Origin of the sequence: Pseudomonas sp. NPDC089534 (assembly GCF_044749305.1) — a bacterium.
Lineage (GTDB): Bacteria > Pseudomonadota > Gammaproteobacteria > Pseudomonadales > Pseudomonadaceae > Aquipseudomonas > Aquipseudomonas ekonensis.
The window spans coordinates 1-44154 of the sequence record NZ_JBIVHR010000051.1; the positions used below are offsets into that span (position 1 = coordinate 1).

The window sequence follows — 44154 nt, forward strand, 5'->3', positions numbered from 1 at the left end:
CCCACAGGAGCCTTAGCACGGCAGACTCGCACTGCAATTCGTCCGCGGTCGACGAACAAATCCCCCACCCATGCATTTGTTGCAAACAGGTCTACGCTCCTCCCATTCCAACCTGGAGCACCCGCGATGATCCGAGCCCTGCTGATCGCTTCCCTGCTGTCTGTCGTCAGTCTCCCGGCGCTTGCCGACGTAACGCCGTTCCCGGCGTCGTTCAAGACGCAGGACATCGCGGTCGAAGGCGCGAAAATCCATGTGCGTGTGGGTGGCAAGGGGCCCGCCGTTGTGCTGCTGCATGGGTTCGGCGACACCGGCGACATGTGGGCGCCGCTGGCCGCCGACCTGGCCAAGGATCACACCGTCGTCGTGCCTGACCTGCGCGGGCTGGGCTTGTCGTCGATGCCGGAGAGCGGCTACGACAAGAAAACCCAGGCGGGCGACGTGCATGCCGTGCTGACCGCGCTCGGCATCAAGAATGCCGTGATCATCGGCCACGACATCGGCACCATGGTCGCCTTCGCCTATGCCGCGCGTTATCCGCAACAGACCGACAAACTGGTGGTCATGGACGCCCCCGTCCCCGGCATCGCGCCGTGGAACGACATCGTGCGCTCACCCATGCTGTGGCACTTCGACTTCGGCGGCCCGGACATCGAGCGCCTGGTGGCCGGCCGCGAACGCATCTACCTCGACCGCTTCTGGAACGAATTCGCCGGCGACCCTGCCAAGGTCGATGAAGGCATTCGCCAGCACTACGCCAAACTGTACGCCCGCCCCGGCACCATGCACGCCGCCTTCGCCCAATTCCGCGCCATCCGCCAGGATGCGGTCGATAACGAACCGGTGATGAACGCGAAACTGACGATGCCGGTGTTGGCCATCGGCGGGGAGAAATCGTTTGGGGCCAATGAAGCGATTGTGATGCGCAATGCGGCTGTCGATGTGAAGGAACTGGTGGTTCCGGGTGCGGGGCATTGGTTGATGGAGGAAGCGCCCGGGGTGGTGCTTGGGGCGGTTCGCGGGTTTGTTGATAAGGGGTGAATGGCATCGGCTATGTGTTGGAGTCGAAGCCGGCGACCGTGCGGTCGCCGGAACGGCTCTGGGTATCAATTTCCGCCGTGAGGCAGGAACACGCCACGGAATCGCATCTTCCCGGAGGAAAGGCGTTCATAAGCCTCCGTGGCTTGGTCAAGCGAGAAGGTTTCGACAATAGGCTTGACCTTGCCCTTCGCGGCCAGGTCGAGAATTTCGGCGAGATAATGCTGTCCGCCATGCGTGGAGCCAACCACCCGTTGGCGCATCATATGGAATGGCTTGCCGTCGGACGGAATTGAAAACGGCTTGCTGAAGTCGAGCCCGCAAAGGACGATGCGACCGTCCGGATTGACTCCCGCGAGCGCCTTTTCGGCGGTTTTGAAGTCGTTGGTGGTGATCAGCAGCACATCGGCACCACCGACCGCCAAGAGCTCCTCGGCATTGGTAACGACGTGGTCGGCACCCAAGTCGGTCGCAAGCGTGTGCTTGTCTGGGGAATGCGTGATCGCGATGGTCTCGAATCCGCACGCCTTTGAGAACTGCAAGGCGACGTGGCCCAACCCTCCGATACCCAGTACCGCGACCCTGTCGCCAGGTTTTGGCTCCGCGTCCCGCAGGCCGCTCCAGGTGGTATAGCCCGCGCACATCATGGGCGCGGCGTCCGTGTAGGACAGACCATCGGGCAACAGTACGGTGCCTTCCGCAGAAATAGCGATGTACTCTGCGTGCCCGCCCTGCGACGCGAAACCGGTCGTTCTGGGCGAAACGCAGTTCATCGCCGTCTGGCCGGTCAACGGGCGGTTCTGGCGGCAGTACGGGCATCGACCGCACGAGGATTGTACCCAGGTGGTGCCGACTCGGTCTCCGACCTTGCGTGTGTGGACACCCGCACCGACTTCGACGATTTCGCCGACTACTTCGTGACCCGGGGTCTGGGGATAAATGTCGCCGCCAGCCCCCTGTGTTGCCCACACGTCCGTGTAGCACATGCCGGAGGCGTGAACCTTCACCAGGACCAGCCCGGGCTCTGCCTTGGGCATGGGAACCTCGTGAACCTCCCAGGGTTTGTTCGCGCCGGTCATCACAACGGCCTTCATTTTCATGGCATTTTCCTTTCGATCAGGTGGTCATTGCTGCTAGCGCTGCGGACGAGATGCTCTGAGAGCTACACCGGCCATTTTGGATCCGCGATGCTGCAGCTTCATTCGAGTCTATGGGTCATTGACTGTCGCGACAATCTGGTCAATATTTGCTTCCATGATGAAAGTAATTCACCAATCCAAGGGCAATGACCTGTCGGCCTTTGCCGCATTCTTAGCGGTCGCAGCCCACCGAAGTTTCCGCAGCGCCGCAATCGATCTCGACATGACGCCCTCGGCGATCAGTCACTCGATCAAGGCTTTCGAACAACGATTGAACGTCCGTCTTTTCAACCGGACGACTCGAAGCGTCTCCTTGACCGAGGCGGGAGAGCGCCTGGCCGTAAAACTAGGACCGGCAATGGCCTCAGTTGAAGAAGCCGTGCGGGAGCTGGAGGGCAATGACCACGCCCCCAGCGGCACGGTGCGAATCAATGCCAGTGAAGGCGCCATCCGGTTGGTACTGTGGCCAGTGCTTGCGCGCTTTTTGCGCGAGTATCCTCGCGTCCATCTCGATGTATTCAGTGACGGCAAGCTGAGCGATATCGTTGCCGATGGTTTCGATGCGGGTATCCGATTAGCGGAAGCTGTACCAAAAGACATGGTGGCCATCCCAGTCATGGGAGAGGTTCGCTTTGCGGCGGTGGCGTCGCCCGAGTACTTCGAACAACGCGGATATCCAATGGTGCCGCAAGATCTGTATGACCATCATTGCATCCGCTTCCGGTTTGAAAGTGGTGCAATCTACCGATGGGAGTTTGAGCGCCATGGCGCTGTCGAAAGGATCAACGCTCCCGGCCCTCTTACATTGACTGATCAACCGTTGATGGTGGAGGCAGCAATTGATGGAATAGGCATCGCCTTTGTGCCCGACCATCTTGCAGCAAATGCGCTCAAGGACGGCCGACTCAAACGAGTTCTGGAAGAGTGGTGTCCCGCGTATCCGGGGCTGTGTCTCTATTACTCGGCGAATCGCCATGTACCCTCCGGCCTGAGAGCGTTGATCAATATGCTGACTGAAACGCGGGCCGGCAAATAGACTACTTTGCGCCTAAAAGGCAGCGGGCCGGTTGAAACCAATCCGTGGCTCTTGGAGCGTTAATGTGCTGCCTGTACGAAGATTGATAGCGGCTAACATCTGAGGGGCAAAATGCAAATAAACCGCCTGCTGAAGAAGCGGCAACTGAATGTGCAGGAGCAGAATGCTGTAACTGCCCATCGCCTGATGAAAACCGCAAGTTTCTGGCGTGATGCCGGTGTTCCCGATGCCTTGGCACGTTTTGGCGAGAGCCAAGGCATTGATTGGTCAGAAACCGTCGTACTTGACCTTGAGATCGACTTTCCTGGAATGCCACGCCTTTATGGTTTGATACTCAATCAAGCGGAACGATTCATCGCGTTTGAAATTGAGACGGACAGTGGTCATCAACATGTTGAAGGTGTGAGCCAATGGGAGGACGTGTCCGCTCAACAGAACTATACGGTCTCACAGCGAGGTACTGGCAAAGGCTTTGCGGTGATTGCTTTACAGGTCAGGTGTGAAGTTCTTGCGTAGCGACAGGCTCAGATTGTCATGCAAAGGATTTGAAAGTGATGCGTCCCTGATTGTTAACAGCAGGGCTGGCTACAGACAGTTATTGGCCGACTTCTGCCCTTCGTGGTGGGCAGCAATCGGCAGTTTGCTACCAATCAAGATCGCCCCAGGACTGTAAAAAACCCACAAATCCACCTCCCCTCGCCCCGCCATCCTCAATACAAAGCCCTGATCACTCAGGGCTTTGTCATGTCTGGCACTCTGAAAACCTCTCACCTCGCCAAATCTGCAAACCTACAGCTCGTCACCCTCCTCAGCCCCCTCACAAACACCCTCGAATCGCCTCAGCCCTCCGGTCGCGCCGCGTTTCGAAGACGTTCGCCATGAAGTAAACCTTGACCTCGGAGCCCGTAGCCGTCGGGATGAAATCAGCGAACTCTGGTTGTCCGACACCGACAATCGTTTTACCGCCACCCTGAAGCGGCTGGAGAGTGACCTCATGAATCACCCCCGCCCACTTCTGGCTCTGCCAGGCGAAAAGCAAACATTCGGCGACGGTCGCTGCGTCCTTGTTGCTCGTGAAACTGCGCGCCCACTGCTCCTAACAAAGTTCGCAGGTTTCACTCCCCATGAAAGAGTGAACTCTAGCGCCCTCCTCACACCTACACCGAAGCCTCCGGCAATTTCGCAATCACCTTGATCTCAAAATCAAACCCATAAAGCCACGTCACCCCCACCGCCGTCAGCGTCGGATGAGGTGCCTGGCCCCAGTACTCGGGCACGACTTTCCAGATGGCTTCGAACTTCTGTTCGGGGTCGACGATGAAGACGGTCACGTCGATCACATCGTCGAAGGTGCAGCCTGCCGCTGCTAGAATCGCATTCAGGTTGGCGAAGGCCCGGTGTACCTGGGCTTGCAGGTCTGGCTCGGGCGTGCCGTCCTCGCGGCTGCCCACCTGCCCTGAGACGAACAGCAAGCCATTGCTGCGGATCGCCGGCGAGTAGCGGTTGCGCTCGTACAGCGCCTGGCGGCCGGCGGGGAAAACTACATTGCGTGTTGCCATCGACTTTCTCCATCAAGGGGCCGGTGCGACCCCGGTTTCAACGATGGAGCAACGTTACGGTGGCGCCTTCGGCGGATAAACGGGCAATCTTGGCCATCATTGTTTTCAGATTCCAAACAATCCACCGGAGCCCGTATGGACCGTTTTGATGCGATGCAAGCGTTCGTGCGCGTGGTGGACACCGGCAGCTTCACCAAGGCTGCGGAAACGCTGCACATGAGCAGGACCAGCGTGACGCAGCTGGTTCAACAGTTGGAGGCGCGGCTGCGCGTCCGGCTGATCAACCGCACCACGCGCAAGCTCAACGTGACCGCCGACGGCGCCGCCTATTACGAGCGTGCGGTGCGGTTGCTGGCCGACCTGGACGACGCCGAAACCAGCCTGTCCACCGCCTCCGCATCGCCCAGGGGCCGGCTGCGGATCGACGTCCCGAGCCCCCTGGCCCGCATGATCCTGGTGCCGGCGCTCCCGCAGTTCCACGCGCAATACCCCGATATCCAGATCGACTTGGGCGTCAGCGACCGGATCGTCGACCTGATCGATGAAAACGTGGACTGCGTGATACGCGGCGGCGAACTCACCGATCAGTCGCTGATTGCCCGGCGGGTCGGCGACCTGCAGTTGGGGGTGTTCGCGGCACCTAGCTATCTGGAGCGTGCCGGGATTCCGGAGCATCCGCGTGAGCTGGAGGACGCCCGGCACCGCGTCGTGGGGTTCATCTGGGCCCGCAAAGGCAAGGTCGTGCCCTACGCGCTGCGCCGTGGCGAGGAGTCCGTCGAGGTGCACGGCCATTACGCGCTGGCGGTCGACGACGGCAATGCCTATCTGGCGGCGGGCCTGGCCGGCATGGGCGTGCTGTGGTTGCCGCACTACATGTCCCAGGCGCATCACGCGCGTGGCGAGTTGATCCAGCTGTTCGCCGACTGGACACTCGACCCCATGCCGCTGTACCTGGCGTTCCCGCCGAACCGGCACGTGAGCACCAAGCTGCGCGTGTTCATCGACTGGGCCGTCGAACTGATGGCCAGGCACGCGCCTGTCGCCGCTCCGTCCGTATGACGCCATAACGAAGAGGTTGACGCCCCGCATGAAGCCCTTGGACCTGACGCGTTTCGATCTCAACCTGCTGGTCGTGCTGGAGGCGCTGTGGGCCGAAAGGCATGTGGGCCGTGCGGCTGAACGGTTGAACCTGTCCCAGTCCGCCACCAGCCACGCCTTGTCGAGGTTGCGCGGCGCGTTTGACGATCAGTTGTTCATCCGCAACCCCCGCGGCATGGCGCCGACGCCGCTGACCATCGAATTGATGCCGAGGGTGCTGGCGGTGCTTGAATCGATCAGGCTGGTGGCCAGCCCACGGGGGCCGTTCGATCCCGGCCGTTTGCAGGCGACCCTGTCCGTGGCGGCGACCGATCACGCGGTCGTGACCGTCATCGCCCCGGTGCTGGAGCGGATTCAGGCCGCTGCGCCGCACCTCGTGCTGAAGCTCAGGCCGGCGGATGCCGAATCCGCCCTGCGCCTGCTGGACGCCGGCGAGGTCGACATCGTGCTGGGCTCGGGCTCCTTTGCCCAGCGTCCGCAGCGCTTCGATTGCCGTCTGGTCCGTCAGGAGCGTTTCGTCGGCATCGCGCGCAAGGGCCACCCGGCACTGATCAAGCGCGGTAAGACGCTGCGGATGGCACTGGAGGACTTTGTCCGCCTGCCGCACATCCTGGTCTCACCACGGGGCGATACGCGGGGTGCGGTCGACGAGGCGCTGGAGCTTCTGGGCCACTCCCGCCACGTGAGCGTCACCTGCCCGAACTTTTTGGCGGTACCGTTTTTGGTCGGCGCTTCGCAGTCGATTGCCGTGGTGGCCGAGCAGGTCGCGTTGCAGATGCAGGAGGCCGCGCAACTGAGCCTGTTCGAGTTGCCTGTGACCCTGCCCGCCTGGGAGGTGTTCGTGATTCGGGCCCAAGGGCGCGCCAACGAGCCGGCCATCGAATGGCTGACCGAGCTGTTGACCGCCGGTTGAGCCTCGCAGCCGCCATGCATCCCGTGCATCGAGTTGCTGCGCCGATGCCATTGGATCGCAGGCCTCGGTTCTCCTAGAGTCCGGTTGCCGTTCATTCAACCGCCTGGAGTGCCCCATGAACACCGCGCCCACCCTGGTCATGATCCCTTGTTTCGCCGGAGCTCCGTGGCAACTGGACCAGTTGAGCGGCTTGCAGGATCGCCCCATGCGCACCCTTCGCTTGCCGGACGATGTGCGCGAGCTGGAGACACTGGCCGACTTCATCGTCGACCAGGTGAAGGATCTCAAGAGCTACGTGTTGGTGGGCGATTCCTACGGCGCGGTCTCCTCCATCGCGGTGGCGACGCGCCGGCCGAAGGGCCTCAAGGGCCTGGTGCTGTCAGGCGGGTTCGCCAAGAGCCCGATCACCTCGCCCCTGCTCAAGGCGCTGGCGGCGTTGGCGCCGTTCTTCCCCGGGCCCTTTTACCGGCAGACGACCCTGCGGATTCACGCCGCCCAACTGGCGTCGTCGTTCGACAAAGAGGGAGAGATCCCCTGGTCATCCCGAAAGAGCCGCGCCTTCTTCCTCAAGGAGACGCCGCACAAGGCCTACGTCAACCGCATACGCTCAATCGAGAAAGTGAACTATACGGACCGGTTGAAGAACATCGACGTGCCCACGCTGATCCTGACGCCCGAGGAAGACAAGCTGATCGGCGAGGAAGCCGCCGGGATCCTGCTCAAGGGCATAAAGGGTTCGCGGGAAGTCATCATGCAGCGCACCGGCCACATGTTCAGGTTCTCGCACCCCGGCGCCTACTCGCGCGAGATCAGGAAATTTCTGGAACGGGCCTCGCTTTAAGCCGGCCCGAACCCGCCCTGCCCCCTATTTGACCTCGCCTTCATGCTCAAAGAACGCACGAACCAAAGCCTGTCTCCTTTCGTCATCGGAATCGTGGCTGCGCGGCCCTGCCAGGGAACGCTCCATGCGAGCGACGATTTCGGCGTTCAGGCTCCGCTGGTTCTGCTTCGCGATGCGTTTCAGCGTCTGACGCAAACCCTCCGGCAATCGAAGCACAAACCTGTCGACTGTATCAGCCACCCTTCACCTCCGAAAAACCTGAATACCGATGATCGATGCGTGTCATGGGCCACCTCACTGGATCGACGTGGTCAACGGCGCCGCAGGCGAGGCCAGCAGCCCTTTGACGGCGGCCGAGAAGCACTCGACCTGCAGCGGGTATTCCTGCCCCATCAACCGGCCCTTGCCGTACCAGACGATGCCGCCCTGACTCAGGATCAGTCCGTTGCGGCCGAACTCGAAGACACTGCCCACCGAGCTGCTGAACACAAAGCGACTGTCGTCCATCTGCAGCAGTTTGTACTGGGTGTTCGCGGGCGGCAGCTGTTCCTTGATGCGTTGCAGGTACGTCGGGGCCAGGCGGGCAAACAGTTGCCCGGCCTGTTCGCGGTACTGCGGGATCGTCAGGCCAGGGCTGCGCTGCAGCTCCACGGCGATCAAGGCGAAGACATCGGCGTTGGCCCGCGCCACCGCCAGTTTCACCGACAGTGTCGACGTCAGCAGCGCGTTGTCGATCTGCAGCGAAGTCTTCTCCGGCTGACCGTTGGCGGCCGGCACCGTGACGGGGCGCATGAACTCGGCCACGTTGACGGTCGACAGCACCGTCGTCGCCAGGTACGCCGCGCAGGCCGAGGCTTGCCCGGCCCGGTCGCCGTTGATCAGCAACGACAGCGGGCTGCCCTGCCGGGGCAACGTCTGCGCGTCGATCCCCTGCTGCGTGAGGAACGCGCTGACCTGTTCCTGTTTCGCCTCACCGCGCGCCAACCCGCAAAGCTGCTCCATCATCAGGGTTTGGCGCGGCTCGTCGAACCTGGGCGACAGCTGGAAGACCGCCTCCTGGATGACCGGCAGCGCCGGCGTGCGCAACCAGATGCGCGGCGCATCGGTCGGTTTGCCGCTGAGGAATTTGTCGTAGCCGGCCAGGGCCACGAGCACGATCAGGATGGCGACGAAAACGGATTTCATGTTCATGGTTGTTGCCTCAAGAGTTTGATCAAGACCTGCACAAGACCCGTCTGCGGGTCACCACTGATAACCGATGCCCACCGCGACCCCGACCTTGCGCTGGGTGTCGGTGCTGCCCTGCAGCTTGGTCACCCAGCGGCCGTTGGCGGACATGTGCGATACGCCGAAGGCCAGCGACGACTGGCCGCGATAGGTGCCGGCGGCAGCCACCGTCATGCTGGAACCCGGCGAGTACGACTGCGGCAGGCTGGCCATCGCCATCGCACCGGCGATGCCCGCGCTGAGGATTTCGTCCTGCTGCTTGAGGTCGTTCTTCAGTTCCATGTAGCGCGAGTCGGTGTAGGCATTGGCGTTGGCGGTGATGTCCGCCACGCTGCTGTTCAGCTGGTCGAGGTTCACCGCATCCGTGCCGCGGGTGCCCGCCGCGAGGTTGGTGAGTTGCCGCTCGTTGCCGCTGCTGCCGACCGAAACGCTGTTGTCGCGGTCCGCCACCGAGTTGGCGCCCAGCGCCGTGGCATTCCTGGCCGACGCCTTGGCGCCGTTGCCCAGCGCCACCGAGTTCTCCCCGCTGGCCTGGGACCGCGTGCCGACCGCCGCGCTGTTCTTGCCGGACGCCACCGCCCCCGCGCCCCCGGCGAGCGAGTCGACGCCCGTGGCCTTGGGCTTGGCCGCCGCGCTGCCGTTGCTCACCTGGAACATGCCATCGGTGCCGTTCTTGATGTTGGCGACATCCCCCTCCACCGAAGTGATGCGGCCGTCCTGCTGACCGGCGTTGGCCCCCAGGTTGGCGATCGAGTCGTCCGTGTATTGCTTGGCTTCGGCCACCGCGCCGTCGAGCTGGCGCACATTGACCGCATCGTTGGCGTTCTTGCCGTCGGCGACGTTGCTGACCGTGCGGGTTTCTCCCGTCGTCGCATTGCCCACCGATACGGTGCCCGACGTCACGTTGTTCGCCCCCGAATACTTGCCGCTGTAGGTTTCGGCGCCGCGTCCGTCATCGCTGGCGCCGCTGCCGAGCGCAACGCTGCCACCGGCCGACGCCGTGGCGCCGCTGCCCACCGCCACCGAGCCGGTGCCCGACGCCTGGGCCTGGGCGCCCAACGCCATGGCGTCGGTGCCGGTGGCGCTGGAGTCTGCCCGGGTCGAGTTGACGTGCAGGTACTTGATGCCGCCTCCCGCGCCGATCAGGGTTTCAAGCCCGCCGACCCGGCCGCCCAGGTTCGTGATGTCCGTGGTGTTCTGGTCGACCTGATCGCCGACCGCTTTCAGTTGGGCCACGTTGACCGCGTCGTTGTCCTGCGTGCCGGCCGCCAGCCCGGTGATCTTGCGGCTGCCCAGCGCCGTGCCGATGCCGACCTCGCCGACCGACGTTTGCGGGCCGGCCAGCCGATAGGCGCTGTAGCCCGTCTCGGCACCGACCGTGGTGAGCGAGCTCGATCCCAGCGCCACGCTCATGGCGTGGCTGGCATTGGCGCCGGCGCCCAGTGCCACCGCTTGCTCCGCCGCCGCCTGGGCCGCGCTGCCCATCGCGATGCCGGACGCCAGCAGCACCTGCGTGTTGCGGCCGATGGCGATGCCGCCGGCGGCGGCCTGACTGACATTGGCCTGGTTGCCGAGCCCGATGCCGTTATCGCCGTTGACCACGGTGCCGGGGCCGACGGCGACCGATTCCGCGCCGCTGGCGAGCGAGTCCGTAGGGTTGGTCGAATTGGCGTGGAAGTACATCGTGCCGGTCGAACTCAGCGAGCCCATGGCGCCGGTCAGCTGACGCAGGGTCACGGCGTCGTGGTCTTCGGTGGCGTCCGCCACGTTGGTGATCTGCCGGTAGCTGCCGGCCTTGCCCACCGACACCGAGCCCAGCAAGGTGGCATCCGAGGTGTCGTAGATGATCGTCCCGGCGCCGGCGGCAATCGAGCCGGTGGTCGGAGCCAGGACCCGGTCGGCGACCGAACCTTCGCCCAGCGCGATACCGCCCGCCACCTGCGCCTGGCTCAGACGGCCCAGCGCGAGAGCACCGTCCGCGCTCGCTCTGGCGCCGGAACCGGCCGCGAATGAATTGACGCCGGCGGCGATGGATTGCGGCCCGATCGCGATGCTGTCCTGACCGTTGGCTTGCGCGTCGGCCAGGGTCGAGTTGCTGTGGAAGTATTTGATGCCCGCGCCGTTGTTGACCAGGTTGTCGACGGTTTGGTTGGTCGCGAACAGTTGCGAGCCGTTCACGGCATCGGTGCTGGTGGCGTTCAGGGCGCCGGCTGCGACGTTGGTCAGCTTCACAGAGGTGCCGGCCGGGTTGAAGGTCACCTGGGTTTTGGTCGCGGCATCGTCGTACTTCACCGCTACGGCGGCGGTGTTGGTTACGCTGGTGTTGAGGTTGGTCAGCGCTGCGCCAACGTTGTTGCTGACCAATGGGCCAGTGTTGGCGCCCGTGGCGCTGATGCTGTTGGTGGAGTAGCTCGGCGCGGTCCAGGATCCGGTGTTCGCATCCAGCGTCGCACCGCCGCCCAACGCGGTCGCGGTGTCCTGCCCGGCCTTGTTCAATTGGCTGACGTTGACGGCGTCGGTTGCGCTGGAGCCGGCGGCGAGGCCGGTGAGGCGACGGCCGTCAGCGCCGTTGGCGATGTTCACTTCGCCACCCACCGTCGCCGTCCCGCCGACGCCATAGGCGGCGTTGCCCAGCGTCGAACCTGTCGCCGACGAGGCTGCGCCCAAGGCGATGCTGTTGGCGAAGCTGGCGGTGGCGCCATTGCCGAGTGCGATGCTGTTGGTGCCGCCGGAGATGGCACCCGGGCCCATCGCCACGCTGTCCTGGCCGTTGGCTTGCGCGTCGGCCAGGGTCGAGTTGCTGTGGAAGTACTTGATGCCTGCGCCGTTGTTCACCAGGTTGTCGACGGTCTGATTGGTCGCGAACAGTTGCGAGCCGTTCACCGCATCGGTGCTGGTGGCGTTCAGGGCGCCGGCTGCGACGTTGGTCAGCTTCACAGAGGTGCCGGCCGGGTTGAAGGTCACTTGGGTTTTGGTTGCAGCATCGTCGTACTTCACGGCCACGGCGGCGGTGTTGGTCACGCTGGTGTTGAGGTTGGTCAGGGCCGCACCGACGTTGGTGCTGACCAATGGGCCGGTATTGGCGCCTGTGGCACTGATGCTGTTGGTGGAATAGCTCGGTGCCGTCCAGGATCCGGTGTTCGCATCCAGCGTCGCACCGCCGCCCAACGCGGTCGCGGTGTCCTGCCCGGCCTTGTTCAATTGGCTGACGTTGACGGCGTCGGTTGCGCTGGAGCCGGCGGCGAGGCCGGTGAGGCGACGGCCGTCAGCGCCGTTGGCGATGTTCACTTCGCCACCCACCGTCGCCGTCCCGCCGACACCGTAAGCCGCATTGCCCAGCGTCGCGCCCGTGGCAGACGAGTTGGAGCCCAGGGCCACACCGTTGGCAATCGTCGCGCTCGCAAGCGGGCCGATGGCGACGCTGTCCTGGCCGGTCGCGCTGCTGTCGGCGAGGGTCGAGTTGCCGTGGAAGTATTTGATGCCGGCGCCGTTGTTGACGAGGCTGTCGACGGTCTGGTTGGTCGCGAACAGTTGCGAGCCGTTAACGGCGTCTGTGCTGGTGGCGTTCAGGGCACCGGCTGCGACGTTGGTCAATTTCACCGCTGTGCCGGCCGGGTTGAAGGTCACTTGGGTCTTGGTTGCAGCATCGTCGTACTTCACAGCCACGGCGGCGGTGTTGGTCACGCTGGTGTTGAGGTTGGTCAGGGCCGCACCGACGTTGGTGCTGAGCAACGGGCCGGTGTTGGCGCCCGTGGCGCTGATGCTGTTGGTGGAGTAGCTCGGTGCCGTCCATGCACCGGTGTTCGCATCCAACGCTGCGCCGCCGCCCAGTGCGGTCGCGGTGTCCTGCCCTGCCTTGTTCAGTTGGCTGACGTTGACGGCATCGGTGGCGCTGGAGCCGGCGGCGAGGCCGGTGAGGCGACGGCCGTCGGCGCCGTTGGCGATGTTCACTTCCCCGCCGGTTGCCGTGCCACCGACGCCGTAAGCGGCGTTACCCAGCGTGGCGCCGGTGGCGGACGAGTTGGAACCCAACGCCACACCGTTGGCAATCGTCGCGCTCGCAAGCGGGCCGATGGCGATGCTGTCCTGGCCGGTCGCGCTGCTGTCGGCCAGGGTCGAGTTGCTGTGGAAATACTTGATGCCCGCGCCGTTGTTGACGAGGCTGTCGACGGTCTGGTTGGTCGCGAACAGTTGCGAGCCGTTCACGGCGTCGGTGCTGGTGGCGTTCAGGGCACCGGCTGCGACGTTGGTCAATTTCACCGCTGTGCCGGCCGGGTTGAAGGTCACTTGGGTCTTGGTCGCGGCATCGTCGTACTTAACCGCTACGGCGGCCGTGTTGGTCACGCTGGTGTTGAGGTTGGTCAACGCGGCACCGACGTTGGTGCTGAGCAACGGGCCGGTGTTGGCGCCCGTGGTGCTGATGCTGTTGGTGGAGTAGCTCGGTGCCGTCCATGCACCGGTGTTCGCATCCAACGCTGCGCCGCCGCCCAGTGCGGTCGCGGTGTCCTGCCCTGCCTTGTTCAGTTGGCTGACGTTGACGGCATCGGTTGCGCTGGAGCCGGCGGCGAGGCCGGTGAGGCGACGGCCGTCGGCGCCATTGGCGATGTTCACTTCGCCACCCACCGTCGCCGTCCCGCCGACACCGTAAGCCGCATTGCCCAGCGTCGCGCCCGTGGCAGACGAGTTGGAACCCAGGGCCACACCGTTGGCAATCGTCGCGCTCGCAAGCGGGCCGATGGCGACGCTGTCCTGGCCGGTCGCGCTGCTGTCGGCCAGGGTCGAGTTGCCGTGGAAGTATTTGATGCCGGCGCCGTTGTTGACGAGGCTGTCGACGGTCTGGTTGGTCGCGAACAGTTGCGAGCCGTTCACGGCGTCGGTGCTGGTGGCGTTCAGGGTGCCGGCTGCGACGTTGGTCAGTTTCACCGCTGTGCCGGCCGGGTTGAAGGTCACTTGGGTCTTGGTTGCAGCATCGTCGTACTTCACAGCCACGGCGGCGGTGTTGGTCACGCTGGTGTTGAGGTTGGTCAGGGCCGCACCGACGTTGGTGCTGACCAATGGGCCGGTGTTGGCGCCCGTGGTGCTGATGCTGTTGGTGGAGTAGCTCGGTGCCGTCCATGCACCGGTGTTCGCATCCAACGCTGCGCCGCCGCCCAACGCGGTCGCGGTGTCCTGCCCTGCCTTGTTCAGTTGGCTGACGTTGACGGCATCGGTGGCGCTGGAGCCGGCGGCCAGGCCGGTGAGGCGACGGCCGTCGGCGCCGTTGGCGATGTTCACTTCCCCGCCAGTTGCCGTGCCACCGACGCCGTAAGCGGCGTTACCCAGCGTGGCGCCGGTGGCGGACGAGTTGGAACCCAACGCCACACCGTTGGCAATCGTCGCGCTCGCAAGCGGGCCGATGGCGACGCTGTCCTGGCCGGTCGCGCTGCTGTCGGCCAGGGTCGAGTTGCCGTGGAAATACTTGATGCCGGCGCCGTTGTTGACGAGGCTGTCGACGGTCTGGTTGGTCGCGAACAGTTGCGAGCCGTTCACGGCGTCGGTGCTGGTGGCGTTCAGGGCGCCGGCCGCGACGTTGGTCAGTTTCACCGCCGTACCGGCCGGGTTGAAGGTCACCTGGGTCTTGGTCGCGGCATCGTCGTACTTCACGGCAACAGCGGCCGTGTTGGTCACGCTGGTGTTGAGGTTGCTAAGGGCCGCGCCGACGTCGCTGCTGACCAGCGGGCCAGTGTTGGCGCCCGTGGCGCTGATGCTGTTGGTGGAGTAGCTCGGTGCGGTCCACGCACCGGTGGTCGCATTGACCGCCGCACCGCCGCCCAAGGCCGACGCCGTGTTCTGGCTGTTGGCGAACAACTGCGAACCGTTCACCGCGTCGGTGCTGGTGGCGTTCAACACGCCGGCCGCGACGTTGGTCAACTTCACAGAGGTGCCCGCCGGGTTGAAGGTCACCTGCGTCTTGGTCGCGGCATCGTCGTACTTCACCGCCACGGCGGCGGTGTTGGTCACGCTGGTGTTGAGGTTGGTCAACGCGGCGCCGACGTTGGTGCTGAGCAACGGGCCGGTGTTGGCGCCCGTGGCGCTGATGCTGTTGGTGGAGTAGCTCGGTGCCGTCCATGCACCGGTGTTCGCATCCAACGCTGCGCCGCCGCCCAACGCGGTCGCGGTGTCCTGCCCTGCCTTGTTCAGTTGGCTGACGTTGACAGCATCGGTTGCGCTGGAGCCGGCGGCGAGTCCGGTGAGGCGACGGCCGTCGGCGCCATTGGCGATGTTCACTTCGCCGCCGGTTGCCGTGCCACCGACGCCGTAAGCCGCATTGCCCAACGTCGCGCCCGTGGCGGACGAGTTGGAACCCAGGGCCACACCGTTGGCAATCGTCGCGCTCGCAAGCGGGCCGATGGCGACGCTGTCCTGGCCGGTCGCGCTGCTGTCGGCCAGGGTCGAGTTGCCGTGGAAGTATTTGATGCCTGCGCCGTTGTTGACCATGTTGTCGACGGTCTGGTTGGTCGCGAACAACTGCGAGCCGTTCACTGCGTCGGTGCTGGTGGCGTTCAACACGCCGGCCGCAACGTTGGTCAGCTTCACCGCCGTACCGGCCGGGTTGAAGGTCACTTGGGTCTTGGTCGTGGCATCGTCGTACTTCACGGCCACGGCGGCGGTGTTGGTCACGCTGGTGTTGAGGTTGGTCAACGCGGCGCCGACGTCACTGCTGACCAGCGGGCCGGTGTTGGCGCCCGTCACGCCGATGCTGTTGGTCGAGTAACTCGGCGCCGTCCACGCGCCGGTGGTCGCGTTGACCGCCGCACCGCCACCCAAGGCCGACGCCGTGTTCTGGCTGTTGGCGAACAACTGCGAACCGTTCACCGCATCGGTGCTGGTGGCGTTCAACACGCCGGCCGCGACGTTGGTCAACTTCACAGAGGTGCCCGCCGGGTTGAAGGTCACCTGGGTCTTGGTCACGGGATCGTCGTACTTCACGGCCACGGCGGCGGTGTTGGTCACGCTGGTGTTGAGGTTGGTCAGCGCTGCGCCGACGTTGGTGCTGACCAGCGGGCCGGTGTTGGCCCCTGTGGTGCTGATGCTGTTGGTGGAATAGCTCGGCGCCGTCCACGCACCGGTTGCCGCATTGACCGCCGCGCCGCCGCCCAATGCCGACGCCATGTTCTGACTGTTGGCGAACAACTGCGAACCGTTCACGGCGTCGGTGCTGGTGGCGTTCAAGGCGCCGGCCGCGACGTTGGTCAACTTCACAGAGGTGCCCGCCGGGTTGAAGGTCACCTGGGTCTTGGTCGCGGCATCGTCGTACTTCACCGCCACGGCGGCGGTGTTGGTCACGCTGGTGTTGAGGTTGGTCAACGCGGCGCCGACGTTGGTGCTGACCAGTGGGCCGGTGTTGGCCCCTGTGACGCTGATGCTGTTGGTGGAATAGCTCGGCGCTGTCCACGCACCGGTTGCCGCATTGACCGCCGCGCCGCCGCCCAGGGCCGACGCCGTATTCTGACTGTTGGCAAACAGCTGCGAACCGTTCACCGCGTCGGTGCTGGTGGCGTTCAGTGCACCGATAGCGATGTTGGTCAACTTGACCGCCGCACCCGCCGGGTTGAAGGTCACCTGAGTCTTGGTCGCAACATTGTCGTACTTCACCGCTACGGCGGCGGTGTTGGTCACGCTGGTGTTGAGGTTGCTCAGGGCTGCGCCGACGTTGGTGCTGACCAGCGGGCCGGTATTGGCGCCCGTGGCGCTGATGCTGTTGGTCGAGTAGCTCGGCGCCGTCCATGCACCGGTGGTCGCATTGAGTGCCGCACCGCCGCCCAGGGCCGTTGCCGTATCCTGCCCGACCTTGTTCAGTTGGTTGACGTTGACGGCATCCGTTCCGCTGGAGCCGGCGGCCAGGCCGGTGATGCGGCGGCCATCGGCACCGTTGGCGATGTTCACTTCGCCGCCCGCCGTCGCCGTCCCGCCGACACCGTAAGCCGCATTGGTGAGTGTCGTGCCCTTGGCGGACGAGTTGGAGCCCAGCGCCACGCCGTTGGCGGAAGTCACCGAGGCAGCGGAACCCAGCGCCAGGCCGGCGGTGCCCGCCGATGTTATCGATGCGTTGGCGCCCAATGCCGTCGCGTCCGTGGCCGCCACGCCAACGCCCCAACCGATACCGGTGGCGTTGTTGCCCGTGACGTTGATCTGCCGCCCAAGCGCAATGGAGTTGCTGCCCGATGCCACGGCGGCATCGCCTATCGCGATACTGATGTTACTGGCGGTGGTGGTTGATCCCCCGCTGATCGCAATGGAGAAGTCGGCCGCACTGGAACCGCCACCCAGGTTGGTGGCGGCCATTGCGCCAGGGCTGAGGGTGCCCGACGACAATGCGACCACAACAGCGGCCATTGTCGCTCGCTGAGGCGCCGGACCGCTTCGGGTCTTCTTGTCGGCCAGTTCTGACGCCACTACCCAGCAGCGCAACGAGGTATTCCAAACCACCGAAAATATTCTGTTCATCACTGAACTGGCCTCAAGCCAGCCTCCGAAACCCGCGTCATCCATGGCGTGATGACTTCCGCCTTCAACTCGATTGCGGATACGGAGCTTTGCCGACAAACATCGAATCTCGTCATTGGCCGACGGGAATTCAAACTTCGTTTGACATAGCGAACAGGCATCACAATGGAATCAAGTGAATGTATTGTCTCGACTCGCTCCGCGGATTCAGTTAGGAAATTTCCTGCTGTTTGTAGGAAATTTCCCAAGTAACGAACATCAATAAACTCATTTAAGCGCCCATAAAAAAACGCCAAAGAAAATGAATAAATGTCTTTGGCGTTATGCACTTGCGAATGAACTTACACATACAGTTCAACCACTGGCCTCAATCCCCCGCTGAAGATCCAGCCAGTTCAACAGACTGGCGGCCGACATCGGCCGCGCGCACAAATAACCTTGCCCTTGGGTACACCCGAGTTCCAACAGCACGGTGCGCTGTTCTTCGGTTTCGATCCCTTCGACCACCACCGACATGCCCAACGCCTCGCCCAGGGCCAGGGTGCTGCTGATCACGGCCCGGCGCCGCGGTTCATGCCTGAGCCCGCGCACGAACTCGCCGTCCAGTTTGATTTCGTTGAACGGCAACTGACACAACCGCTGCAGCGAAGAGAACCCCGCGCCGAAGTCGTCGATGGACAGACTGCAACCCATCATCCGCAGACGCACCAGGCTTTCCAGGCTGATCGCCGGGGCCTCGAGCAGGCCTGTTTCGGTCAGTTCGAAGGTCAGCCCGGAACCGGGCAAGCCGTGCGCCGCCAACATCGCCTGAATCCGGCTGGTCAGCACCGGGTTGACCAATTGCCCGGCGTGCAGATTGAACGCGACATTCAGGGAGACGCCCTGATCGAGGGCCTGACGCTGGAGCCTCAGCCCCTGTTCCAGTTGCAGGAACAGCAATTCATCCAGCAACCCGCAACGCTCGATGACCGGCATGAACACCGAGGGCGGCAAGACCCCCTTGAAGGGATGGTGCCAGCGGGCCAGCGCTTCGATGCTGCACACGTCACCGGTCTGCAAATTGAACTTGGGCTGAAAGTAGGTGTGCAACTGATGGCCGGCGAGCGCCTGGCGAACCTCTTCTTCGGAGGCCGGCACGACCGGCAGCGCATCCGATTCGTTGTCGCGCTCGTTCAGGTGCCTGGCCAGCAACAGCTGCAAGGCCTGCGGTTGAGACGGTTGGTCGGCATCGTCCTGCAGTGCCTTGCCCAGCAACGAAATCAGTTGCCCCGCCACACGGCCTGCATCGGTCGCCAGCGCACCGCTGATGATGATCGCCCCTCCCTGCCCGGAACGTCCCAGGGTCTGCAGCAGGCCCGGAACATCCGGCCGCCCCTGGCTCAGCACACACAGCGTCACGTCCACCGGGCCGAACTGTTCGAGATCCGCGAACGCCTGACGGTCATCCGCGACCACCAGGACCTCCCGGCATCCGCCCTGCCGCAGCCTGTTGGCCACCCTCAACGTGCGGGAAGCGTTGTCGCCGATAACCAAGACGCGTAGTGGGAGCATGGGCATGGAAGCAGCTCACTCTGGAAGGAATGAGCCCATTGTCCGGCGTTGATCCACCGGTATCTCTAGGAAACGTCCTTTTGAATGTAGGAAATTTCCGAAAACTAATAGGACATCCAGACGGCTCAGATCCGGGACGACAGAAGACTCAAGACTCCACCGTGCCCGGATTGCCGATCCGGTGCTCCAGCGTATGCGCCAGGCGCTCCATCGCTTGCTGCAACGCATCCACCGCCTCGGTCAGGGCGGCGGCGTCAGCCCCCATGCAGACGGCCTCCAACTGCTCGCAGCACTGAATCAGAGCGCCCGCCTTGATGATCCGTGCCCCGCCCTTCACTCGGTGGGCTAGGTCGGAAAGCCCAGACAGGTCGTGTTCGCCGAACAGCTTGATGAGCCGCAACATGTCCTCTTCGTTGCTGCTGGCCAGATCCCCCAACAGTTTCCTGACGGCGCTCTGGTCGCCCCGGGTCAGTTGCTGCAGGCTGTTCAGGTTGATGTCGCCCTCGGCCGCGGGACCAGGGACACCCTGCGCGGGTGACTCCAAGGCGGACTGCACCGAGGCCAGCCGGGCGCTCAGGTCACCCAGGCTGATCGGCTTGAAGAGGCAGTCGTCCATCCCCTCTGCCAGGCAGCGGTCCTTTTCCTCCGGCTGGGCGTTGGCGGTCAATCCGAGGATCAAGCAGGGCCCGGCCCCCGTGGACTGTTCTTCGTCACGGATGGCCCGCGTCAACTCATAGCCGTTCATGACCGGCATGTTGCAGTCGGTGATCACCACATCGAAACGGCCGTTGCGCCAGGCGCGCAGGCCATGGGCGCCGTCCTCGGCGTCGCTGACGCTGTGGCCCAGGTAAGACAGTTGCTGGGAAAGCAGCAACCGGTTGGCCGGGTAGTCGTCGATCACCAGGATGTTCAGCATGCTCGCCTGATCCGTGAGTTCGGCCGCCGGCAGCTCGGCGGCCGGCACCGGTTGCAGGATCAGGAGATCGAGGCAGATGTCGATCTGCGTGCCCTTGCCTGGCGCACTGGTCAGGTTCAGCTCTCCGTCCATCATTTCGCACAGGGTGCGGCTGATGACCAGCCCCAGGCCCGAACCGCCCCGCGCCGACTGATGATTGTGGCGGGCCTGGCCGAACGGATTGAACAGCAGCGCCTGGTCTTCGGCCGAAATGCCGATGCCGGAATCCTTCACCTGGACGTGGATCCTCAGGCGTTCGCCGCACGCGCCCAACACCGCCTGAACGCTCAGGCGCACTTCGCCTTCGTCGGTGAACTTGATGGCGTTGCTCAGCAGGTTGGACAGGATCTGCTTGAAGCGCAGAGGGTCGATCAGCACGTCGCGACTGGCCTTGAGGTCGAAGTCCAGCAGCAGCCTCAGGCCCTTCTGCCGGGCCACGCCTTCGAACATGCGCACCACCGACTCGACCAGCTCACGCAGGCTGGCCCGTTGCGGGGTCAGGGACAGCCGCCCGGACTCGATCCGCGCGATGTCGAGGATGTCGCCGATCAGATCCAGCAAGCCCCTGGCCGCCCCCGAGGCGACCTCGATGGCAAAGCGGTCCATCACGCCTTGATCGGCCTTCTTCATCGCCAGCTCGAGCATGCCGATCACCGCATTCATCGGCGTGCGGATCTCATGGCTCATGGTCGCCAGGAAGGTGGTTTTCGCCCGGTTGGCGTCGTCGGCGCTTTTCTTGGCGCTCTGCAGCTGGTCCATCAGGCGCTGACGGTCGCTGATGTCGATCCAGCCGGCGATGATGCCCATCACCACGCCTTCGCTGGTGTGGTACGGCAGCATCCAGTGATACACCGTGTGCACCACGCCATCGCTGTGGATGTAGGTGCGGTCCTGGATCCACCGCGTGCCGCTCTCCATGACCTTGACGTATTCGGCCTGGAAGGTCTGGGCGTCGGAATGCCCCACCACCGAGCTGTCGGTCAGCCGCTTGCCCATCACGGCTTCGCGCGGCAGGCCCAGGGCGTCTAGGTAGGCCGAGTTGCAGCTGATCAGTCGGCCTTCGCGGTCGCGCACGTAGATCGCATGGGGCGTGCCGTCGATCAAGGCGCGCATGAATTCCATCTGGTCGTTGAGCGCCCGTTCGGCCTTTTCCCGGGTGGACACGAGCTTGCGCAGATGAATGATCCAGACCGCCGCCAGCATCAGCAGCAGCGCAAAGATGACAAAGCCCTGAATGACCGCCGAGCGATGGTGCAGCCAACTGTCGTTGTCGATCACCACGTCGTGGCGCCAGCGGCTGGTCAGTTCGTCGAGTTCTTCCGGGGGAATGCTTTGCAGGGCCTTGTCCAGGATCGAGTACAGCTCCAGCGCCCCGCGGTCGGTGGCGAACCCGGTCGGCGCCGACAGAGGCCCGACGACACCGGCCACCCGCAGGCGGTCGCGGTACTGGCGCAGAATCATGTAGCGCCCGTTGATCAGCGAATTGAGGGCGCCATCCGCTTCGCCTTTGTCCACCAGCGCCAAGGCCTCGGCCGACGTTGTTGTCTCGATGAGCTGGATGCCCGGGAAGGACTCGCGGATATAGTCTTGCAGCGCATTGCCGCGGCGCATCGCCAGGCGTTTGCCGACCATGGCCTGCAGCGATTGCGCCCTGTCCGGCAGGTCCCGCGTGATCAGCACGAACGGGCTGGTCAGGTACGGCCGGGTGAAGCGCAGCTCGCCTTCACGGGCAGTGCTGGGGGTGAAGGCCGCGATCAGGTCCGCCTTGCCGGCCCGGATCTGCTCGATCAGCTTTTCCATCGAACTGCTGCGCACCACATCGAACTTCAGCCCTGTGCGCTGGCTGACCTTGGCCAGCACTTCGGCGCCGATGCCCCGGAACTCGCCCTGCCCGTCAAAGAAAGAGACCGGCGGAAGGCCGTCGTTGACGGCCACGGTCAGGCGCGGATGGTTTTGCATCCAGCGCTGTTCGGCGGCGGTGAACGGGAGCGGATCCAGGCCGGCGACATTGAGGTCCCCAGCCCCCCACCGACGCAGGATCGCCATGCGGTCGCTGATCGGGATCACCTCCAGCGCAGCGTTGAGAATGTGCAGCAACTGACTGTTGCGCTGGTTCAGGGCAAAGGAGAAATGCGTGCTGAGCACACCCGACAACGTCGTCAGGTAGACATCGTTGAGGAAGTACTTGCCCACCAGATAATGGGTGCTGACGGCATCGCCCAGGTAAGCGTCCGCCTGATTGAACGCCACGGCGCCGATGGCGTTCTGGGCCGAGGTATGGAACTGGAGCTCGGATTTGGGGTAGTTCGCGACCACCGCATCCGTCGGCTGAAGGTGATCGACGATGGCGAGCCGTTCGCCGGCCAGGTCCGGCGCCAGCGCCTTGCTGGCGCCGCTGCGCGTCACCAGCACCGACGGGGCCTGCACATAGGCCGTGGTGAGCGCCAGTTCGGGGTCGGTGCCGTCGAAACTGTTGACGGCGCCCACCAGGTCCACCTCGCCGTCCCTGAGCGCCTGCATCGCTTCACCCCGGGAGTCGTAGCGACGCACTTCGATCTTGATGTGCAGCATGCCGGCCAGCAGCGCGGCGTAGTCGGCCGTGATGCCCTCGTAGTCCTGGCCTCCGGTGATCATGCCGAAGGGCGCATTGTCCGGCAGCGCCGCCCCCAGGCGCAGCGAGCCCTTGTTGCGCAGCCAGCGCCAGTCCGCCTCCTCCAGCACGACCGCCGGCAGTTCGCCGGTCGAGCGGCCGAAGAGGTTCAGGGCCTGCACCGCCGCCTGCGCCGGCGAAACGTTCCCCCACTGGCCGAGCAGGCAGACGGCCAGTGCGAAGCAACGCAGAAGAGTCTTCATTCAGATCAGGTTGTTGCGCTTGGCGAAGTCGGCCAGGTACACCACCGACTTCACATTGAGCTTTTCGATGAGGCGGGTCTTGTAGGTACTGACCGTCTTGTTGCTCAACAGCATGGCGTCACCGATCTCCTTGTTGCTCAAGCCCCGGGCGAGCTGCTGCAGAATGACCAGCTCCCGGTCCGACAGCCCGCGGATCATCTCCAGTTCAGTGGAGTCGATGTCGCTGCGGCGTACGGAGTTTCCGGCAAGGTTGGGAAAAAAGGTATAGCCGGCCATCAACGCCTTGATCGCCTTGCTCAGTTCGCTCAGTTCATCGGTTTTCGAAATGTAGCCCGCCGCGCCCGCCTTCATGCAGCGCATGGCGTAGAACGCCGCAGACTGAGAGGTCAGCACCAGGATCTTGCTCGACAGCTTCAGCGCACTGATCCGGTTGATGACTTCCAGGCCATCGAGGCTGGGCATGGCGATGTCCAGCAGAATCAGTTCCGGCTGATGCTTGCGAGCCATCTGCACGGCATCGGCGCCATTGTCGGCCTCGGCGACGACTTCGAACTGCTCGCGTTCAAGCAGTACCTTCACTGTCGCCCGGATGAACGGATGATCGTCTACAACCAACGCTTTATGCATTTGAACCTCACTGCGGTACGCACAGGAAATACCAGTGACGAATGGGCCATGCATCACAAAAGTATGGAACAAATCACTGGCTTATGCTGCCTGCTTGATTCAGTCATCAGGCAATTGAATCGGACTGTCCAGGAACCGGGGCTGCCGCGCTCAGGCGGGTGATTCAGGCGCCTGCAGCCACCGCAGCAGCCGCTCGGCCTCCATCGGGCGCGCCAGGTGGAACCCCTGCCCGAACGAACACCCCATCGTCACCAGTCCGTCGCGGATGGCGCGGCTGCCGACGCCTTCGATCACCAGGCTCATGTTCAGCGCGCGGGCCAGCGCCACGGTGCTGGTGACCATCGCATGGGTGCGCGGATCGTCGATGGCGCGGACAAGCTGCCCGTCGAGCTTGAGCTGGTTGAACGGCAGTTGGCAGAGCAGCGTCAACGACGAAAAACCCATGCCGAAATCATCGATCGACAGGCCGCACCCCATCATGCGCAGGCGCACCAGGTTTTCCCGGGTCGTGCGGGGAACGTCCAGCAAGCCGTTTTCGGCGACTTCGAACAACAGTTTCGAGCCTGGGATGCCATGAAGGTCGAGCAGGCGATTGATGTGATCGATCAGGTCGTTGCGCGCCAGTTGCGAGGCGTGGAGATTGAACGCCAGCTCCAGATGCAGGCCGGCGCGGTGCAAAGCATGCAGCAGGGCCACGCCTTGCTCCAGCAGTTGCCTGAGCATTTCATCGATCAGGTCGTAGGCCAGCACGGCGGCCAAAAAGTCCTTGGGCAACAGCAACCCCTTGACGGGATGCTGCCAGCGCACCAGCGCCTCTGCCCCGGCCACCTCGGCGGTCTTCAGGTCGAACTTGGGTTGGAACCAGGCCTTGAACTCGCCCTGGGTCAGGCCCCGGCGAACGTCCTCTTCGCTCGGCAGCCTGGCGGGCGGCACCGGCTCGGCTTCGTCGGCCAGCCACCGGCGGGTATAGCGATTGAGGATTTCCTGCAACGTATACAGTTGCGTGGGTTTGCTCAGGACGCCCAGCATCTGCAGCCCCGACAGACAGGTCATCTGTTCGACCGCACGGCGCAGCTCCGGCTTCAGGTCGCTGCACACCGCGACCGCTCGGGCCATTCCCCCTTCCCCGGCCTGGGTCAGGAACGCCAGGCAGTCGACGGCCGAATGGCTCAGGTCGCAGAGCACGATATCAACGCCCCCCACCCGGCTGACCTGCACCATCGCCTGTTCGCTGTCGCTCGCCTGCAGTATGTCGTTGACGCCCAGATGCTGAAGAGCCTTCACCAACGTGCCACGCTGAAACGATTGACCCTCCAAAACCAAAACGCTGGGTACACACATCTCGTCAACTACTCGCAATGACTTGAGGTGAAAATTCTCGCAATTACATTCCACAGGTAACGAAGGATTTATCCCGGCAATTTGTAGGAAATTTCCTAAAGCCAATGCGCAAGCCGGAAACTGCAAAGGGTCTGCCATGGGTGGGCCAACCAGGCCCCTCCCGCTGTTCCCTTCATGCCGACGCACGGCGCCCGTCATCGTGGTTCCTGCCTCCGTGCGCCCCTGCCTTGAACCTTCACGAACCTGACCTACACTCCCCACACCGACTGGAGGGTCATTTCGGTGTTTTCCCGGGCAACGCGCCTCACGGCAGGCAGGGCCACGCGGAAAACCGGTCAGGACATGGATTCCGGAAACCATTGAATAGACGGGGCGAACTCCGAAAAGCCAGACGAGTAGGAACTTAAATATGGAGATTTAATTCATGACAGCTCAAGCACATCTCGTTGGTGGATGGACTCCGTACCACAAACTGACGCCGAAGGATCAGGAAGTCTTCAAAGAAGCCCTGGCCGGTTTCGTCGGCGTGAACTACGCACCTGAAGAAGTCTCGACCCAAGTCGTCAACGGCACCAACTACCGCTATCTGTCGAAGGCGACGCTGCCGGGCTCCTCAGGCAGCTGGCAAGCGATCGTGGAAATCTACGCGCCGATCAACGGCAAGCCGCACATCACCCAGATCCACCGGATCTAGACCCGCGCCAAAGCCTTCGGAACTGCACCGACCGTGAGACCCGAAGACTGATCATGAAGCCCGCCCTGCGCGGGCCTCATGATCGTTTGCCCCTATGGCTTACCCTGTGGCTTGCCCTTGCGGCTGACCTCTGTGGCGAGGGAGCTTGCTCCCGCTGGGGCGCGCAGCGGCCCTGGAAAAGAAGGCCTGCTGCGCAGCCCAGCGGGAGCAAGCTCCCTCGCCACAAAAAGCTGCTGCGCGCCCAGGCCTACAAAGCGATACACAACCCCTCCCTGCGCGACACATCCCCAATACATGCCGCTGCCACAGTGCGCTCCATCGAAGCCGTCCGGCTTCGACCCACGCACAAGGCAGAGATCCCATGACCCATTCCAACGACACCGTGCTGTACACCGGCAAGACCCGCACCACCGGCGGCCGCGAGGGCGCCGCGCGCAGTTCCGACGGCAACCTCGACATCCAGCTCTCGCCGCCGGGTTCCGGCGGGGCCGGCACCAACCCTGAGCAACTGCTGGCGGCCGGCTGGTCGGCCTGTTTCATCGGGGCGATGGGCAAGGCTGCGGCGGCGCTGAAGATCCGGCTGCCGGCGGATGTGGCGGTCGACACCGAAATCGACCTGTGCAAGGAAGACAACGCGTTCTTCCTGCAGGCCCGCCTGAACGTCAGCCTGCCGGGGCTGGATCCTGCGGTGGCCCGCACCGTGGTGGACACCGCCCACCAGACCTGCCCTTACTCCAAGGCGACCCGCGGCAACATCGCGGTCACCCTCAACCTCGCCTGATTCGGGCGGCAATGAAAAGGCCTGCCGTCATGGCAGGCCTTTTCTTGTTTCAGGCGCCGGGATTCATTGCTTGAGGATCAGCAGCGGCTGGCCTTTCTCGACGATGTAGGTCGCCAGTTCCGAGCCCTTGTCGGTGCCGACGTTCTTGGCGATGTGCGCCACCCCGGCAGGGATGAACAGCGAATCGCCGGCCTTGAGCGTGACCGGTGCGCGCCCTTCGAGTTGGTACTCGAACGTGCCGCTGACCACATAGGCCACTTCAACGCCGGGGTGCGCGTGCCGGGGCGAGGTGACGCCGGGTTCGAAATCCACCCGGGCCTGGATGACCTCCCGGTCCGCCGCCCCCAGGTCCTGCCGCACCAGGTCCGTGCGGCTCAGGCCTTGCTGCCAGTTCTTGGCGGCCGGGGCCGGTGACGGTTGCGCCGCCTGCGCCAGGCCGGTCAGGCAGAGCAGTGCAGCGGCAGAAAGCCGAATCAGATGACGTCGCATGGTGTGTCCTCTTCAAAGCAGTGGTTGACCCCGCCTACCTTGCGCCGGACATGTACCGCCGATGTGTCGCAGACCGAATGTTTATCAAGCCAATGTATCGGCGGGCGCCCTGGATACAGGCGCATACAAAGTCCGTCTCAGAGCGGCGCCAAAACGGGCTTTTCGCCGCTCTGCACCAGGTCGATCAGCCAGGTGCGGAACGCCACGACTTTCTTCGAGTCGGCGATCTCCAGCGGCGTCACCAGGTAGAAGCCCAGGTCGGACTTGAGCTTGAGGTTGAACGGCGCCACCAGCTTGCCGGCCTTCAGGTCGTCGTCCACGTAGGTGGAACGGCCGATGCACACGCCCAGCCCGTCGATGGCGGCCTGCACCGCCATCATGGCCAGGTCGAACGTGAGCCGCGTGCCCTCGGCCAGTTTCTTCGGCTGCCCCGCCGCGCTCAGCCACATGTTCCAGTCGTTGCTGGTCATGCCGCTGACTTGCAGCAACGTGTGGTTGGCCAGGTCGACCGGTTTCTTCAGGGCCTTGGGGCCGGTCAGCAGCTTGGGGCTGCACACCGGAAAGATCTCGTCCGACATGAGCCAGTCGGCCCGCAGGCCCTTCCAGTCGCCGAACCCGTAGCGGATCGCGGCATCGATGCCACCCTTGCGAAAGTCCACCAGTTCGGTGGACGCGGTGACGCGCACGTCGATGTTGGGGAACGCGTCCTGGAAGGACGCCAGGCGAGGCAGCAGCCACTTGGACGCCAGCGAGACCAGCGTGCTGATGGTCAATGCGCTGTTGTTGCAGGACTCGCGCAGCATTTCGGTGGAATAGCGCAATTCGTGAAAGGCCGAGCGGATGCCGGGCAGGTAGGCGTGCCCTTCGGTGGTCAGCGCCAGTCCGTCCTTGAGGCGCAGGAACAGGCGGATGCCCAGTTCATCCTCCAGCCGGCGAATCTGATGGCTGATGGCCGTCTGCGTGACGTTCAGCTCTTCGGCGGCCTTGGTAAAGCTCATATGGCGAGCGGCAGACTCGAACGCTCTCAATCCATTGAGGGAAGGAATTCTGGCGACCATAAGACTTATTAATGCTCATGAGATTTTGTCATAAGGTAGCACTCAAGAAGTCCTTTGCAAAATGTTTCAGCGGTCGAGGATCCTAGCGTCGCTTTCAGGCCATAACGGCCTGAAAACGCCCACTCATAGGATGAGATCGCCGTGAATAAAACAGTTGAAATCAACAACAGCCAGGACGAAAAAGCGCCACAACTGAAAGCACGCAATGCCTCGCGAATGGCCGAAATCAGCCGCCCGCATTTCGACGCCGCTTATGAAAAAGGCCTGATGGGGGTTTCCTGCCGCGTGCTGGACAACCGCCGCATCGAAATCGCCACCAGCGGCAAAGAAGTGATCGACTACACCCGCTGCGGCTACCTCAACCTGGACGCCCACCCTAAAGTGCTCGCCGCCGCCAAGGCGTCGATGGACGAAGTCCCGTCGGTGCATTTCTCGGTGGCCCGCACCCGCCTCTCCGCCGAGCCGCTGGCCCGCCTTGAGCACACGCTGGCCAAGCTGTTCGACGTCAACGGCGTGGTGGTCTTCCCGACGGTGGCCGCCGCCAACATGGGCGCCCTGCCCCTGCTGGCCGCCGGCCTGTTCACCGGCGGCGAGAAGCCGCTGATCGCCTTCGACCGTTTCGCCCACGTGACCCTGCAGTACCACATCCCGGTGCTGCGCGAGGAAACCGAGGTGATCGTGATCGAGCACAACGACCTCGAACACCTGGAGCGCCTGTGCCAGAGCGGCCGCAAGGTCGCCTACGTCGGCGACGGGGCCTACTCGATGGGCGGCGCTGCGCCGGTCCGCGAACTGCGCGCCCTGCAGGACAAGTACGGCCTGTTCGTCTACCTGGACGACGCCCACGGGATCTCGGTCGTCGGCCAACGCGGCGAAGGCTTCGTCCGTTCCCAGCTTGACGGCCTGGACGGCAACACCATCGTCGCCGCCTCCCTGGGCAAAGGCTACGGCGCGGCGGGCGGCCTGCTGATGCTGGGCACCCGCGACATCGAAAACTCGATCCGCCGCTACGCGCCGACCTACGGTTTCTCCTGTGCGCCGAACATGGCGGCGGTGGGTGCCGCGCTGGCATCGGCCGAGATCCACGCCACGCCGGAACTGCACAAGCTGCAGCATGCGCTGCGCAACAACATGAAGCTGTTCGACCACCTGATCCCGACCGAAACCAGCGGCAGCGAACTGCCGATCCGGATCGTGCGCATCGGCAACGAGCAGGAAGCCATCGCCAAGGGCGAGTACCTGCTGCAGCAGGGCCACTACACCTCCGTGGTGTTCTTCCCGACCGTTCCGCGCGGTCAGGCGGCGCTGCGCATGTCGGTCACCTCGGCGCACAACCCGTCCGACATCCTCGACCTGAGCCTGATGCTCAAGAGCAGCGAATCGAACGCCGACACCGCCGCGGCCGCCGGCCGGCAACCGGCCGCATTGGCCGTTTGACCGACGCGGCCACAGGAGAATCAAACGTGAAGCGAACGGATCTGGCAGAAAGCTTCGTCACGGCAGTGACGGACTTCGATATCAACACGGCCTCCCTGGGCGAGATTCGCGCCCTGCAGGAACTGGTCTACGAACGCAAAGTGGTCGCGGTGAAAAACCAGACGCTGACCCGTGAGGGCTATCAGCAGTTCGCAGCGTGTTTCGGTGAGCTCGAACAGTTCAAGCTCAAGAGTTACCACGACCCGGCCTACCCGAACATTCTGGTGATCAACAACCGCAACGGCGCGGGCGCCGTCGGCGCGCGCAAGCTGGGCAACATGTGGCACAGCGACTCCAGCTACCTGGCCGAGCCGTTGCCGTTGACCATGCTGCACGCCCGGCAACTGCCCGAGACCGGCGGCGACACCCTGTTCGTCGATATGCAGTCGGTCTACGACGACCTGCCGCGTGAGCTGTACGAACGGGTGCGCAACCGCCAGGCCGTGCATGACGTGCGCTGGACCTACAAGGTCAAGGAAGACGATGTCGGCGAGTCGATCCAGGAGATCTTCAGCCGCCTGGAACAAAACTTTCCGGCCAGCACCCACCCGACCGTCGCGGTGCACCCGCGCACCGGGCGCGAAAGCCTGTACGTCAACCCCGGCTACACCACGCGCATCAGCGGCTATGCGCAGGAGCAGAGCCGGGCGCTGCTCGACGAGCTGACGGCGTTTGCCCTGACGCCGGAGCGGATCTTCAACTATCAGTGGGAACCCAACGACCTGCTGATCTGGGACAACCGTTCGGTGTGGCACTGCGCCACGGAACTGCCTCGGGAGGCCGAGCGGGTGATGTTCCGCATCGGCGTCAACGACGGTGAGTTCTTCGCCCGCGACGCCGGACAGGAGCACGTCGCATGAGCAAGAAACGCGTACTGATCGCCCATATCCTGGGCGACGAAGGCAAGCGCATGCTGCGCGAGCGCGACGACATCGAAGTGGTGGAGTTCCACAACATCATCGAGCAGGGCCGCTTCCAGGCGCTGCTGGAAAGCTTCGATGCCGTGCATGCCGTGATCCTGGGCCTGACCAAGTTCGGCAGCGCCGAACTCGAACGGGCGCGGGGGCTGCAGGTGGTCTCGCGGATCGGCGTCGGGTTCGACGCCGTGGACGTGCCGGCCATGACCGGTGCCGGTGTGCCGGTGATGGTCTGCGCCAACGCCAACCACCGGGCCGTGGCCGAACACACGCTGGGGTTCATGCTGGCGCTGGCCAAGCGCACCGAGGCGCTCACCGGCCTGGTGCGCAGCGGCGACTGGCACCAGCGCTACGACTACCTGCCCACCGAGCTGGAGGGTCGTGAAGTGTTGCTGGTCGGCTGCGGCCGGATCGGCGCGCGGGTCGCCACGCTGTGCCTGGCGCTGGGCATGCGGGTCAAGGTCTATGACCCGTACCTGGCGCCGCAGGACCTGCCGGCCGGTGCGCAACCCGTGCCGGTGCTGGAGGCGGGATTGGCCAGCGCCGACTACGTCAGCCTGCACTGCCCGAAGACCGCCGAGACGGTCGGCCTCCTGTCCGCAGAGCGCCTGGCCCTGATGAAGCCGCACGCGTACCTGATCAACACCGCACGCGGCGGCATCGTCGACGAGCAGGCGCTGTATCGCCTGCTGGCCGAAAAGCGCATCGCCGGGGCGGCCCTGGACGTGTTCCTGCCCGAGCCGCCGGCCCACGTCAGCGGTCTGCCGGGCCTTCCCAACGTGATCTGCTCGCCGCACCTGGCCGGGGTCTCCCGCGAGGCGGTCAGCCGCATGGCGAAACTGGCGGCGGGCAATGTGCTCGACGTGTTCGACCAGGCGCCGAACCCCGAGAACGCGGTGAACCCGCAGGTGTTCGACGGCGCCGCGCAGCGGACCGCCCGCGCCCCTGCCGAAACCATCCCTTACCCAATCTGACTTGTGAGCAATGGAATGTACTTACGCTATCAGCTGTTCGATGACCAACGCGACGCCATGATCCTGATCGCCCGGATCATGATCCTGATCCTCTACGGCTACTTCGGTTTCACCTACGTCACCGACCACGGCAGCTTCGTGACGTACCTCAAGTCGGTGGACGCGCCGATCCCCGAAACCACGGCCATCGTGGCCACGATCGTCGAGTTCTTCGGCGGCCTGGCCCTGCTGTTCGGTTTCTGGACCCGGCCGATCGCCGCGATCTTCGTGGTCTACACCATCGGCACCGGGATCATCGGCCATGCCTTCTGGAACGCCACCGATCCTGCGGCCCACCACACGCTGTTCGTGCACTTCTTCAAGAACGTGAGCATCGCCGGCGGCTTCCTTTTCCTTTGCCTGCTGGGGCCTGGAAAGTACTCGATCGACAAGCGTTGATCCCGGTGCGGCGGGCGGAGCGATCCGCCCGCCGCTTTTTTCGGTTCCTGCGGACATTGATGATGAAAGAATTGATTGAACCGGTTGCCGACCTTCGAGACTGGCTGGCCCGCGCCGAGCGGATCGGCGAATTGCAGACCGTCTCGCAAGCCGTCGACCCCCTCGAAGAAATGAGCGCCATCACCTACCTGGTCGCCCGCCAACCCGCCTCCCCCGCCGTGCTGTTCGACCAGCCGGACTCGCCCCTGGGCCTGCGCCACCTGTGGAACATCTTCGGCCCGAGCGTCGCGCGCACCGCGATCACCCTGGAAGAGGCGCCGCACACGCCGACCATGGAGCTGATCCGGCGCACCAAGGACAAGCTGCGGCACAGCATCGCCCCGCTTGAGGTATCGGAGGAACAGGCGCCGATCTACCAGAACACCCTCACCGGCAACGACATCGACCTGACCCGCCTGCCCATCCCCAAGCATTGGCCCAGGGACGGCGGCGCCTACGCCGGCACCGCCGACGCGGTGTTCACCCGCGACCTGGAGTCGGGCTACCTGAACGTCGGCACCTACCGGATGATGATCCAGGGCCCGCGCGAGGTCGGCCTGTCGCTGGCGCCGGGCAAGGACGCGCTGCGCCACATCCACCAGGCCTGGGCCAAGGGCCAGGCGCTGCCCGTCGCGGCGGCCTGGGGCATCGACCCGCTGATGATGGTGGTCGGTTCGCAGTCGCTGCCGCCGGGCATGTCCGAATACGATTTCGCCGGCGGCATCAAGGGCAAGCCCATCGAGGTGGTGAAGGCCCGGCACTCGGACCTGCTGATTCCCGCCGCCGCCGAGATCGTCATCGAAGGCGTCATCCGCCCCGGTTCCACCCGTGAGGAAGGCCCTTTCGGCGAGTTCACCGGCTACTACGGCTACAAGGACATCGACTGCCCGCTGATCGAGGTGACCGCCCTGCATTACCGCACCCGGCCGGTCCTGACCAACGCGCTGATGGCCGACTTCCCCTCGAACGAGCAGAGCGCGTTCTTCTCCACGATCCGCTCGGCCAAGATCTGGAACGACCTGGACAAGCTGGGCATCCAGGGGATCAAGGGCGTGTATTGCCCGCCGGCCGCCGCCGGGGCCTTCGGCATGATCGTCATCAGCCTGGAGCAGAAATACGCCGGGCACGCCGCCCAGGCGCTGGCGCTGGCCGGCCAGGTGCCGGGCGGCGCCTACATCACCAAGTGGATCGTGGCCGTGGACGAAGACGTCGACCCCACCGACATGAACCAGGTGCTGTGGGCCATGGCCACCCGCGCCACGCCCAGCGACGACATCGACATCCTGCGCAACACCCGCGGCTCGCCGCTGGATCCGGCGCAGAACCCGCCGTCCAAGCGTTTCTTCGGCTCCAAGGCGTTGATCAATGCCTGCAAGGACTACCGCGACATCCGCAATTTCCCGACCCGCACGCTGCTGCGTCCGTCGGTCTATGAGCGCGTGCGCGAACGCTGGAGCGAGCTCGGCCTGCCGGGCGAGGTTCCGGCGATCACGGCCTTCGACACGACGGTGGATGCCCATGAGTAACGGGCAACGGCGCATCGTGGTGGGCATCAGCGGCGCCAGCGGCGTGGTCTATGGTGTACGCACGCTGACGCTGCTGCGCGAGCTCGGGATCGAGACCCACCTGATCATGACCCGCTCGGCCCAGGTCACCCTGGCCCACGAGACCGACCTGAAAGTGGCGGACGTCAAGGCCCTGGCCAGCGTCGTGCACGACCCGGCGGACATCGGCGCCTCGATCTCCAGCGGCTCGTTCAAGACGCTGGGCATGGTGGTGACGCCCTGTTCGGTCAAGAGTCTCTCGGAGATCGCCAGCGGCATTACCGGCAGCCTGCTCAGCCGCGCCGCCGACGTGACCCTCAAGGAACGCCGCCCGTTGATTCTGATGGTGCGCGAAACGCCGCTGCACCTGGGCCACCTGCGCAGCATGGCCCAGGTCTGCGAAATGGGCGGCGTGCTGATGCCGCCGGTGCCGGCCTTCTATGCCCGTCCGCAGTCCATCGACGAGATGGTCGACCACACGGTGGGCCGGATGCTCGACCTGCTCGGCCTGGACAGCGGCACGGTGCGCCGCTGGGGTTGATCCCCGGCGTCGCCCGTGCCGAACGCTCTTTCACAATCTGACCCGTTACCCGCAACGTTGCCGTCGCCTGCCCGAAACCTTCGGGGCAGGCGACGCGACGTTGTTTCATTGCAACACTCTCCGGCGCGCTCACGCACGCCGGTCAGCATTCACTCACCGTATCGACTTCCACGGTGTACAGACGCAGCACCGTCAGCAATCCCGCCGCCAGAAACGCCAGGGCGATGATCGACAAGGCGCCCGCCGCCCGCCCTGGCCCGTCCAGCGTGGCCCCGAGCAAGGCGATGCCGGTCACCCCGCCGCATTGGCGAGCGGCGTTCAGCACCCCGGAGCCGACCCCGACCTTGCCGCTGGGCACACTGGCCAGGCAGGCGCCGACGATCACCGGCAGGGTCGCTCCGCCAAGGCCGATCAGCAGGCCGCCGACCACCAGGCTGACACGGTCCATCCCGTACAGCGCCAGCGCCGCCGCCCCCAGCGCGCCGCAGAGCATCCCCGCCGCACCGACGCTGCGGGCACCGAAGGCATTGGACAGACGCCCCGACAGACTGGCCATCACGCCGGTCGCGACCGTCATCGGAATCATCGCCAGGCCGACCTCCACCGGCGTGCGGCCCTGGGCCTGCAACGCGAACGGCAACGCGAACAGGCTGCCGTAGTACGCCAGGGTCTGCAGAAACCCCGCACCGATGGCGGCGGAGAACGTCCTGGACGCGAACAGGTTCAGCGGCAGCATCGGTTCCCGCTGGCGCTGCTGCGAAACGATGAAGGCCGCGGCCGAGACCAGCGCCGCCAGCAGCGCGCCGATCACCCAGGCGCTGCGCCAGCCCAGCACCGGCCCTTCGATCAGGGCAAAGATCAGCGCCACCAGCGCCAGCGCCGACAGCAATTGGCCCGGCCAGTCGAGCGAGCGCGGCTGCACGCTCAGGCGGCTGGGCCGCACGGCGCAGCACACCAGCGCCACCAGACAGAACGGCACGTTCAGATAAAAGATCGAACGCCAGTCGAACAGCTCCACCAGCGCACCGCCCAGCAGGGGCCCCGCGACCAACGCGGTGGCCGAGATCCCGCCCCACAGGGCCACCGCCTTGGCGCGCCGGCCGGTGTCCGGGTAGGCCTCGACCAGCAAGGCCATGGAACTGGGCAGCATCAGGGCCGCGCCGATGCCCTGCACGGCACGGGCGGCGATCAGCGCCACCACCCCCTGGGCCAGCCCGCAGGCCACCGACGACACGGTGAAGACCAGCAGCGCCGACAGGAACACCCGCCGGGCCCCCAGCCGGTCGCTCAACGCACCGGCCGACAGCAGCAGGCTGGCGAACACCAGGGTGTACGCGCCCGCGATCCATTGCAGCCGGTCCATGCCTGTCGCCAGGTCACGGCCGATGCTCGGCAGCGCCACGTTGAGCGCGGTGACATCCAACGCAACCATGAACGAACTCAAGGCCACGCTCACCAGCACAGGGACTGCCGAGGCGGGGCCGACCGTCACTTCCATTGACCGGGTTTTATGCACGTTGCGACACCTCACTGTGTATTCGGGAACCGATCCTGAGGCCGTGCAGACCCTTCGTAAAATTAAAAATCGATTACCCGAACATAAGAGGAGCTACTGAGATGATGAACCTGATGCATTGGCGTCTGCTGGTCGCCGTGGCCGACGCCGAGAACGTTTCCCGCGCCGCCGAGCGGTATGGCATCACCCAGTCCGGAGCCAGCCAGGCCCTGACCCAGATGGAGGAAGCCCTGGGCGTGAAGGTGTTCGTGCGCGACCGCCGGCAGACCAGCGCGACCGCCATCGGCCAGCAGATCATCGACCGGGCCCGGCGCATGCTGGCCGAGTTCGAGTCGATCCAGAACCTGGTGGACGCTTCGCGCGGCTGCCACCTGGGGCGGATCAAACTGGCCAGTTTCCCGTCCGTGTTCGCCAACCTGCTGCCGCCTTTGCTGCAAAGCTTCAGCCGACTGCATCCGGGCATCGAAATCGTGTCACTGGAGGGCACGGACGAAGAGGTCGAACAATGGCTGGCCAACAGCAGCATTGACCTGGGCGTGGTGATGAACCCCAGCCCTTCGCGCGGCGCGCTGCTGCTGGGACGCGACTCCTGGGTGGCGGCGGTGCCGGCGACCCACGACCTGGCCCGCAAGTCCTCGGCCAGCACCGTGGCGCTCAAGGATCTGGTGGAAGAGCCGTTCATCCTGGCGACCGGCGGCTGCCACCTCAACGGCCAGTCGCTGGTCGAGCGCGAAGGCCTGAAGCTCAAGGACGTGAAGATCACCGTGCGCGACTGGACCACTGCGTTCGCGCTGATCAGTGAAGGCATGGGCATCTCGATCGTGCCGGCCTCGACCCTGCCGGTGGACCGCCGCGGCATGCGGGTCTTCGAACTGAGCAAGCCGATCTACCGCGAGTTCGGCCTGGTCTGTTCCCAGGCCGGCGAACGCACCCCATCGGCCCAGGCGTTCCTCAACGAAATCCGCAAGTCGACCCTGGGCAGCGACATCCCGATGACGGTTCGCAGTACGGAAGCGAAAGTCGCCTGACAGACCATAAGGGCACCTAATGATGGGTGCATAGGATCGTAATTTTACCGTCGGATGACATGACACCAATATGTCTGGAACGAGGTTCACAGCCGCTCCGAAGCCGGAGCGGCCACACGCTTGGGTAACCGCTACCCGCCTATGAGGAAATGCCATGAAACTGTACTTTGCCCCGATGACCTGCTCCCTGTCGCCGCACATCGTGCTGCGCGAACTGGGTCTGCCGTTCGAGCTGATCCGGGTCAACAACAAGACCAAGGACACCGCCGACGGGCGCGACTTCCGCGACATCAACCCCAAGGGCTACGTCGCGGCCCTGGTGCTGGACAACGGCGAAGTGCTGACCGAAGGCCCGGCGATCGTCCAGTACCTGGCGGACCTGGTGCCCGGCAACTCGCTGGCGCCGGCCAACGGGACGTGGGAACGCACGCGCCTGCAGGAACTGCTGAACTTCATCACCTCGGAGATCCACGGCGGCAGCGCCCCGCTGTTCAACGCCGACCTGCCGGAGCCGGTCAAGGAGATCTTCCGCCAGAAACTGTACAAGCGCCTGGACTACCTCAACCGCGGTCTGGTGAACAAGGACTACCTGCTGGGCGCCTTCGGCCTGGCCGACGCCTACCTGTTCACGGTGCTCAAGTGGCTGCCGTTCTTCAACATCGACATCAAGAACTGGACCGAGCTGGCGTCGTTCATGAACCGGATCGAAGCGCGCCCGAGCGTGCAGGCCGCCATCGCCGCCGAAGAGGCCACCCAGCCGGTCTGACCGCGCCCCCCGGAAGCCGGCCGATGCCGGTTTCCGCCCCCCCCTCAACCTGGATGAAGCCCCATGCACAACATTGAACGCGTCCCAAGCGGCCACGCAGGGCGCAGCCGTTCCAGCGCATACGCCGACCTCGTCTGGACCGTGGCGACCTCGCCGGACACCGCCCTGGACATCGCCGGCCAGACCGAACAGGCACTGGCGGCCCTGAGCGCCAACCTCGAACAACTCGGATCCCACCCCTCGCTCATGCTGTCGGCCCAGGTGCTGCTGGCGGACATGCGCGACAAGCCCGCCGTCGACGGACTCTGGGCCCGCTGGCTCGGCGAGGATCCGCAGCACTGGCCGCAGCGGGCCTGCTACGGCGTGGATCTGGGCGGCAAGCTGCTCATCGAAATCATCGTGACCGCAGCGCGGAGAACCGGCGATGGCGCATAACGATCAGATCGATCTGGTGATCCGCACCTGCGAAGCCCAGCGCAGCGCCGCCATGCTCGGCGGCCATCTGGACATTTTCAGCCACCTGTTCCACCCGGATCTGACGTACATCCACGCCAGCGGCGCCGTCGACGACCTCAAGAGCTATCTGCAAAAGTGCCGCGCCAAGCAATTCGTCTATCACGCCCTCACCCACCAGATCGACAAGGTGACCCGGGTCGGCGAAATGGCCATCGCGTTCGGTGAGCTGGACGCCACGGTCACCTCGTGCGGCGTCAGGAAGCACCTGCACAACCGCACGCTCACGGCATGGCAAAAGACCGGCGAGCAGTGGCAACTGCTGGTTTACCAGGCAACGCCCCTCACGCCGCCGGCCGTCGCCGAAGACCCCGAGGCCGGCTGACCGTCCGGGGCCTTTTGCAGCCCGCGCTCAGACCGCGCTGGCCGCCTCGTCGATCAACGCGGCCACCTCGGCGGCGCGTGACGCCAGCGACGCGTGGCTGGCGTCCAGGGTGATGATGTTCCTGGCCCCGAGCCGGGACGACATGTGCCGCTGGTTATCGGGATGGATCATGCGGTCTTCGCTGGAGATCTGATACCAGGACGGCTTGCTCCGCCATGCCGGCACGCTGATCGCATCGCCGAAGGTGCTGGCCACCGGCGCCTTCTGGGTGACGGCCATGACCAGCCCGTCCTCGGCGCTCAGGTCCTGGCAGAAGCTCTCGTGGAACTTGTCGGCCTTGAGCCACAGGTAGCCGTCGCTGTCCGGGGCCAGGTTCGGCGCGGCGGCGGGCAGGTGCTGCTGGGTCAGGCCGCCGGGGCTCTCGCCGGCATCCGGGGCGAACGCGGCGATGTAGACCAGGCCGACGACGTTCGGCTGGTTGCCCGCCTCGGTGATCACGGCGCCGCCGTAGGAATGGCCGACCAGCAGCACCGGGCCGCTTTGCTGCGCGATCATCTTGCGGGTGCGCTCGGCGTCGTCGGCCAGCGAGGTCAGCGGCATTTCCACCGCACGGATATCGGTGTAGCCCTTGCGCGTCAGCTCGATGATGACCTTGGCCCAGTGCGCTGCGCCGCCCCAGAACCCGTGCACCAGGATGATCGTCGGTTTGTTGCCCATGGTCTTGCTCCTCTCTGCACCCGCGTGATGTCGGAAAGATCAACAGCCGATGGAGTATGGAGCCGTTCTGCCGATCCGGCCATGACCGCCGGCCCCGTCAGTGCCGGGACATCAGGCCATGCAGCACGCCGAGGCGCAGGCCGGGCTCCGAAGGCACCATCCGCGCAATCCCGAACACCTTGAAGGCGGCCAGCATGACCACCAGGCCACCCGGCAGGATGCCGTGCCGGTGGGGCTGCAGCCCGGCCAGTTTCAGTTGGCGGACGTTCTTCACCTCCAGCAGGCGCAGCGACAGCCGCAGCAGGCCGCCGTAGGTGATGCCGCCCAGGCCGTCGTCGTTGAGCCGGTTGGCCTTGAGCACCTTGGCCAGCATGCGGGCGGTGCCCGACGAGCCGATGGTCTGCTGCCAACCCTGGGCCCGGTAGCGCCGGGCGACCTTCTCGAACTGCAGGATCGCCACCCGCTCGGCCTCCAGCAGCGCCGCCGGGGAGATGTCGCCCCCGCCGAAGTAGCGGGCGCTCAGGGTGCCGCTGCCGACCGCGATGCTTTCGGTCAGCAAGGGCCGGGTGCCCTGCCCCAGGATCAGTTCGGTGGAGCCGCCGCCGATGTCCACCACCAGGCGCATGTCCTCGGCGCAAGGGATCGCGTGCGCGACGCCGGCATACACCAGCCGGGCCTCTTCGTGCCCGGAGATGACATCGATCGGGAACCCCAGGTGGCGTTCGGCGCTGGCCAGGAACAGCGGCGCGTTGTCGGCCTCGCGCACGGCGCTGGTGGCCACCGCCCGCACCCGCCCGGCCTCGAAGCCGCGCAGTTTCTTGCCGAACCGGGCCAGCGCCTGCCAGCCGCGGTCCAGGGCCATCTCGTCCAGCGCACCGCCGTCGAACCCCTCGGCCAGGCGCACCGGCTCGCGCAGGGTCTTGACCTCCTGAATGACGAACCCCCGGCTGTGCCGGACCGACTGCCCGATCATCATGCGAAACGCATTCGAACCCAGGTCGATGGCGGCAAACAGGGAGGCGTCTTCTTTCATGGAGGGATCCTTGCGGGCACCCGGCGCGGGATGCGCAAACCGGTTTGCGCGCAGTGTGCCCCGGGATCGATGACAGCCTGATGACGCAGGCCGGCTGTCGGTCGGGAAAGGCCTGTCATGACACTGTCATTTTCAGGTCGCCATACTGCACCCAATACCTCGCGTGCTCTTCACTTCGCTGCCCACATGGCGGCTTTTTTTTTGCCTGCCGTCGCTGCCTGTGCGACGGCGGACCTTCCTTGCGCGCGGTTCAGGGTTAGAATCGCCCGGTTCGACACTCACGTTAAGGAAGATCGAGGCATGTCCACCCCCGGCATTTCCCTGCAAGACACCGCGGCACCGGAAGGCGTCTGCTACGGCTGCGGCGGCCGCAACCCCCACGGGCTGCACGTCAAGAGTTTCTGGCACGAAGACGGCGTGCACGTCATGGCCGAGCACCTGCCCGAGGCCAAGTACTGCGGCTGGCCGGAACTGGTGTACGGCGGCCTGCTCGCGATGCTGGTGGACTGCCACTCCAACTGGACGGCCATGGCCTACCACTACCGGGCCGAACAGCGCGAACCCGGCAGCCTGCCGCGCATCGACTGCGTCACCGGCAACCTGGGCCTGAAGTTCATCAAGCCGACGCCGATGGGCGTGCCGCTGACGCTCAAGGCCCGGGTGGACGGCGACGTCGGGCGCAAGACCCGCGTCATCTGCGAGGTCTACGCCGGGGAGACCCTGACCGCCGTCGGCGATTCGGTGTTCGTGCGGGTGGACACCGGGCAGCTCGCCGACGCCGCCCACGGGCGCTAGCCCACCACGCCGGCCTGCGCTAGCCCTCCTTCGGCGGCTGCGCCGGCGCGGCGTACCACTGCTCTTTCGGCACGCGCTTTTCCTCTTCGGGATCGCCCAGGTAATGCGGCGACATGATCTGCACGCCGTACTCGTTGAACACGTCCTGGATGTTGGCGTGCAGCATGCTCAGCAGCACCGCCCGGGGCCGGGGCTCGCTGGGGATGGCCTGGGCCACCAGGCGGTATTCGGGGTAGAAGTCCGACAGCGCGGTCTGGAACACCTGCGCGGGCGGCTTCTCCAGCACGCCGGGCGTGCGCCGGGCCGCTTCCAGCAGCATCGCTTCCACCTGCCGCCACGGCGTGTCGTAGCCGATGGTCACCACCGTGTCGACCACATAGCCCGGCCCCTGCACGGTGCGCGAATAGTTCTTGGTGACCGTGCCGGTGATCATCGAATTGGGCAGGGTCAGCACCTCGCCCAGGCCGGTGCGGATGCTGGTGGTGAACATGCCGAGCTCCGTCACCGTGCCTTCGTATTCGCCGATGCGCACGAACTCGCCGGGGCGCAGGGTGCGGGTGTAGGTCAGGATCAGCCCGGCCGCCGCCTGCCCCACCACGCTGGTGGCGCCCAGGGAAATCATCAGGCCGATCAGCACCGACAGGCCCTTGAACGCATCGGTGTCGGCGCCGGGCAGGTACGGGTAGGCCATGGCCAGCGCGAACAGCCAGATCGCCAGGGACGTCAGGCGCTGGGTCGGCTGCAGGGTTTCGCCGTTGAGCCAGTTGAACGTGCCCGGCGCCGCCATGCGCCTGAGCACCCGGCGGCTGAACGCGGTGGCGCCCCGGGCGATGAAGAAAATCGCCAGGGCCACGCCCAACCCCGGAATGGCGCCGACGATGGCCTGGAACAGATAGCCGGCCACCTCGACCAGGTAACGGTTGAGGCTTTCGCCCCACGGGCGCGTGTAGGGGAAACGCGACAGGACGAACCCCAGCCATTCATACGTGAGCAACAGCAATACCAGCCAGCGCAACAGCCAGAACAGGCGGATCACCAGCGGATAGAGGAAATTGCTCTCGATCACCTGCACCCGACCCACCTTCAGCGCCCGGGTGTGCCGGTCCATCACCTCGGGCAGGCGCTTGAGCACCTTGCCGCGCAGCCAGGCCACGCCCCACAGCAGCGCCAGATAGACCGCCGTGGCGATGGCCGCCGCGCCGGCCGCACGCAGCATCAGGTGCAGGTTGCGCGCCTCGCCGGTCTCGGCCACCACCTGACGCAACGTCTGCGCCGCCCCTTGCGCGGCCTGCTCGACGGAGGCGTACGCCAGGCTGTCGACATCCCCCGGATCGACGATGAACGCACGCTTGTCGCCCAGCAGCACCAGATAGCTGTCGCGCACCGCCTCGACGCTCACCGCCAGTTCGTCCCCCGCGTCCAATGCCTCGGCGATCACCGCCCGCGCCCGTTTGGCCCTGACGGCCGGCGCCTCGCCCAGCACCGTGGCGCGGAACACCATGACGCTGCGGTTGGCCACCTTCAGTTCGGCGCCGTTCCCGACGGGGTTCAGGGTGTCCCCGGCCCGCAGCGACACCGGCCAGGACAGCGCGAAAACCACCAGCAAAAGGGCCGCCAACCTGCTCCGCATGCGTCGCTTCCTTCGTTCACCGGGTAAGGGGTTCATTACAGATCGCAGCGTAGTCCAGGGCACCGGGGTTGTCAGACGGGCACGCCGCGAACGGCCCCCGGCTCGACAACCCGCGTGCAGCGACTACTTTTACCTGACCGTTTGAACGTCACCAATGGCGCACCGGGCGCCATGAGGAACGATGCATGCGTCCTATCCGAGTGTGCGGTGCTCCGACGTCCTGCCTCTATGCCCTGCCCTGGCTGCTCGGCCTCCTGGCCACGGACGCCGTCGCCGGCGGCATCCTGATCTACGAAGCCGGCCAGGAAGGCAACGGACTGGCCAACGCCGGCGCCGCCGCGCTGGCCACCGACCCCAGCGTGCTGATGAGCAACCCCGCCGGGATCACCGAGCTGGCCGGCACCCAGATCAGCGCCAACGCCCAGGTGATACTCGGCGACCTGTCCTTCTCCCGCGACAGCCGCAACGGCTTCGACGGCAACGAAGGCGGCAACGCGCTGCAATGGCTGCCGGGCTCAAGCTTCTTCGTCAGCCACCAGCTCGACGACCGCTCGGCCATCGGCTTCGGCATGTACGGCAACTTCGGCCTGGCGCTGGACTACGACGATGACTGGGCCGGGCGCTACTTCACCCAGGAAGCGGCGGTGATCGGCGTGTCGTTCCAGCCCACCGTCGCCCATCGTTTCACTGACCGGCTCTCGGTGGGCATCGGCCCGCGCATCGTGTACGGTTACTACCGCACCGAAATGGCCATCGACAACAACCTGCTCGGCCTCGCGGACCGGCCGGACGGCCAGCTGGAGTACAAGGACACCGACGTCGGCACCGGGGTCAACCTGGGCCTGCTCTACACGCTCGACGAGCGCACCCGGATCGGCCTGGCCTACACCAGCAAGGTGCGGCTGGAGTTCAAGGACAAGCCCCACGTGCGCAACGTCAGCAACCCGATCATCAACGCCGCCCTGCGCCGTCTGGATGTCGACGACCTGGAACTGGACATGAACGTGCCGCAGACCGTGCTGCTGAGCGTGGCCCATGACCTGACCCCGCAATGGAAACTGCTGGGCAGCCTCGGCTGGCAGGACTGGAGCGACTTCGGCAACATCGGCGTGGAAGTCGACAGCAACGCCGGCGGCGTCGACCGCACCGTGGACCGGCACTACAAGGACACCTGGCACGCCTCCGTCGGCGCGCAGTACCAGGCCACCCGCCAATGGCGCTGGAACATGGGCCTGGGTTACGACAGCTCGGCCGTGGACGACAAGGACCGCACCGTCGACAACCCGATGGGCGACACCTGGCGGCTGGCGACCGGGGTGAACTATCAGGTCGACGAAGGCCTGGACGTGCACCTGGCCTACACCCTGGTCTGGCTCGGCGACATGGACGACGAGCAGACCAAGCGGCGCTCCGGCACGACCCTGTCCGGCACCTTCAAGGACAGTGCCCTGCACATCATCGGCGGCGGCGCGACCTGGCGGTTCTGAGCCGGTGCACGGCAGGACCGACGCGCGGCCCCAAGGAATCCGACCATGTCCCTGACCCTCTACTACCACCCGCTGTCGTCGTACTGCCACAAGGTGCTGATCGCGCTCTACGAGCACGGCACCGCGTTCGAAAGGCGCATCATCGACCTGTCCAGCGACGCCGACCGGGCCGAGCTGCAGGCGCTGTGGCCGCTGATCAAGTTCCCGGTGATCCGCGACCACGGGCGCCGGCGCGACGTGCCGGAGTCGAGCGTGATCATCGAGTACCTGGACCGCTTTCACGGCGGCGGCCTGCGCCTGATTCCCGACGGCTGGGAGGCGGCCCTTGAAGTGCGCCTGTGGGACCGCTTCTTCGATCAGTACGTGCAGACGCCCGTGCAGCAGATCGTCGGCGACCGCATACACGCCCGCAACGGCGACCTGAGCGCCCAGCGCAGCCTGCTGAACACGGCCTACGGCATGCTCGACAAGCAACTGGCGCCCGGCGGCTGGGTCGCCGGCCCGGACTTCAGCCTGGCCGACTGCGCCGCCGCGCCGGCGCTGTTCTATGCCAGCACGCTGGTGGCGTTCCCTGCGCAGCACCGGCGGCTCGGCGACTACTTCGAGCGGCTGGTGCAGCGCCCCTCCGTGCGCCAGGTGCTTGAAGAGGCCAAACCGTGGTTCGGCTTCTATCCGTTCGCCGAGGCGATTGCCCCGCGCTTTCGCTGAAGCCAGGCACAGGGTAAGGCCAA

The 44154-nt window shown here is 65.1% G+C and carries 36 protein-coding genes; 21 read left to right on the plus strand and 15 right to left on the minus strand.

Going from position 1 to position 44154, the window contains the following annotated elements; genetic code table 11:
• The first annotated feature begins 126 nt into the window (after positions 1 to 126).
• The gene (locus ACIP0B_RS16710; RefSeq protein WP_400833820.1) at positions 127 to 1038 is read left to right on the plus strand and encodes an alpha/beta fold hydrolase; all 912 of its coding nucleotides are present in this window, start codon (positions 127 to 129) and stop codon (positions 1036 to 1038) included.
• A 65-nt stretch (positions 1039 to 1103) separates the two neighbouring features.
• Here the strand turns inward: ACIP0B_RS16710 and ACIP0B_RS16715 are convergent, their stop codons facing one another.
• Positions 1104 to 2135 carry an alcohol dehydrogenase catalytic domain-containing protein gene (locus ACIP0B_RS16715; RefSeq protein WP_400833823.1) on the minus strand — a complete coding sequence of 344 codons (1032 nt, stop codon included), beginning with the start codon at positions 2133 to 2135 and terminating at the stop codon, positions 1104 to 1106.
• Between the two features lie 154 nt (positions 2136 to 2289).
• On the opposite strand from ACIP0B_RS16715, the gene ACIP0B_RS16720 reads away from it, so the two are divergent.
• The gene (locus ACIP0B_RS16720; RefSeq protein WP_400833826.1) at positions 2290 to 3210 is read left to right on the plus strand and encodes a LysR family transcriptional regulator; all 921 of its coding nucleotides are present in this window, start codon (positions 2290 to 2292) and stop codon (positions 3208 to 3210) included.
• A gap of 111 nt (positions 3211 to 3321) precedes the next feature.
• Positions 3322 to 3726 (plus strand): hypothetical protein, encoded by a 405-nt coding sequence (locus ACIP0B_RS16725; RefSeq protein ID WP_400833828.1) that lies wholly within the window; start codon positions 3322 to 3324, stop codon positions 3724 to 3726.
• 641 nt (positions 3727 to 4367) lie between these two features.
• Here ACIP0B_RS16725 and ACIP0B_RS16730 read toward each other — a convergent pair.
• A complete protein-coding gene (locus ACIP0B_RS16730) occupies positions 4368 to 4769 on the minus strand; it encodes a RidA family protein (protein WP_400833830.1) in 402 nt (133 codons plus the stop codon).
• Between the two features lie 135 nt (positions 4770 to 4904).
• Between ACIP0B_RS16730 and ACIP0B_RS16735 the strand changes: the two genes are divergently transcribed.
• The 3 genes from ACIP0B_RS16735 (at position 4905) to ACIP0B_RS16745 (ending at position 7621) form a co-directional block, all read left to right on the plus strand.
• Positions 4905 to 5828 (plus strand): LysR substrate-binding domain-containing protein, encoded by a 924-nt coding sequence (locus ACIP0B_RS16735; RefSeq protein WP_400833832.1) that lies wholly within the window; start codon positions 4905 to 4907, stop codon positions 5826 to 5828.
• Between the two features lie 28 nt (positions 5829 to 5856).
• The gene (locus ACIP0B_RS16740) at positions 5857 to 6780 is read left to right on the plus strand and encodes a LysR family transcriptional regulator (RefSeq protein ID WP_400833834.1); all 924 of its coding nucleotides are present in this window, start codon (positions 5857 to 5859) and stop codon (positions 6778 to 6780) included.
• A 115-nt stretch (positions 6781 to 6895) separates the two neighbouring features.
• On the plus strand, positions 6896 to 7621 hold the full coding sequence (locus ACIP0B_RS16745) for an alpha/beta fold hydrolase (protein ID WP_400833836.1): 726 nt from the start codon (positions 6896 to 6898) through the stop codon (positions 7619 to 7621).
• Positions 7622 to 7645: 24 nt separating this feature from the next.
• Here ACIP0B_RS16745 and ACIP0B_RS16750 read toward each other — a convergent pair whose 3' ends face one another.
• The 7 genes from ACIP0B_RS16750 to ACIP0B_RS16780 form a co-directional block, all read right to left on the minus strand.
• Complete coding sequence (locus ACIP0B_RS16750) at positions 7646 to 7861, minus strand: Arc family DNA-binding protein (protein ID WP_400833838.1); 216 nt, start codon at positions 7859 to 7861, stop codon at positions 7646 to 7648.
• Positions 7862 to 7915: 54 nt separating this feature from the next.
• Positions 7916 to 8812 (minus strand): hypothetical protein, encoded by an 897-nt coding sequence (locus ACIP0B_RS16755; RefSeq protein ID WP_400833840.1) that lies wholly within the window; start codon positions 8810 to 8812, stop codon positions 7916 to 7918.
• A gap of 51 nt (positions 8813 to 8863) precedes the next feature.
• Complete coding sequence (locus ACIP0B_RS16760) at positions 8864 to 17380, minus strand: YadA-like family protein (RefSeq protein ID WP_400833842.1); 8517 nt, start codon at positions 17378 to 17380, stop codon at positions 8864 to 8866.
• A gap of 309 nt (positions 17381 to 17689) precedes the next feature.
• Positions 17690 to 18790 carry an EAL domain-containing protein gene (locus tag ACIP0B_RS16765; RefSeq protein ID WP_400833844.1) on the minus strand — a complete coding sequence of 367 codons (1101 nt, stop codon included), beginning with the start codon at positions 18788 to 18790 and terminating at the stop codon, positions 17690 to 17692.
• A 244-nt stretch (positions 18791 to 19034) separates the two neighbouring features.
• Entirely contained in the window at positions 19035 to 22694 is a 3660-nt protein-coding gene (locus ACIP0B_RS16770; protein WP_400833846.1) for a transporter substrate-binding domain-containing protein, read from the minus strand.
• Positions 22695 to 23321 (minus strand): response regulator transcription factor, encoded by a 627-nt coding sequence (locus ACIP0B_RS16775; protein ID WP_273896777.1) that lies wholly within the window; start codon positions 23319 to 23321, stop codon positions 22695 to 22697.
• A 150-nt stretch (positions 23322 to 23471) separates the two neighbouring features.
• Complete coding sequence (locus tag ACIP0B_RS16780) at positions 23472 to 24605, minus strand: EAL domain-containing protein (RefSeq protein ID WP_400833849.1); 1134 nt, start codon at positions 24603 to 24605, stop codon at positions 23472 to 23474.
• 481 nt (positions 24606 to 25086) lie between these two features.
• Here ACIP0B_RS16780 and ACIP0B_RS16785 point away from each other — a divergent pair, with 481 nt between their 5' ends.
• Both ACIP0B_RS16785 and ACIP0B_RS16790 read left to right on the plus strand, forming a co-directional pair.
• Complete coding sequence (locus ACIP0B_RS16785; RefSeq protein ID WP_400833852.1) at positions 25087 to 25356, plus strand: hypothetical protein; 270 nt, start codon at positions 25087 to 25089, stop codon at positions 25354 to 25356.
• Positions 25357 to 25717: 361 nt separating this feature from the next.
• A complete protein-coding gene (locus ACIP0B_RS16790; RefSeq protein ID WP_400833854.1) occupies positions 25718 to 26137 on the plus strand; it encodes an organic hydroperoxide resistance protein in 420 nt (139 codons plus the stop codon).
• 63 nt (positions 26138 to 26200) lie between these two features.
• Here the strand turns inward: ACIP0B_RS16790 and ACIP0B_RS16795 are convergent, their stop codons facing one another.
• Complete coding sequence (locus ACIP0B_RS16795) at positions 26201 to 26626, minus strand: cupin domain-containing protein (protein ID WP_400833856.1); 426 nt, start codon at positions 26624 to 26626, stop codon at positions 26201 to 26203.
• A gap of 137 nt (positions 26627 to 26763) precedes the next feature.
• Complete coding sequence (locus ACIP0B_RS16800) at positions 26764 to 27684, minus strand: transcriptional regulator GcvA (RefSeq protein ID WP_400833858.1); 921 nt, start codon at positions 27682 to 27684, stop codon at positions 26764 to 26766.
• A 141-nt stretch (positions 27685 to 27825) separates the two neighbouring features.
• Here ACIP0B_RS16800 and ACIP0B_RS16805 point away from each other — a divergent pair, with 141 nt between their 5' ends.
• The 6 genes from ACIP0B_RS16805 (at position 27826) to ACIP0B_RS16830 (ending at position 33613) form a co-directional block, all read left to right on the plus strand.
• On the plus strand, positions 27826 to 29121 hold the full coding sequence (locus ACIP0B_RS16805) for an aminotransferase class I/II-fold pyridoxal phosphate-dependent enzyme (protein WP_400833861.1): 1296 nt from the start codon (positions 27826 to 27828) through the stop codon (positions 29119 to 29121).
• 26 nt (positions 29122 to 29147) lie between these two features.
• A complete protein-coding gene (locus ACIP0B_RS16810) occupies positions 29148 to 30020 on the plus strand; it encodes a TauD/TfdA dioxygenase family protein (protein ID WP_400833864.1) in 873 nt (290 codons plus the stop codon).
• A complete protein-coding gene (locus tag ACIP0B_RS16815) occupies positions 30017 to 31051 on the plus strand; it encodes a hydroxyacid dehydrogenase (protein ID WP_400833867.1) in 1035 nt (344 codons plus the stop codon). The genes ACIP0B_RS16810 and ACIP0B_RS16815 overlap by 4 nt, the downstream gene beginning before the upstream one ends.
• Positions 31052 to 31066: 15 nt before the next feature.
• Complete coding sequence (locus ACIP0B_RS16820; protein ID WP_400833870.1) at positions 31067 to 31489, plus strand: DoxX family protein; 423 nt, start codon at positions 31067 to 31069, stop codon at positions 31487 to 31489.
• Between the two features lie 62 nt (positions 31490 to 31551).
• Positions 31552 to 33054, plus strand: a complete 1503-nt coding sequence (locus ACIP0B_RS16825; protein WP_400833873.1) for a UbiD family decarboxylase — start codon at positions 31552 to 31554, stop codon at positions 33052 to 33054.
• Positions 33047 to 33613 carry a UbiX family flavin prenyltransferase gene (locus tag ACIP0B_RS16830; RefSeq protein WP_400833876.1) on the plus strand — a complete coding sequence of 189 codons (567 nt, stop codon included), beginning with the start codon at positions 33047 to 33049 and terminating at the stop codon, positions 33611 to 33613. The genes ACIP0B_RS16825 and ACIP0B_RS16830 overlap by 8 nt, the downstream gene beginning before the upstream one ends.
• 142 nt (positions 33614 to 33755) lie before the next feature.
• On the opposite strand, the gene ACIP0B_RS16835 is transcribed toward ACIP0B_RS16830, so the two are convergent.
• Entirely contained in the window at positions 33756 to 35111 is a 1356-nt protein-coding gene (locus ACIP0B_RS16835; RefSeq protein ID WP_400833907.1) for an MFS transporter, read from the minus strand.
• A gap of 119 nt (positions 35112 to 35230) precedes the next feature.
• On the opposite strand from ACIP0B_RS16835, the gene ACIP0B_RS16840 reads away from it, so the two are divergent.
• The 4 genes from ACIP0B_RS16840 (at position 35231) to ACIP0B_RS16855 (ending at position 37761) form a co-directional block, all read left to right on the plus strand.
• Entirely contained in the window at positions 35231 to 36157 is a 927-nt protein-coding gene (locus ACIP0B_RS16840) for a LysR family transcriptional regulator (RefSeq protein WP_400833879.1), read from the plus strand.
• Between the two features lie 154 nt (positions 36158 to 36311).
• Complete coding sequence (gene gstA / locus ACIP0B_RS16845; RefSeq protein WP_400833882.1) at positions 36312 to 36923, plus strand: glutathione transferase GstA; 612 nt, start codon at positions 36312 to 36314, stop codon at positions 36921 to 36923.
• A gap of 63 nt (positions 36924 to 36986) precedes the next feature.
• Positions 36987 to 37358, plus strand: coding sequence for a Rid family hydrolase (locus ACIP0B_RS16850; RefSeq protein ID WP_400833884.1), 372 nt, complete (start codon positions 36987 to 36989; stop codon positions 37356 to 37358).
• Positions 37348 to 37761, plus strand: a complete 414-nt coding sequence (locus tag ACIP0B_RS16855; RefSeq protein WP_400833887.1) for a nuclear transport factor 2 family protein — start codon at positions 37348 to 37350, stop codon at positions 37759 to 37761. The genes ACIP0B_RS16850 and ACIP0B_RS16855 overlap by 11 nt, the downstream gene beginning before the upstream one ends.
• Before the next feature lie 27 nt (positions 37762 to 37788).
• Here the strand turns inward: ACIP0B_RS16855 and ACIP0B_RS16860 are convergent, their stop codons facing one another.
• On the minus strand, positions 37789 to 38478 hold the full coding sequence (locus tag ACIP0B_RS16860) for an alpha/beta hydrolase (protein ID WP_400833890.1): 690 nt from the start codon (positions 38476 to 38478) through the stop codon (positions 37789 to 37791).
• Positions 38479 to 38575: 97 nt separating this feature from the next.
• Positions 38576 to 39511, minus strand: a complete 936-nt coding sequence (locus tag ACIP0B_RS16865; protein ID WP_400833892.1) for a Ppx/GppA family phosphatase — start codon at positions 39509 to 39511, stop codon at positions 38576 to 38578.
• 300 nt (positions 39512 to 39811) lie between these two features.
• Between ACIP0B_RS16865 and ACIP0B_RS16870 the strand changes: the two genes are divergently transcribed.
• Complete coding sequence (locus ACIP0B_RS16870; RefSeq protein WP_400833895.1) at positions 39812 to 40306, plus strand: PaaI family thioesterase; 495 nt, start codon at positions 39812 to 39814, stop codon at positions 40304 to 40306.
• Between the two features lie 19 nt (positions 40307 to 40325).
• Here ACIP0B_RS16870 and ACIP0B_RS16875 read toward each other — a convergent pair whose 3' ends face one another.
• Positions 40326 to 41936 carry a mechanosensitive ion channel family protein gene (locus ACIP0B_RS16875; protein ID WP_400833898.1) on the minus strand — a complete coding sequence of 537 codons (1611 nt, stop codon included), beginning with the start codon at positions 41934 to 41936 and terminating at the stop codon, positions 40326 to 40328.
• Between the two features lie 185 nt (positions 41937 to 42121).
• Here ACIP0B_RS16875 and ACIP0B_RS16880 point away from each other — a divergent pair, with 185 nt between their 5' ends.
• Positions 42122 to 43423 carry an OmpP1/FadL family transporter gene (locus ACIP0B_RS16880; protein ID WP_400833901.1) on the plus strand — a complete coding sequence of 434 codons (1302 nt, stop codon included), beginning with the start codon at positions 42122 to 42124 and terminating at the stop codon, positions 43421 to 43423.
• A 45-nt stretch (positions 43424 to 43468) separates the two neighbouring features.
• Positions 43469 to 44131 (plus strand): glutathione S-transferase family protein, encoded by a 663-nt coding sequence (locus tag ACIP0B_RS16885; protein ID WP_400833904.1) that lies wholly within the window; start codon positions 43469 to 43471, stop codon positions 44129 to 44131.
• Positions 44132 to 44154 lie beyond the last annotated feature (23 nt).

Excerpts from the sequence above, each read along its gene's own strand:
- ACIP0B_RS16760 (WP_400833842.1), bottom strand. The coding sequence starts at position 17,380 with ATGGATGACGCGGGTTTCGGAGGCTGGCTTGAGGCCAGTTCAGTGATG.
- ACIP0B_RS16710 (WP_400833820.1), top strand. The coding sequence starts at position 127 with ATGATCCGAGCCCTGCTGATCGCTTCCCTGCTGTCTGTCGTCAGTCTC.
- ACIP0B_RS16865 (WP_400833892.1), bottom strand. The coding sequence starts at position 39,511 with ATGAAAGAAGACGCCTCCCTGTTTGCCGCCATCGACCTGGGTTCGAAT.
- ACIP0B_RS16800 (WP_400833858.1), bottom strand. The coding sequence starts at position 27,684 with ATGGTCGCCAGAATTCCTTCCCTCAATGGATTGAGAGCGTTCGAGTCT.
- ACIP0B_RS16885 (WP_400833904.1), top strand. The coding sequence starts at position 43,469 with ATGTCCCTGACCCTCTACTACCACCCGCTGTCGTCGTACTGCCACAAG.
- ACIP0B_RS16745 (WP_400833836.1), top strand. The coding sequence starts at position 6,896 with ATGAACACCGCGCCCACCCTGGTCATGATCCCTTGTTTCGCCGGAGCT.
- ACIP0B_RS16855 (WP_400833887.1), top strand. The coding sequence starts at position 37,348 with ATGGCGCATAACGATCAGATCGATCTGGTGATCCGCACCTGCGAAGCC.
- ACIP0B_RS16755 (WP_400833840.1), bottom strand. The coding sequence starts at position 8,812 with ATGAACATGAAATCCGTTTTCGTCGCCATCCTGATCGTGCTCGTGGCC.
- ACIP0B_RS16795 (WP_400833856.1), bottom strand. The coding sequence starts at position 26,626 with ATGCGACGTCATCTGATTCGGCTTTCTGCCGCTGCACTGCTCTGCCTG.
- ACIP0B_RS16825 (WP_400833873.1), top strand. The coding sequence starts at position 31,552 with ATGAAAGAATTGATTGAACCGGTTGCCGACCTTCGAGACTGGCTGGCC.
- ACIP0B_RS16880 (WP_400833901.1), top strand. The coding sequence starts at position 42,122 with ATGCGTCCTATCCGAGTGTGCGGTGCTCCGACGTCCTGCCTCTATGCC.
- gstA (WP_400833882.1), top strand. The coding sequence starts at position 36,312 with ATGAAACTGTACTTTGCCCCGATGACCTGCTCCCTGTCGCCGCACATC.
- ACIP0B_RS16835 (WP_400833907.1), bottom strand. The coding sequence starts at position 35,111 with ATGGAAGTGACGGTCGGCCCCGCCTCGGCAGTCCCTGTGCTGGTGAGC.
- ACIP0B_RS16790 (WP_400833854.1), top strand. The coding sequence starts at position 25,718 with ATGACCCATTCCAACGACACCGTGCTGTACACCGGCAAGACCCGCACC.
- ACIP0B_RS16725 (WP_400833828.1), top strand. The coding sequence starts at position 3,322 with ATGCAAATAAACCGCCTGCTGAAGAAGCGGCAACTGAATGTGCAGGAG.
- ACIP0B_RS16830 (WP_400833876.1), top strand. The coding sequence starts at position 33,047 with ATGAGTAACGGGCAACGGCGCATCGTGGTGGGCATCAGCGGCGCCAGC.
- ACIP0B_RS16860 (WP_400833890.1), bottom strand. The coding sequence starts at position 38,478 with ATGGGCAACAAACCGACGATCATCCTGGTGCACGGGTTCTGGGGCGGC.
- ACIP0B_RS16715 (WP_400833823.1), bottom strand. The coding sequence starts at position 2,135 with ATGAAAATGAAGGCCGTTGTGATGACCGGCGCGAACAAACCCTGGGAG.
- ACIP0B_RS16815 (WP_400833867.1), top strand. The coding sequence starts at position 30,017 with ATGAGCAAGAAACGCGTACTGATCGCCCATATCCTGGGCGACGAAGGC.
- ACIP0B_RS16720 (WP_400833826.1), top strand. The coding sequence starts at position 2,290 with ATGATGAAAGTAATTCACCAATCCAAGGGCAATGACCTGTCGGCCTTT.
- ACIP0B_RS16785 (WP_400833852.1), top strand. The coding sequence starts at position 25,087 with ATGACAGCTCAAGCACATCTCGTTGGTGGATGGACTCCGTACCACAAA.
- ACIP0B_RS16875 (WP_400833898.1), bottom strand. The coding sequence starts at position 41,936 with ATGCGGAGCAGGTTGGCGGCCCTTTTGCTGGTGGTTTTCGCGCTGTCC.
- ACIP0B_RS16870 (WP_400833895.1), top strand. The coding sequence starts at position 39,812 with ATGTCCACCCCCGGCATTTCCCTGCAAGACACCGCGGCACCGGAAGGC.
- ACIP0B_RS16735 (WP_400833832.1), top strand. The coding sequence starts at position 4,905 with ATGGACCGTTTTGATGCGATGCAAGCGTTCGTGCGCGTGGTGGACACC.
- ACIP0B_RS16770 (WP_400833846.1), bottom strand. The coding sequence starts at position 22,694 with ATGAAGACTCTTCTGCGTTGCTTCGCACTGGCCGTCTGCCTGCTCGGC.
- ACIP0B_RS16850 (WP_400833884.1), top strand. The coding sequence starts at position 36,987 with ATGCACAACATTGAACGCGTCCCAAGCGGCCACGCAGGGCGCAGCCGT.
- ACIP0B_RS16840 (WP_400833879.1), top strand. The coding sequence starts at position 35,231 with ATGATGAACCTGATGCATTGGCGTCTGCTGGTCGCCGTGGCCGACGCC.
- ACIP0B_RS16775 (WP_273896777.1), bottom strand. The coding sequence starts at position 23,321 with ATGCATAAAGCGTTGGTTGTAGACGATCATCCGTTCATCCGGGCGACA.
- ACIP0B_RS16740 (WP_400833834.1), top strand. The coding sequence starts at position 5,857 with ATGAAGCCCTTGGACCTGACGCGTTTCGATCTCAACCTGCTGGTCGTG.
- ACIP0B_RS16820 (WP_400833870.1), top strand. The coding sequence starts at position 31,067 with ATGTACTTACGCTATCAGCTGTTCGATGACCAACGCGACGCCATGATC.
- ACIP0B_RS16730 (WP_400833830.1), bottom strand. The coding sequence starts at position 4,769 with ATGGCAACACGCAATGTAGTTTTCCCCGCCGGCCGCCAGGCGCTGTAC.